A 55,170-nucleotide genomic window follows, 5' to 3' on the forward strand; every position below is an offset into this window, starting at 1 on the left:
CGGCCGATACGACGATGCCCGGCCCCGGAGTCCGCTCCGGGCCGGGCATCGTCGTATCGGCCGGCTCGGGCCGCGTGTCGGACCGTTCAGACCGTGAGCACGATCTTCCCCCGCACCGACCTCTCCTCACTCCTCCGGTGCGCGACGTCGCCGCGACCGTGGGCTTACTGGCCGGCGACGACGCCGAGGCGCTGACCGGCCAGGTCCTGCCGGTGGACGGGGGCAGCCTGCTGCGGTGACCCGGGCACGGCAAAGCCCCTCGCAGCCGAGGGAACGGTCGGGCTGCGGGGGGCCTTGTCAGATTTCGTACGACGCCCTCGGCGCCGCCAGTTCCACCGGGCCGTCGAAGACCTCGCGTGCGTCGGCCAGGTTGGCCTGGGGGTCGGTCCACGGGGGGATGTGGGTCAGGACCAGGCGCCGGGCTCCCGCCCTGGTCGCCGTCTCGCCCGCCTCGCGGCCGTTGAGGTGGAGGTCGGGGATGTTCTCCTTGCCGTGGGTGAACGCGGCCTCGCACAGGAACAGGTCGGTGTCCCGGGCGAGTTCGTCCAGGGATTCGCTGACGCCCGTGTCACCGGAGTAGGTGAGGGACCGGCCGCCGTGCTCGACGCGGATGGCGTAGGCCTCGACGGGGTGGCGGACCCGCTCGGTGTGCACGGTGAAGGGGCCGACGTCGAACGTGGAGGGCTTCACCGTGTGGAAGTCGAAGACCTCGCTCATCGAGGAGGCGGTGGGGGTGTCGGCGTAGGCCGTGGTGAGGCGGTGCTCGGTGCCCTCGGGGCCGTAGACCGGGATGGGGTCGCAACGGCCGCCGTCGTGGCGGTAGTAGCGTGCGACGAAGTACGCGCACATGTCGATGCAGTGGTCGGCGTGCAGATGGCTGAGGAAGATCGCGTCGAGGTCGTAGAGACCGCAGTGGCGCTGCAGCTCGCCAAGGGCGCCGTTGCCCATGTCGAGGAGCAGCCGGAAGCCGTCGGCCTCTACGAGGTAGCTCGAACAGGCCGATTCCGCGGACGGGAACGACCCTGAGCAGCCGACGACGGTGAGCTTCATAAAGCAGAAACCTCCGCTGGCGGTAACTTCTGGAGTTGGGGGACGGGGGTCGTGCGGTCCGTCGAGCGTAAGGCGCAAAAGGGCCGGTCGCTCCTCCGCCAAGGTCCGTTGTGGGGGAACTCACCTGTGGTGTCACCGGTTCGGCTGGAACCGGGGCGTGTGGGGTGTACGAGAGGGCGCGCGGCCGGGATTGCGCGCCGGTAACGTCCTCCCCATGGACAGGTTCTGGTGGCTCGCGCTCGCGGCGGTGATGTTGCTGGCGCTGGTCGCCACGCTTGTCGACGGGTGGGGGCGGGGACGCCGGCCGTCCCGGGCGGTGCGCGGGGACCGGCCGCAACCCGCCGAGATCTGGTGGGCGAACGTCCCCTACGAGGATCAGCCGGAGGCGGCCAAGGACCGGCCGTGTCTGGTGCTCTCCGTGCGCGGGCGGACGGCGACGGTCGCGAAGATCACCAGCAAGTACCACGACGAGCGCGGCGGGGTGATCGCGCTGCCCCCGGGGTCGGTCGGGGACGCGCAGGGCCGGGCGAGCTATCTGGAGACCGCCGAACTGCGGTCCGTGCCGGTGGCCGATTTCCGACGGCGGGTCGGGGTCGCGGACCCGGTCCTGTGGGATCAGGTCCGGCATCTCGCCCGGTAGGCGCGTACTGCGCAACGACCGCTGATTCCATGGCAATTGGGGTCGCGCGTGAGGGGTCGGACACCGGCCCGCGGGACTACTGACCCGTATGACGGACTGACTCGTAGTCGCGGGTCGTTTCGTGATCGCGTTCACGGCCTTGCTGCTCGACGACAAGGGGCGCGGCGCCGCCGCCGATGCCTGTCTGGCAGCGCTCGTGGCCGAGGACCGGAACAGTGCCGTCGTCGAACCGCATGTCGTGGAACGGCTCGGTCCGCCGACCCTCGGCGTGCTGAACGGCCGGGACCACTGGGCGGTGCAGCAGGGGGGCGGTGGCCAGTCCGGTGGCCGCGGGGGCGCTGCGCCGGCCGTCAGTGGACCGCGGGCGTCGGCGCTGCATGTGCGCAGCCCCGCCTACTCGCCGGGTCGGAGCAAGGGCGAGTGCCTGTGGGAGATGGGGGTGCCGAACGCCCGGCGGCATCTGGAGGCGGCGGAGTCGCGGCTCACCCGTGAGGGCTTCACCCGGCCCCGGTTCGAGACCGCTCCCGGCCTGCCGCTGCTCTGGGGCCGGTGGTCGGCGATCGCCGCCGCTGCCGCGGTGCCGGCGGTGACCGTGCCGCTCCTCGACCAGGCCTGGGTCCGGGCCGGGCCGGCATTCGTCATCGGGGCGACGGCGCTGCGGAAGGTGTTCCCGACGGCCCGGCCATGCCGCGGCACCTGCCCGCTGTCACCGGCGAGGGGGAGGCGGTGCTCCGGCTGGCGCGGGAACGCCACGCGGAGCCGGATCCGGCGACGCGCCCGGCGTCGGAGCCGTACGAGCCGGGTGAGGTGCGGATGGCGGTCGCGCTCCACGGCTCCGCGGTGCTCTACCGCGTCGACGAAAGGATCATGACCGACTGGTTCCGGCCGGCCCCGGAGTTCGTCGACGGCCCCGGGGAGTGACCGCCCGGGGCGCCCGGATCAGGCCCAGAGCTGGCCCTGAAGCGTCTCGATCGCCTCTTCCGTCGTCGCCGCCGTGTACACGCCGGTCGACAGGTACTTCCAGCCGCCGTCCGCCACCACGAACGCGATGTCCGCCGCCTCCCCCGCCGTTACGGCCTTCCTGCCCATGCCGATCGCCGCGTGCAGGGCCGCGCCGGTGGAGACGCCGGCGAAGATGCCCTCCTGCTGGAGGAGTTCGCGGGTGCGGGTGACCGCGTCGGCGGAGCCGACCGAGAAGCGGGTGGTGAGGACGGAGGCGTCGTAGAGCTCGGGGACGAAGCCCTCGTCGAGGTTGCGGAGGCCGTAGACGAGGTCGTCGTAGCGCGGCTCGGCGGCGACGATCTTGACGTCCGGCTTGTGCTCGCGGAGGTAGCGGCCGACTCCCATGAGGGTGCCCGTGGTGCCGAGGCCCGCCACGAAGTGGGTGATGGACGGGAGGTCGGTGAGGATCTCCGGGCCCGTCGTGGCGTAGTGGGCGCCCGCGTTGTCCGGGTTGCCGTACTGGTAGAGCATGACCCAGTCGGGGTGTTCGGCGGAGAGTTCCTTGGCCACGCGTACGGCCGTGTTGGAGCCGCCGGCCGCGGGGCTGGGGATGATCTCGGCGCCCCACATGCCGAGCAGGTCGCGGCGTTCCTGCGAGGTGTTCTCGGGCATCACGCAGACCATGCGGTAGCCCTTGAGCTTCGCGGCCATCGCGAGGGAGATGCCGGTGTTGCCGGAGGTCGGCTCCAGGATCGTGCAGCCGGGGGTGAGGCGGCCTTCCTTCTCCGCCTGTTCGATCATGTACAGGGCCGGGCGGTCCTTGACCGAGCCGGTCGGATTGCGGTCCTCCAGCTTGGCCCAGATGCGGACGTCGGCGGACGGCGAGAGCCGCGGCAGGCGCACCAGAGGGGTGTTGCCCACCGCGGCCAGCGGGGAGTCGTAACGCATCGACGATCAGGCCATACCGCCGGCCACGGCCGGCAGGATCGTGACGTTGTCGCCGTCGGTCAGCTTGGTGTTGATGCCGTCGAGGAAGCGGACGTCCTCGTCGTTCAGGTAGACGTTGACGAAGCGGCGCAGCTCGCCGCCGTCGACGATGCGGGCCTGGATGCCCGCGTGCCGGGTCTCGAGGTCGGCGAAGAGCGCGGCGAGGTTCTCACCGGCACCCTCGACGGCCTTCTCGCCGCCGGTGTAGGTGCGGAGGATGGTGGGGATGCGGACCTCGATGGCCATGGCAAGGGGCTCCTGTCGGAAGCGGGAAGGGTCGTCTGGTGTCGGTGGGCACACGTCTGCTTGCCGCGGCACACGGCCTGTACGGCGACAGCGCGCTGTCAACAGATGGCGCTGTTCAGCCTGCACAGGTCGACGTGCAGCCGCGCCACGAGCAGCATGCCCGGCGCCTTGTCGCTCACGTCGAGAAGAACCATGGGCTCATCGTATCGATTCCCGGTCCCGCCCCCGATAGGCGATCTCACAATTCGGACGAAATTCATTCGGGGGGTGAGACGGCGCAGCTCAGGCGGACTGCCGTACGACAAGCCGGGTGGGCACGATCGCCGACGGCAGGTCCTGCCCGGGACCCTGTTCGGTGCGGTCGAACAGCAGCCGGGCCAGCAGGCGGCCCATCTCGGCGACGTCCTGGTGGACGGTGGTCAGCGGCGGGTCGGTCGACTCGGAGATGGAGACGAGGTCGTCGAAGCCGACCACGGCCACGTCCTGCGGGACCCGGCGCCCGCGTTCGCGCAGGGTCTGGAGGGCGCCGGAGGCCATGAGGTCGGAGGCGACGAAAACGGCGTCGAGGCCGGGGTGGCGGTCGAGCAGCGCAGCCATGGCGTCGGCGCCGCCCTGCCGGGTGTAGTCGGCGCGTTCGACCAGGTGGGGTGCGGTGTCCGGGAGGACGTCCCGGTAGCCGGCGAGCCGTTCCGCGGCAGAGTTCTCCTGGTCGTAGGGGCCGGTGACGGTGGCGACGCGCTCCCGGCCGAGGGCGAGGAGGTGGCGGACGGCCAGTTGGGCGCCGCCGCGGTTGTCGCCGTCGACGTAGGCCTGGCCGCGCACCGGGTCGCCGTCGCACAGGAGGGGACGGCCGCCGAAGACGGGGCGCAGCGAGAAGAGGATCGCGCCGTCGACATGGCCGCCGCCGAGGTAGTCGGCCACGCGCGCGTAGTCGTCGGGTTCGTCGACGAACAGCAGGACGGCCTGGGTGCCGTGCCGGGCGAGTTCGCCGCGGATGCCGCGCAGCAGACAGTCGAAGAACGGGTCGAGGAACAGCCGGTCCTCGGGCTGGGCCGCCACCACCGCGACGGCGCCGGTGCGGCGGGTGACCAGTTGCCGGGCCGCCTGGTTGGGCACATAGCCCAGCGCGGAGATCGCCTCCCGGACCCGGACCGCGACCTCCGGACTCACCTTGGACTCGCCGTTGACCACCCGCGACACCGTGGACTTCGAGACGCCCGACCAGCGGGCGACATCCTCCAGCGTGGGGCGCCGTACGTTCGACCGCTGCGTCAACACCATCTCCGTCACGGCGAGTTGGGCTGTTGCGTACGCGGTCAGTATGCCTCTACGACCTTGACGTCCTCCTCCGTGATCTCGCCCTCGACGATGCGGTAGGAGCGGAACTGGAAGGGGCCCGCCTCGTCGGTGTCGGCGGTGGAGACCAGGACGTAGTGGGCGCCGGGCTCGTTGGCGTAGGAGAGGTCGGTGCGGGAGGGGTAGGCCTCGGTCGCGGTGTGGGAGTGGTAGATGATCACCGGCTCCTCGTCGCGGTCGTCCATCTCGCGGTAGAGCTTCAGCAGGTCCTGCGAGTCGAACTCGTAGAACGTGGGCGAGCGGGCCGCGTTCAGCATCGGGATGAAGCGCTCGGGGCGGTCCGTGCCCGCCGGGCCCGCGACGACTCCGCACGCCTCGTCGGGGTGGTCCTCGCGCGCGTGGGCCACGATCTGGTCGAAGAGGGCCTGGGTGATGGTCAGGGTCGACATGGTCGTCAGGATAAGCAGAAAATCAAGAGGGGCCGCGCGACGGGGGTCCCCCCAGGTTTTCGGCACTGGGGGGACCGTCAGGCAGGGTGGTGGTGGGCGACGGGCGGGACGCCACGTACCGAGTGGTGGTACGTGGCGGCCCATATGCCGGGATCGGGCGGGTCAGCCGACCTTCTCGAACTCCGGCTCGCGGCGCTCGGTGACCTGCGGGTCGCGGACCTTGAGGGCGATCCAGCCGGCGGCCAGCGCGAGGGTCCAGCCCGCCATGACGTAGAGGCAGACGCGGGAGTCGGGGTCGTAGGCGATGAGGCCGGTGACGAAGAGGAGGAAGGCGATCGCCACGTAGGAGAACTTCGCACCGCCCGGGGCCGGGAAGGACGAGGCCGGGAGGCGGCCCGCGTCGACCGCGCGGCGGTAGAGGACGTGGCTGATCAGAATCATCAGCCAGGTCCAGATGCCGGCGGCGGTGGCCACCGAGGTGACGTAGCCGAACGCCTTCTCCGGGACGACGTAGTTGAGGACCACGCCGATGCCCATGAAGGCGACGGAGACCGTGATGCCGAGGGCCGGGGTCTTGGAGGCGGAGAGCCGGCTGAAGGCCTTCGGGGCCTCGCCGTTGTCGGCCAGGGTGCGGAGCATGCGGCCCGTCGAGTACATGCCCGAGTTGCAGGAGGAGAGGGCCGCCGTGAGGACGACGAAGTTGACGATGCCCGCGCCCGCCGGGATGCCGATCTTCGCGAAGGCCTCGACGAACGGGCTGACGCCCGGGGCGAATTCGGTCCACTTCACGACGCAGAGGATGACGGTGAGGGCGCCGACGTAGAAGAGGGCGATGCGCCACGGGAGGGTGTTGATCGCCTTGGGGAGGGTCTTCTCCGGGTTCTCGGACTCGCCCGCGGTGACGCCGACCAGCTCGACGGCGAGGTAGGCGAACATCACGCCCTGGAGGGTCATCAGGGAGGAGCCGATGCCCTTGGGGAAGAGGCCGTCGAACTGCCAGAGGTTGGCGACGGAGGCGGTGTCGCCCGCGCTGCTGAAGCCGAAGGTGAGCACGCCCAGGCCGATCACGATCATGCCGATGAGCGCGGTGACCTTGACCATCGAGAACCAGAACTCGATCTCGCCGAAGAGCTTCACCGAGATGAGGTTGGCCACGAAGAGGATCACCAGGAAGGCGAGCGCGGTCACCCACTGGGAGACGGACGGGAACCAGTAGTTGACGTAGATGGCGGCGGCCGTGAGTTCGGCCATGCCGGTGACCACCCACATCAGCCAGTACGTCCAGGCCGTGAAGTAGCCGAAGAACGGGCCGAGGAACTCGCGGGAGTACTCCGCGAAGGAGCCCGACACCGGGCGGTACAGGAGCAGTTCGCCCAGTGCCCGCATGATGAAGAAGATGATCACGCCGGCCAGGGCGTACATGAAGATGAGGCTGGGACCGGCCTTGGCGATGTTCGCCCCGGCTCCCAGGAACAGGCCGACGCCGACGGCGCCGCCGATCGCGATCATCTGGACCTGACGGCTGCCGAGCCCGCGCTCGTACCCCTCCTCGGGGGCCTTGTCCGTCTCGACCTGAGCGGAGGTCATGTGTGGTGCGCCTTTCTCCGAATCCCCCCATGGACTGGAGCTGCCCGGCCGAGGTCCGTCGGCCGCATGGCGAACCCGGCGGGACATGGGTGGCGTCCGCCGGGCGGTCGTGAAGATCTATCACGGTCGCAATCGCGATCGACGGGGACATTTGTGGCGCACACCACAGGAAGAAGCGGACAAAAATGAGCGACGGCCAGCATTCCTGGCCGCCGCGGTGACGCGATCGTTATCCGCATTTGAGCGTCCGCTGAGCGAACGAGAGATGACCGGACCGCAAAAGGAACGGCCGATTGCGGCGATCCTGGCGGCACCGGGGCGGGTGGGCCGGGGCGGGGGATGCGGGGCGGGGGATGCGGGCGGGACGGGAGCTGTGGGCGGCACGGGGACCGTGGGCGGCACAAGGACCGTGGGCGGCACAAGGACCGTGGGCGACGCGGGCGGGGCGGGCGACAAGGTCCGTACGACCGATACGGAGGCGTGGACGGATCTGCGCGAACGGGTGGTACGGCCCATGGGGCCGACGTGATCCCACCCGGTACGGCCCATGCGGGCGATGCGGGCGGTCCGGTTCGTGGGGACGACACCGCCCCAGCCCGTACGGACGGCCCCGGCGGTCCGCCCCACACTGCCGACACACCCCCAGCCCGCACGACCCGTACGACCGGTACGGGCGATCCGACCCACACAACCGGCACGTCCCCGCCCACACAAGCAGCACGCTCCCGCCCACGCGACCGACTCAGGACAGCCCGGCCGCGTCGTCGTCGGTCAGCGCATCAAGGTCGTGACCAGGGTCTCCTGGAGGCCGCCCAGCCAGAGGTATGCCATCACCATCGGTTTGCGCGGGTCCTCGTCCGGGAGGCGGTAGAGGTCGTCGGTGTCGTCCTCGTCGGTGATGTCCAGGCGTGAACCGATCGCCAGGCGGAGGTCGTTGAGGGAGCCGAGCCACTGGCGTGACTCCTCGGCGGTCAGTTTGAGGACCGCGCCGCCGTCGCCGCCAGGGGTGAGCGAGTCGAGGGTGCGGATCACCGCGAGGGCGTTCTCGCGCTTGCCGGCCCTGAGGTCGTTCTCGGTGAAGCGGCGGAACTCGGCGGAGTGCGCCATCCGTTCCTCCGCGTCCTGCGGGGAGTCCGGGGCCTGCTCCGGGTCGGTGTAGGCGTCCGGGAACAGACGCCTGAGCACCGGGTCGGAGGGCGGCTCGCTCGGGCCCTCGGCGAAGAGTTCCGCGAGGGGGTCGTCGGGGGCGTCCTCGCCCGGCCCCGGGCCGATCAGCTCCAGGAGCTGGACGGCCAGTGACCGGATGATGGAGATCTCGACGTCGTCGAGGGCGACGGCGGCACCGCCGCCGCGCAGCGGTTCGAAGTGTCCTGGCATCGGGATGGGTCGCTACTTCCGGTCCTGCTGGAGGGTGGCCCACAGACCGTAGCCGTGCATGGCCTGCACGTCGCGTTCCATCTCCTCGCGGCTTCCGCTGGAGACGACCGCGCGGCCCTTGTGGTGGACGTCCATCATGAGTTTGGTGGCCTTGTCCTTGGAGTAGCCGAAGTACGTCTGGAAGACGTACGTCACATAGCTCATGAGGTTGACCGGGTCGTTGTGCACGATCGTGACCCAGGGGACGTCAGGCTCGGGTACGGCGAAGACCTCCTCCGCCGACTCGGTGCGTTCGATCTCCAGGGGTGCGGGTGACGTCACACGGCCCATGCTGCCACCACAAGGGGGTGCCCGCACAAATGGACCCCACAAATCGTCAGAGTGACGAGATGGGAGTACGATCCATCGTCATGAACACAGCGGACCTTGGGCTGCCGGTGGACGTTCCCTCGACGGCGCTCTTCACCGACCACTACGAGCTGACGATGCTGCAGGCCGCCCTCAAAGCGGGTACGGCCGACCGGCGTTCGGTCTTCGAGTGCTTCACCCGGAGGCTGCCCGAGGGCCGCCGCTACGGCGTCGTCGCGGGCACCGGACGTGTCCTGGACGCGGTGGAGAACTTCCGCTTCGACGCGGACGTCCTCGGCTTCCTGCGCGAGCGGAACGTCGTCAACGAGGAGACCCTGGCATGGCTCGCCGCCTACCGCTTCAGCGGTGACGTCTGGGGCTACCCGGAGGGCGAGGTGTACTTCCCGGGCTCGCCGATCATCCGGGTCGAGGGGTCGTTCGCCGAGTGCGTGCTGCTGGAGACCGTGATCCTCTCCATCCTCAACCACGACTCCGCGATCGCCGCCGCCGCCTCCCGCATGGCCTCCGCCGCCGGGGACCGCCCGCTGATCGAGATGGGCGCCCGCCGCACCCACGAACTCGCCGCAGTCGCCGCCTCGCGCGCCGCCTACGTCGGCGGCTTCGCCACCACCTCCGACCTCGCGGCCGGCTTCCGCTACGGCATCCCCACCGTCGGCACCTCCGCGCACGCCTTCACCCTGCTCCACGACAACGAACGCGACGCGTTCCAGGCCCAGGTGGACTCGCTCGGCCGCAACACGACCCTGCTCGTCGACACCTACGACGTCACCGAGGCGGTCCGTACGGCGGTCGAGGTCGCCGGGCCCGAACTGGGCGCCGTCCGCATCGACTCCGGCGACCTGCTGCTCGTCGCGCACCGGGTGCGCCAGCAGCTGGACGAACTGGGCGCCGTAAACACGAAGATCATCGTGACCTCCGACCTCGACGAGTACGCCATCGCCTCACTGGCTGCGGCGCCCGTGGACGCGTACGGCGTCGGCACCCAGCTGGTGACCGGCTCCGGGCACCCGACCTGCTCGATGGTCTACAAGCTGGTCGCCCGCGCCGAGTCCGCCGACCCGAAGGCTCCGCTGGTGCCGGTCGCGAAGAAGTCCAGCGGCGGCAAGACATCCATCGGCGGGCGCAAGTGGGCCGCACGGCGGCTGGACGCCGACGGGATCGCGGAGGCCGAGGTGATCGGCACCGGGCCGGTCCCCGCCGAACTGGCCGACCGGCAGCTGCTCGTCGAACTGGTCAAGGGCGGCGAGGTCGTGGCCCGCGAACCGCTGGACGTCGTACGGGACCGGCATGCCGTCGCACGGGGCAACCTGCCGTTGTCGGCCACCCAGCTGTCGCGCGGGGAGGCCGTCATTCCTACGGAGTACGTCCAACTGCGCTCGGGTAGTTAAGACCCGTCACTTACGACCCGCGAGTTAAGACCAGTACGAAAATCAGGAGTGCGCCCTCCCGCGGTGGCGCCGAAGTCTCTAGGCTCGAATCTCACTCTCCGTCGAAGGACACCACCATGCGCCGCGCCTTGATCGTCGTTGACGTGCAGAACGACTTCTGCGAGGGGGGCAGTCTCGCGGTGGCCGGTGGTGCCGACGTGGCCGCCGCCGTGACCGAGCTGATCGGGCAGGCGCCCGCCGGCTACCGGCATGTCGTGGCCACCCGCGACCACCACATCGCGCCCGGCGGCCACTTCGCCGACAACCCCGACTACGCCCACTCCTGGCCCGCGCACTGCGTCGCGGGCACGGAGGGGGTCGGGTTCCACCCGAACTTCGCGCCCGCGGTCGCCTCCGGCGCGATCGACGCCGTCTTCGACAAGGGGGCGTACGCGGCGGCGTACAGCGGGTTCGAGGGGCACGACGAGAACGGGGTGTCGCTCGGCGACTGGCTGCGGGCGCGGGAGATCGACGAGGTGGACGTCGTCGGGATCGCGACGGACCACTGTGTGAAGGCGACCGCGCTGGACTCCGTGCGGGAGGGGTTCCGTACGCAGGTGTTGCTGGATCTCACGGCCGGGGTGGCGAAGGAGACCACCGACCGCGCACTGGAGGAACTGCGCGCGGCCGGCGTGGAGTTGACGGGCAAGCCGGTCGTCTAGCGGCCCTTGTCCGCGGTTCTTCGTCTGCGGGCCGGTGGGGGCTGGTCGCGCAGTGCAGCGGGTTTCATACGGCCGTCTTCTCGGGGTCGCCCACCGGCTCCGTTGCCGGGTGCTGTCTGCTGAGGCCCTCGCCCTCGATGTCGACGTTGGGCAGCAGCCGGTCCAGCCAGCCCGGCAGCCAGGAGATGCGCTCGCCGAGGATGGCGAGGACGGCCGGTACGAAGGCCATGCGGACGATGAACGCGTCGAAGAGGACGGCGATCGCGAGGCCGAAGCCGATCGTCTTGATCATGGATTCGTCGGCCGTGATGAAGCCCGCGAACACCGAGATCAGGGGCGGGAGAGGACGGCGCGGGGCCAGAAACCGAGCAGGGCGGGCACGAGGGTCAGCGCGATGAGGACGGCGACGACGACCGCGCCCGCGGCGCACAGGCCCATCTTGGTCAGCAGCGGGATGCCCACGACCGAGAGGCCGGCCAGCGCGATCACGACGGTGAGACCGGCGAAGACGACGGCCGAGCCCGCCGTGCCGGTGGCGAGGCCTGCCGCCTCCTCGGTGGTGTGGCCGTTGGCGCGTTCCTCGCGGTGGCGGAAGACGACGAACACCGCGTAGTCGATACCGCAGGCCGGGCCGAGCATCGTGGCCAGGGTGCCGGTCGTGCTGGACAGGCCGAACGTGTTGGCCAGGGTCGTGACCGCGGTCATGGAGATGCCGACGCCGAGGATCGCGGTCAGCAGCGGGAGCCCGGCGGCGGCGAGCGATCCGAAGGTGATCAGCAGGACCACGGCCGCGATGCCGACGCCGACGATCTCGCCCACTACGCCCGCCGAGGACTGCGCGGCCAGTGCGGTGCCGCCGATCTCGACGGTGAGGCCGGCGTCGCGAGCCTGCTGGGCGGCGTTCCTGAGGTTGTTCTTGGCGGCGTCGGAGAGGTCGTTGGCCTTCACCGTGTAGGTGACGGTCGAGTACGCGGTGGTCGCGTCCTTGCTCACCGCGCCCGCCTGGAAGGGGTTCACGGCGCTCGCGACCTGGGGTCCGCCGGAGACCTCGTCGACGAGCCGGACGACGGCCGCCCGGTCGGTGCCGGTAGTGATCCTCCGTCCGTCCGGGGCTACGAAGACGACCCGGGCCACGGCGCCGTCCGCCTGCGCGCCCGGGAAGCGCTGCTGGATCAGGTCGAAGGCCCGCTGGGACTGACACCGGGGGTGGAGAAGGTGGTGGCGCGGGCGTCGGCCGCCTTGGCGGAGGCGAAGCCGGGGGCCGCGGGGATCACCACCCAGAGGACGGTCACGTACCAGCGCCGGCGGAAGGCCAGGCGCCCCAGGCGGTAGAGGACGGTAGCCACGAGGGCCTCCGCTGCGGTCTTGGGGTGCCCCGAGCCATCTCAGGATGGGGTGCATCGGGGCGGACCGCCTGTCGGGGGCACGCGGGGCCGCGTCGTCCGTTGGCTGCGGGCCGGTGGGGGCTGGTCGCGCCCACGCGGCGGAGCCGCATATCGATGCAGCCCCGCGCCTCTGAAGGGGCGTTGCAGCCGACGCCCCTATGCAGGCGCCGCTGGCCTACGCAACAGCGCCCTGATCGGATGCCACAGCTCGTGCGGCAGCTCCGCCCCCGGGACCACGACAGCGTTGTCAGGAGCCGTTCGCCATATCAGCCCGTCGGGGTGGTGCAGGACCGCGGTGATCTCGTCCGGGGTCGGCGGTTCCGCGTTGCCGCGCAGGTAGACGGCCCGCATTCCGAGGTTGCGGAGCCGGGTCAGGGCCCGGGCGCGGTTGCGGGCGTGGACGAGCACACGGACGCAGCCGTCGCCCTGGGCGGTGGGTCTTGGCAGGTTCAACGCCACCACCACGCTGCCTGTGGGCAGCTTGCAGAAACCTCCTGCGGACAATGCGGTCACACCCCCGTGCGAGTCGGTGTCGATGTCGGTGTCAATAAGACGGGCACAGGACGCACCTAAACACGTATCGGCGGCGACCCGCCAGGGGGTCACCGCCGATACGTCTCTGACCTGCGCTTTTACCGACTACTTCACCGAGGGGCCGACCTGGACGCTGATCGTCGAGCCGCTCAGCGGCTCCTTGACGATCTTGATCCGGGTGTTGGTGTCAGTGATCTTGACACCGGCCGTCGGGTTCGACGTGTCGTAGTAGGTCGACTTGCCGTCGTCGAAGACGGGGACGCCGGGCTGCGACTTGATCTTGGTGGCGACGTCGGCCTTGTGCAGGGTCATCGAGTCCGTCCGGTACAGGCTGAACGGGGAGTCGTAGGCCTGGATGCGGTTGCGCATCAGCGTGCCGTCGGTCCACTTCAGCTGCGTCGGGTGGGAGTCGATCGGCAGGATCAGACCCTCACCGGCGTGCGCGCTGGTGTTGTTGTCCGCCTGCGAGGTGTCCCACTTCCAGATCAACAGGCCGTTCTGGTAGGCGTAGTGCTCCACCCAGTCCGGACGGGTCGTCGAGAAGCCGAAGTTGTACGGGCCGACCTTCAACACCTTGTCGTACGACACGTACTGACGGTTCTCGGCGATGTAGTACTGCGCGTAGTCGTCCGTGAAGGACGCGCCGATGCGCGAGAAGCCCTTCGCGGTCCAAGCGGCGTCCGCGGACTCGGCGTTGTCGGAGAAGAGGGTGGCGCCGTCGGCGGTCACCGTGATCTCGTCGGCCGCGAAGCCCTTCTGGGCCACACCGCTGTCCGTCTGGTAGCGGAAGCGGACGTCGATCTTCTGGCCCGCGTAGGCGTCCAGCGGGTACGTCAGCTTCTGGTACGCGGCCGCCGTGCCGGTGAGGGCGGGGTTGCCGCTGCCGTCACGCGGGATGGCGGAGCCGTCGGCCAGCTTGCCGTCGATGGGGGTCCAGGTGGCGCCGCCGTCCTTCGACACCTCGGTGTAGAGGTAGTCGTAGTCCTGCTCGGCGTCGTACCAGCCGTCCAGCGTGAGCGTGGCCGACGACTTGCCGGTCAGGTCCACTGTGCGGGAGAGGGTGTTGCTCAGGTCGTTGCCGCTGCCGCTCCACCACTGCGTGGCGCCCTGTGCCGGGGTGACCACCTGAGTGGTGACCGCCTTTTCGGGCAACTGCACCACGAGGGCCTGCGGGTTCTTGGTGTTGTACTCCGCGACGCCCAGCGTGTGCTTGGACTTGACGCCCGCCTTGGCAACGTCGTAGTCCAGCCAGCCCAGTTGGAGCTTGTCCCAGGCGTTCATGTCGCCGGGCAGGTCACCGATGGCCTCCTTGCCGGTGCCGAGCCAGGAGCCGGACGACATCAGCGTCCAGAAGCCGGTGGAGTTCTCGCCGCCCGCGGTGTCGTACTCGTCGGGCAGACCGAGGTCGTGGCCGTACTCGTGGGCGTAGACGCCGAGTCCGCCGTTCTCCGGCTGGATCGTGTAGTCGCCGACCCAGACGCCGGTGTCGCCGACCTGGGTGCCGCCGAGCTTGTTGGTGTCCGGGCCGGTGGAGCCGGCGTCGGTGCCGAAGGCGTACCAGCGGTGGGCCCAGATCGCGTCCTCGCCCTGCGCGCCGCCGCCGGCGGACTCGTCCTCACCGGCGTGCACGATCTGGAAGTGGTCGATGTAGCCGTCGGGCTCGTTGAAGTTGCCGTCGCCGTCGTAGTCGTAGCGGTCCCACTGGTCGAACCGGGCCAGCTCCGTCTTGATCTCGGCGGCCGTGTCACCGGCGGCCTCGCGCTGGGCGACCCAGGCGTTGACACCGTCCTGCACCGCGTACCAGGCGCCGGTGGAGGCCTTGTTGGAGCCGTAACGGGCCTCGTTGTAGGGGACCTTGACCCAGTCGGTGACCTCGCCGTCGACCGAGTAGCGGCCCGAGGACTGCTTCTCGTAGTACTTCTTCAGCGACTCGGTGTTCTTGCCGGTGCCGAAGTACAGGTCCTGGAAGTGCGCCTGGTTGTAATCCGCCTGCCAGGCCGTGGAGTTGTCCTTGGTGCGGTCCGGCGCGGCTATCTGGTTGTGCAGCGGGCCGGCGGTGCCGCCGTAGCGGCTGTCGACCTGGTCGCCGAACTCGACCAGGATCGTGAAGATCTTGTCGGTCTTCTCCCGGCTCAGCTCGACGTACTTGCTCTTGCCGCCCTTGCTCTTGAGCTGGACGACCTTCGAGCCGTTGCGGTCCTTGACGGACGCCTTGCCGGCTATGACCTCGTTGAGGGCCTCCTGGCGCTGGGCGTCCTGCGTCTTGCTCAGCGGGCCGTCGAGGTCGTGCTCCTTCTGCGCGACCGGCGCGGGGTCGTGCCGGTCGACGGCGGCGGACTTGGCCGAGGTGTTGGCCTCCGCCACGGCGAACGTCGAGAACGTGGCGGTCGCCGCCGCGAGGGCGACACCTATGGCCGCCGCTCTGAACGTCCAGGGTCTGCTGGTCACTTGATGTCCTCCCCTGCGTACCCGACCGCGCGGAAGGGGGGTCCTGGAAGTCATGGAAGGTCCGCGCGCGGCGTACGCGTGATAGTCAAGTGACGTTATTTGACTAGAGGTTTACGAGAAAAGACAGATCTTGACTTGAGCAGGACAAGTGCACTATGCGAAGCGGGGGTCCGTTTTACGGACACCCGAAGGCCACTCGTGCATCGCTCAACGGGCGCGCGGGTCCGTCCACTTCGTGGACGGTATGACTCCGTGCGCCCCCCATGCTCCGGAGCTGTGTGTTAGGTCATGCTTACTGCTCGTTCCACTCGGGCATGCAGGCGAATAGAGTCGATTGGCGGATCGCCCGGAACCGGCGGAAAGCCAGGCCGACATCCTTGTCGCACCCCTCTTTCACAGCTCCCCTCCATCGCCTAACGAGGACTCGATTGCCATGCCTCGTCCGACCGCCGCACAGCTCGCCTACGGTTCGTTCACCGTGATCTTCTCGACGCTCGCCATGCTGCTGCTGTCACAGACGAGTTCGGGTCTGGGGATCGCGGTCGTCGCCTTCGCGGCGCTCGCCCTCGGGCTGCTCGTCTCCCTGACGGTGCCACAGCCCAAGTCCCGCACCGCAGCCGCGGCCCGCGCGGCGGCCGAGGCCGCGCCCGCGCCCGTCCCGGCCTTCGTTCCGCAGCGCAGGCGGGTGCTGGTGCGGCGGGAGACCGTGTCCGCCGCCGCCGTCTCGTCGGCGGAGCCGGTACGGGAGCGGAGCACTCCCTAGACCAAGCACAAGCTCACGCCCAACCACGCGAATCGGCGGGTCCGTTGACGACGGACCCGCCGATTCGCTGTGTACGCCCGGGTGTTGGTCCCGGTCACCTCAACGCGTGCTGACCACCACGGTCTTGGCGGCCTTGTCGTGCAGGCCCTGCTTGTACGGCTTGTCGAAGAAGCTCCAACCGCCGCAGATCACCGTCCAGATGCAGGCGCAGCAGAACGCGAACGGGATCCACAGCACGGCCGCGCGGATCAGGTTGGTCTGCACGGAGGGCGTCGCCCCGTTGTCGAGGTTGGCCACCCTGAGGCCCAGCCACTTCTTGCCCAGCGTCTGGCCCGACTTGGCGAGCATCACGGTGTCGTAGCCCATGTACAGCACCGCCGCGGTGAGCGACTGCCCGAGCGACTTGGCGTACGACATGCGGTCGGAGTTGATGTCGTACTCGTGCACGCCGAAGGCCCAGGTGAGCAGCCAGACGAGGATGCCGACGAGGATCATGTCGATGATCCGGGCGAGGGTGCGCCGGCCGCTGTCGGCGAGCGGGGGCATGCCGGCGAGCGGGTCGGTGGGGTAGGAGCCGCCGCCGTAGGGCGGCGGTTCACTGCCGAAGGGCGGCGGCTGACTGCCGTAGGACGGCGGGTCGTACGGTGAGCCCGATCCCTGGCCAGGAGGGGGCTGCTTCCTGAACGGGTCGTCTTCCGGCGGCTGCTGGCCGGAGCCCGAAGGCGGTTCGGTACTCATGGCCCGAGTCGACCGCGAACGCCACGGCTCCGCATCCGGCGAGCGGCCGTCCGGGGTACGGAATCAGGTACCCCGGATGCCGTACCCCGCTATCCCGCTACGAACGTATGTGCTGCCTTGTCGTGCCAGCACTGGTGCCAGGGCCGGTCGAAGAGACACCAGGCGACACCGACGATCCCGATGCCGAGCACGCCCGGGACGCTGTAGACGAGCCAGCGGCGCAGCGCCCCGCCGAAGCCGGGCGGCTCGTGGCTCTCGATGCCGCGCACCTCCAGACCGCAGAGCTTCTTGCCCAGGGTGCGGCCCCACTTGGCGGTCGGCAGCGCCTCGTAGAGGACACCGAAGAGGAGGAGTACGGCGAGCACGATGCCCAGGTAGGCGGCCGTGGTGCCGTCCAGCAGCCAGACCGTTTCGGCGCGGCCGGAGAGCTTGGCCGCGTCGATCTTCTCGTTGATGTGGTCGGCCGCCCTGGTGCCGAGCGGTACGGCCGCCACGGCGGTGACCGCGCCGAGCACGACGGTGTCGACGAGCCGCGCCAGCAGCCGCTTGCCGAGCCCCGCGGGCCGGGCCGCCGACTGCCGCCGGGCCGCGGCCTGGAACACGTCCTCCACGGGCGGCTTCCAGGGCGCCACGGGGCCGTCCTCGTCCCCCGCCAGCCGGTGCACCTGCTGCGCCCAGGAGGGCTGCCCGCCACCGGAGCCGGTGGCCATGGGCATGGCTGCGGCCGCCTGCGGCTGCTGCACCGGCCCGGACTGCGAGGGGACGCCGGGGGCGGGCTGTGGGGGGCCGGAGAGGGCCGTGGAGGCGGACGCGGGGGCGGCGGCCGGCGCCCCGGTGCCGGCACCCGCCCGGCCCGCCTGGGCCTGGGCTGCGGCGGCACGCGCGGCTGCGGCTTTCCCGGCGCCGAAGCCGGGGCCGGAGGGGTCGCCGGCCGGGGAGTTCCCGCCTGGCCCCTGGCCACCGGCGGCGGGCGGATTTCCGCCGGGTCGCCGGCCGTCGGTGGCGGACGGCGCACCGGCACCGCCGAGGCCGCCTGCGGCGGCAGAGCCCCGGGCGCCGTGGTCCCCGCCGGCGGAGCCGGTGCCGGCGGGCCCGTAGCCCCCCGCGGCCGAGCCGGACGAACTCTGCGATCTGTAGCCTCCGGCAGCCGAATCAGAACCGCCCGAGCCCTGTGCGCCGAAGCCGCCGGCCCCCGAGCCGGAGCCGCGCGGACCTTGCGCGTCGAAACCACCGGCGCCCGGGCCGGCCTCCGGTGAACCCTGCGGGCCGTACCCCGCGGCGGCGGAGCCGGTCCCGGCAGAACCCCGGGCACCGTCATCCCCGGCCGCGCCGAAGGCCCCCGCGCCCGCACCGCCCGCGTTCCCCGTGCCCCCGCTCCGCGCCCCCGGCGCCCCGCCCTGTTGGGGAGTGCGCGGGGTCTGGCGGCGGAAAGTCGTCGTGCCCTCGTCGGGGGTGTCGGCGGGGACCCTCGGGTCCGGGGCACCCCAGGAGACGTGACGGTCCTGGGCGCCGCCGAAACCGCTCTGGTGGGCGCGGTCCGCGCCCCAGGCCGAGGCCGGCTCGGGGTGGGCCGGCGCCGGGTCCTCGTCGAAGAAGTGCGGTCCGGTCTCCTCGACGGACGGGCCCGCGCCGGGCGCCGCGGGCGACAGCCCGTCCGACGGCGCCGGGCGGCTGGTGCCGGGCACCCAGGCCGAGCCGTTCCAGTACCGGACGTATCCAGGAATGGACGGGTCCGGGTAGTACCCCTCGCGGGGCCTGTCGTCACCGGGTGCCGGCGTTGGGGCGCTCATGTCCGTCGTCCCGTATCTGCTCGGAGGTCAAATGGGGGTGTCCACATCTATCAGACCCGTGCGACCGCCACTGCCCGTCCCGCCGGACCCACCCCTTTCCGGGCAAGCTCGTGCACGGAGTCCACACGCCCCGAAGCCCCGCGAAGCCGCGCGGAAAAAAAGTTTCCCGAACCCGCGTAATGCTTCGGGCCGCACGCCCTCTCACTCGTACGGGCCCACCGCGGGGCCCGTGCGCGAGAGAGGACACACGTCATGCACACAGTGGTAGAGCGGGAGTTGGAGCTGAAGCTGATCCTGTCGCCGGAGCGGAGCATTCCCGTTCCGGCCCGGCTCAGCTACCGCACGGACGACCCGTACGCCGTCCACATCTCCTTCCACATCAACTCCGAGCACCCGGTGCACTGGACCTTCGCCCGCGAACTGCTCGTCGAGGGGGTGTTCCGGCCCTGCGGGCACGGGGACGTACGGGTGTGGCCGACGAAGGTGGAAGGGCGCAGTGTCGTCCTGATGGCACTGAGTTCACCCGATGGAGACGCCCTCCTGGAGGCCCCCGCGGCCCAGGTGTCGGCGTGGCTGGAGCGCACCCTGCGGGTGGTGCCCCCGGGCTCTGAGGCCGAGCAGCTCGGCATCGACGACGGCCTGGCCGAGCTGCTCGCACCGACCCCGGCCGACGACCTGTGGCTGCGCGACCCGTGGCCGTCGGACGAGTCGCGGGACGGGGAGTGAGCCGCGGGGAGGATCAGAAGAGCTTGCCCGGGTTGAGGATGCCCAGCGGGTCGAAGGTCGCCTTGACCGCCCGCTGCATCTCCACGCCCACCGGCCCGATCTCGCGGGCCAGCCACTCCTTCTTCAGTACGCCGACACCGTGTTCGCCGGTGATGGTGCCGCCGAGCTCCAGGCCGAGGGCCATGATCTCGTCGAAGGACTCGCGGGCCCGCCGGGACTCGTCGGGGTCCTGCGCGTCGAAGCAGACGGTGGGGTGGGTGTTGCCGTCGCCCGCGTGCGCGCAGACGCCGATCGTCAACTGGTACTTCTCACCGATCCGTTCGACCCCTTCGAGCATCTCGCCGAGCCGCGACCGGGGCACGCACACGTCGTCGATCATCGTCGTGCCCTTGACTGCTTCGAGCGCGGTGAGCGACAACCGCCGCGCCTGGAGCAGGAGTTCGGACTCGGCCGCGTCCTCGGCGGGCACCACCTGGGTGGCCCCGGCGGCCTCGCAGAGGGCTCCTACGGCGGCCAGGTCGGCGGCGGGGTCCAGGGTGTCGAAGGCGGCCAGCAGCAGCGCCTCGGTGCTCTCCGGCAGTCCCATGTGCGCGAGGTCGTTGACGGCCTTGACGGTCGTACGGTCCATCAGTTCGAGGAGGGACGGCACGTGCCCGCCCTCCATGATCCGGCACACGGCGTCGCACGCGGCCGCCGCGGACCCGAACTCGGCGGCCAGCACAAGCTGCCCGGGCGGCTGCGGCTTCAGTGCCAGGACCGCCTTCACGACGATGCCGAGCGAGCCCTCCGAGCCGACGAAGAGGCGGGTCAGGTCGTACCCGGCGACCCCCTTGGCCGTACGGCGGCCGGTGCTCATCAGCCGTCCGTCGGCGAGGACGACGTCCAGGCCTAGGACGTACTCGGCCGTCACCCCGTACTTCACGCAGCACAGGCCGCCCGAGGCGGTGCCGATGTTGCCGCCGATGGTGCACATCTCCCAGCTGGAGGGGTCGGGCGGGTAGCAGAGGCCGTGTTCGTTGACGGCGCGGGAGAGGGTCGCGTTGACGACGCCCGGCTCGACGACCGCGATGCGGTCGACCGCGCTGATCTCCAGGATGCGGTCCATCTTGGTGAGGGAGAGCACGATGCAGCCCTCGGACGCGTTGGCCGCGCCCGACAGGCCGGTGCGGGCGCCCTGCGGGACGACCGGGACGCGCAGTTCGGTGGCGACGCGCATCACGTGCTGGACCTGTTCGACCGTGCGCGGCAGCACGACGACGGCGGGGGTGCCGGACGGGCAGAAGCTCGCCATGTCGTTGGCGTACGAGACCGTGACGTCCGGGTCGGTGAGGACGGCCTCGGCGGGCAGACCGGCCAGCAGGCGGTCGAGGAGGGGTCCGGTGTCCTGGTCGCGAGGCGCTTCGATACGGCTCATGATCACAGCGTCGCACTCGCGGCCATCGGTGTGAACCCCGTCCACGCCCGGCTTCGGCTGCCGGGGCGCGGTCGTCGTCCTGACGCAGAGTGAGCGCCATGGAGAACGAACAGCGGAGCCCGGGTACGTCCCTGGTGGCGGAGCCTCGCAGGCGCCGCTCCCCCGTTCTGCGGCGGGTGCTGATCGCCTCGGTCGCCGGGTGTGCCATGGTCGGCGGGCTGCTGTGGCTGCTGCCCGAGGAACCGCGTCCGGCGCCGCCGCCCGCGCCGGGACCCAAGACACAGGCGCTGACCGCGGTCACCGCGGGGGTGCCGGCCGCGCTGCCCGACCTGGCCGCGCTGATCGGCGACCGCGAGGCCCGGGTGCGGGCCCGTCCGACGGACGCGCGGTCCTGGGCGGTGCTCGGGGTGGCCTACGTGGAGCAGGGACGGCGGACCGGCGACGCCCTGTACTACCCGAAGGCCGACGACGCCCTCCACACCGCGCTGAAGGTCCGCGCGAAGGGGAACGACGCGAGCGCCGTGGCGATGGACGGCCTGACCGCCGTGGCGAACGAGCGGCGGGACTTCCGGGCCGCGCGGACCTGGGGCGAGGCCGCGCTGAAACGGGCGCCGAAGCGCTGGACGACGTATCCGCTGCTGATCGACGCGTACACCGGTCTCGGCGACTACAAGGCGACCCGGCGGACCCTCGAAAAGCTCCAGGAGCTGCACTCCGGGCCGGCCGTGATGGCGCGGGCCGCCGAGGTCTACCGCGACCGCGGCTGGCGCGAGGACGCCGCCGCCCAGCTCGCCGACGCGGCGGCCCGGGCGACCGCGCCCGCCGAGCAGGCGGCCTGGTGGCAGCGGGCCGGGGAGCTGGCCTGGGAGCGCGGGGACCGCGAGGTGGCTCTGCGGCACTTCGAGGCGGCCGTACGGATCGATCCCGACCAGCGGGAGGCGCTCGCCGGGGAGGGCCGGGCACTGGCGGCACTCGGCCGCACCTCGGAGGCGCTGAACGCGTACCAGGTCGCCCTCGCCAAACAGCCGACCCCCCAATACGCCCTGGAACTCGGCGAGTTGTACGAGGCACTGGGGCTCACGCAGGCGGCTCGGGTGCAGTACGACACCCTGCGGACCCTGGTGACCCGGGACGCGGCGGGCGGCGTCGACGACGAGCTGGTGCTCGGTGTGTTCGAGGCGGACCACGGGGACGCGCGGGAGGCCGTACGGCGGCTGCGCGGCGAGTGGGTCCGGCAGCCGGGGATCGCGGTGGCGGACGCGCTCGGGTGGGCGCTGCACCGGGCCGGGCAGGACGCGGAGGCGCTGAAGTTCGCGTCGGCGGCGACGGACAAGGTGCACGGGGGCGGGGTGCGGGACGCGCTGTACGCGTTCCACCGGGGCATGATCGAGCGGGAGTTGGACAAGACCGCGTCCGCGCGCCGGCATCTCCAGGAGGCACTTCAGATCAACCCGTACTTCTCACCGCTGCGGGTACCACAGGCGCAGGCCGCGCTGGCGGCCCTGGGCGAACCACCGGCCGAGCCCCTGCCCTCGGACAAGGAGGGTCAGGACAAGGGGCCTCAGGAGAAGGCGGGTTGAGGTCCCGGGGCCGCACACACGGTTACGGCTACGGCTTGTGGCAGAGCGAGAACCGGCGTGCCCCGGCCTCTCCGGACGCGAGGCCCAGGCACAGTCGCGTGTCGGGTTTCGTGCGGACGGCCAGGCCCTCCGGTTCGCGGTAGGTGAGGGAGTAGCCGGCCTCCGTGCGGGACTGCTGGAGCAGTTCGCCGGTGCGGATGTCGAGGCAGGAGACGTAGGTGTTGCCGTGTTTCGCGGGCGGGTTGGTGGTGGAGTCGTAGGCGGTTCCCGCGAGTTGGTAGAGGTGGTCGCCGTCGAGGGCATAGCCCTGGAACGGGATCGCCGGGTCGGGGTGGGCGCCGGTCTGGGGTATGTCGGCGAGCGGTGTGGCGTAGTCGCGGGCGACGAAGGCGTCCAAGTCCCATATCCGGTACCGGGGTTTGTTGGCGAGGCGGTAGCGGATGGCGATGCGGTTGGAGGCCGTGCAGACCGTGGGCTGGTTGTTGGTGGAGTTCGCGATCGGCTTGCGGATCGCGACGTCGGCGGCGGTGCGGACCGCTCCGTTCGCGAAGTGGAAGCGGGTGACGGCCTGGCCGTAGGCACCCCCGGAACCGGCCTTCGCGGCGGCCTCGGTCCAGATCCAGACGTCGCCGTCGGCGGTGTTCTGCACGCCCATGCTGACACCGTGCCCGAAGCCCTGGAGGTGCATGTGGCCGAGCAACTTGCCCGTGTAGTCGAGCTGGTTGAGGCAGAGGTTGCCCGCGTCGGCGCCGCCCTGTCTCAACTGGAGGACGTACAGCCGCTGGTGGACCTCGTCGAGGGCGAACGACTGGAGGACCGTGGGTTCGTGCAGGGTGCCCTTCTCCCACAGCCAGCGCACGGCCGGTACGGTCAGGTCGATGGGCGCGTCGGCCACGGTCCTCCCAAGTCCCTTGCGGGACCCGTGAGTTACAGGTTGCCCCGCTTTTCCTGCTCCCGCTCGATCGCCTCGAACAGAGCCTTGAAGTTGCCCTTCCCGAAGCCCATCGAGCCGTGCCGCTCGATGAGTTCGAAGAACACCGTAGGACGGTCCTGGACCGGCTTGGTGAAGATCTGGAGAAGGTACCCGTCCTCGTCCCGGTCGGCGAGGATCTTCAGCTCGCGCAGGGTCTCGACGGGGACGCGGGTGTCGCCGACCCATTCGCCGAGGGTGTCGTAGTACGAGTCAGGGGTGTCGAGGAACTTGACCCCGGCCGCGCGCATGGTCCGTACCGTCCGCACGATGTCGTTGGTGTTGAGCGCGATGTGCTGGACACCCGCGCCGCCGTAGAACTCCAGGTACTCGTCGATCTGGGACTTCTTCTTGGCGACGGCCGGCTCGTTGATCGGGAACTTGACCTTCAGGGTGCCGTCGGCCACGACCTTCGACATCAGGGCGCTGTACTCGGTCGCGATGTCGTCGCCCACGAACTCCTTCATGTTCGTGAAGCCCATGACCTTGTTGTAGAAGCCGACCCACTCGTTCATGTGGCCGAGCTCGACATTGCCGACGCAGTGGTCGATGGCCTGGAACGTGCGGTGGGCGGGCGCCTCGACGAGCGGGTCGGCCGGGTCGAAGCCGGGGAGATACGGGCCGTCGTAGTCGACGCGCTCGACCAGGGTGTGGCGGGTCTCGCCGTAGGTGGCGATCGCGGCGAGGACGACCGTGCCGTACTGGTCCTTCAGTTCGTACGGCTCGACGAGCGAGCGGGCGCCGTGCTCGACGGCGTAGGCGTGGGCGGCGCGCGCGTCCGGGACCTCGATGGCGAGGTCGACGACGCCGTCGCCGTGCTCGGCCACATGCCGGGTGAGGAACTCGCCCCAGGGAGTGGCGGGTTTGATCACGGAGGTGAACACGAAGCGGGCGGAGCCGTTGGTGAGAACGTACGAGGCGGTCTCGCGGCTGCCGTTCTCCGGTCCGGAGTAGGCGGCCAGCGTCATGCCGAAGGCCGTGGAGTAGTAGTGCGCCGCCTGCTTGGCGTTGCCCACGGCGAAGACGACCGCGTCCATTCCCTTGACCGGGAAGGGGTCGGCCTGCCGCGCGGTGTCGGGAGTGTGGTGAGTGGACGGCGTCATGGTCGAAGGCTCTCCCCCCTCCGCAAGGTGCGCAATAGTTTGCGTATCCGCTGGACATTCTGTTCAGTGGTAGGGCCGTCTCGGCGGCCTTTCTGTACAGGATGACCATCCTCGGAGGCGGACACCATGGGGATCGACCAGCTCGACGGCCGGATCATCGTGCTGCTGGCCGAGGAGCCGCGCATCGGCGTGCTGGAGATGTCCCGGCGGCTCGGGATCGCCCGGGGAACGGCACAGGCGCGACTGGACCGGCTTCAGTCGAATGGAGTCATCCGCGGCTTCGGCCCGCAGGTCGACCCGGCGGCGCTCGGCTATCCGGTCACGGCGTTCGCGACGCTGGAGATCCGCCAGGGACAAGGCCCGGACGTCCGGGCGCACTTGGCGACCGTCCCGGAGGTCCTCGAACTGCACACCACCACCGGCAGCGGGGACATGCTGTGCCGGCTGGTGGCCCGCTCGAACGCCGATCTCCAGCGGGTCATCGACCGGGTTGTCGGTTTTGATGGCATTGTCCGGGCCGCCACCGCGATCGTGATGGAGAACCCCGTTCCACTGCGGATCATCCCGCTGGTGAAACAGGCGGCAGGGCCTGCTCGGCGGATCGGGCCGGAGGAAACTCACGGTGCCTGACAAGCACCGGCGAGCGGGCCCCTGGAGCCGGAAGGGACGACCTGGCCGACGTAGGGGTGTGTGCATGTGAGCTTCTGGGAGTACTTGGGCAACCGGCACCAGCAGCTGCTCACCGACGCCTACCAGCACGCCAGCGCGGTCTTCCAGTGCATGGTCGTGGCCACCCTGATCGGGGTGCTGATCGGGGTCGTCACCTATCGGAGCGAGTGGGCGGGCAACCTCGCCACCACGACCACCTCGACCATTCTGACCATTCCGTCGCTCGCCATGATCGGTCTGCTCATTCCGATCGTGGGGCTCGGCGTCCCGCCCACGGTGATCGCGCTGACCCTGTACGGCCTGCTGCCGATCGTCCGCAACGCGATCGTGGGGCTGCGCGGGGTCGACCCGTCCCTGGTGGACGCGGCGAAGGGCATCGGGATGTCCCGGCTGATGCGGCTCGCGCGGGTCGAACTCCCGCTGGCCTGGCCGCCGATCCTCACCGGTATCCGGGTCTCCACCCAGATGCTGATGGGCATCGCGGCCATCGCGGCGTACGCCTCCGGGCCCGGCCTCGGCAACGAGATCTTCCGCGGCATCGGCTCCCTGGGCAGCAAGAACGCCCTCAACCAGGTGCTCGCGGGCACGCTCGGGATCATCGTCCTGGCGCTGCTGTTCGACGCCGCGTACGTCCTGCTGGGACGGCTGACCATTCCCAGGGGGATCCGTGCCTGAGCAGGCTACGACCACGTCCGGTGCCTCCATCGAGCTGGAGAACCTGACCAAGAGGTATCCCGGTAGCCCGCAGCCGGCCGTCGACAGCGTCAACATGGAGATCAAGGCGGGCGAGCTGGTCGTCTTCGTCGGGCCCTCCGGCTGCGGCAAGTCGACCACGCTCAAGATGATCAACCGGCTGATCGAACCGACCGGCGGCCGGATCCGGATCAACGGCGAGGACGTCACCGACATCGACCCGGTGAAGCTGCGCCGCAAGGTCGGCTACGCGATCCAGTCGAGCGGTCTCTTCCCGCACATGACCGTCGCCCAGAACATCGCACTCGTCCCGAGGATGATCGGCTGGTCGAAGTCCCGGATCAGGGACCGGGTGGAGGAGATGCTCGACCTCGTCGGGCTCGACGCCGGCGAGTTCCAGGGCCGCTATCCGCGCCAGCTCTCCGGCGGGCAGCAGCAACGCGTGGGCGTGGCACGGGCGTTGGCGGCGGATCCGCCGGTGCTGCTGATGGACGAGCCGTTCGGGGCGGTCGACCCGATCACCCGCGACCACCTCCAGGACGAGTTGATCAGACTCCAGCACGAACTGCACAAGACGATCGTCTTCGTCACCCACGACTTCGACGAGGCGATCAAACTGGGCGACCGGATCGCCGTGCTGCGCGAACGCTCGCACATCGCGCAGTTCGACACCCCGGAGGCGATCCTCACCAACCCGGCGGACGACTTCGTGTCCGGGTTCGTCGGCGCCGGGGCCGCGCTCAAGCGGCTGAACCTCACCCGCGTACGGGACGTGGGGATCACCGACTACCCGACGGTGACCGTCGACGACCCGCTCCAGAACATCTTCAACAAGCTCCGCGACAGCGGCACCAACGAGATCCTGCTGCTCGACAAGCGCGGCCGGCCCTACAAGTGGCTGCGGCGCGGCGACATGATGCGCGCCAAGGGTTCGCTGGCCCGCGCGGGCACGCTGGTCAGCGACACGGTGACACGTGACGCGACGCTCCGGGACGCACTGGAGGCCGTCCTCACGGACAACGCGGGGCGGGTCGCGGTGACCGGGCGGCGCGGCGAGTACATCGGGGTCGTCGACATGGAGACGCTGATGAACTCAGTGCACGAGCTCCTGGAGGCCGACCGGCTGGAGGCGATGGAGGCCCAGCACGAGCTGGAGGAGGCCCGGGCCCTCCAGACGCACGCCGAGCAGGAAGGCGCCGGAGGGGAGAAGAAGGCGTGACCACCACTCCCGAACTGGAAGAGGAGGAGACGGAGGCCCCGGCGCCGCCGACTCCCCCCAAGCGCCGCATCACCTGGCAGAAGCTGACGATCCTGCCCGCGTTCCTGGTGGCGGTCCTGCTGGCGACCTGGCTGTGGTTCGACCAGGCGCACCTGGACGCCATTTCGGAGAACGCGCTCTCCAACGGGCAGGTCAGCAAGGCCCTTTGGCAGCACGTCCAACTGACCGTGATCTCCACGTTCTTCGTGCTGATCATCGCGATCCCGCTGGGCATCCTGCTGACCCGCAGGGCGTTCCGGAAGGCCACCCCGGTCGCGATGACCTTCGCCAACATGGGCCAGGCCACCCCCGCGATCGGCCTGCTGGCCCTGCTGGTGATCTGGCTGGGCACCGGCGAGAAGGCGGCCCTGATCGGCATGATCATCTACGCCGTACTGCCGGTCCTGTCCAACACCATCGCCGGCCTGAAGGCCAACGACCCCACGCTCCTGGAGGCGGCCACCGGCATCGGCATGTCCCAACTCGGCGTCCTGGCGAAGGTGGAGCTGCCTCTCGCGGTCCCGCTGATCCTGGCCGGCGTCCGAACGGCCCTCGTCCTCAACGTCGGTACGGCGACCCTGGCGACCTTCGGCGGGGGCGGCGGCCTCGGCGTACTGATCACCACCGGCATCACCACCCAGCGGATGCCCGTCCTGGTCCTCGGCTCGATCCTCACGGTCAGTCTCGCCCTGCTCGTGGACTGGCTGGCCTCCCTGGCCGAACTGCTGCTGCGGCCACGGGGGTTGGAGGTGGGCACGTGAAGCGGACCTCTCTGGTGACGGTCGGAGCGCTGATCGTCGTGTCCGGCTGCGGGCTCACCAGCGGCTCCCCGATGGTCGACGACGTCGGTCCCGGCACCGTCGGCAGGGGCGAGCCCCTCAAGGGCGCCCATCTCACCGTCACCTCGAAGGAGTTCACCGAGCAGCTCATCCTCGGCGCGATGATGGGCATCGCCTTCCAGGCGGCCGGCGCGGACGTCCTCGACCGCACCGGCATCCAGGGGTCGATCGGCGCCCGCGAGGCCGTCAAGTCCGGTGACGCGGACGGGATGTACGAGTACACCGGCACCGCGTGGATCACCTACCTCGGCAACAGCGAGCCGATCACCGACCCGATGAAACAGTGGCAGGCGGTACGGGACGCGGACCTGAAGAACGGCCTGACCTGGCTGCCTCCCTCCGCCATCAACAACACCTACGCACTGGCCATGAACCAGGCCAACTTCAAGAAGTACGGCACGAGGACGCTCTCGGACGTGGTCGCGCTGGCCAAGAGAAACCCGGGCGCGGTGACCGTGTGCGTGGAGAGCGAGTTCGCCAACCGCGCGGACGGACTGCCCGGCATGGAGAAGGCGTACGGCATGGACATCGCGGCGAAGAACATCACGCAGATGGACACCGGGATCATCTACACCCAGGTGAAGAAGGGGAGTTGTACCTACGGCGAGGTCTTCACCACCGACGGCCGCATCAAGTCGATGAACCTCGCGGTGATGGCCGACGACAAGAAGTTCTTCCCCAACTACAACGCAGCGCCCGAGATCAACACCAAGGCCCTGAAGAAGTGGCCGGCGATCGCCGAAGTGCTCGCCCCGGTCACGGAGAAGCTGAACAACACGGTGGCGCGGACGCTGAACGCCAAGGTGGATGTCGACGGGGAGGACCCGCATCAGGTGGCGCTGGACTGGATGAAGGCGGAGGGGTTGGTCAAGTAGGGCCCGTGGGCGGCGAGTTGCAAAGAAGTGGATGCAAAAAAGGCGTTGCAAAGGACTCTTTGCAACGCTATCTTTGGACGCATGCCGGAGCCAGAGTCCAAAGAACGCCGGATCCACCATCTCGACGCCCGCTCACTTCGCGGGCTGGCCCACCCCCTGCGCATGCAACTGCTCGACTCGCTGCGCTTCAACGGTCCCGCCACCGCGTCCCAACTCGCCGAAAGACTGGGCGAGTCGAGCGGAGCGACCAGTTACCACCTGCGCCAGCTCGCGGCGCACGGCTTCGTCGAGGACGCCCCGGAGCACGGCAAGGGGCGGGAGCGGTGGTGGCGGGCGGCGTACGACGGGACGATGTTCGACGACGCCCTGTTCAAGGACGCCAACCCCGCCGTCCGAGGCGCCCTCGAAATGATCATGTACGAGGTGGCCACGAAGCACGCCCAGGAGCTGACCACCTGGCTCGGCAACCGGCACACCTGGTCAGAGGACTGGGTGGAGGGCAACGACATGAGCGACATGACGCTCCGGCTCACGCCCCGACTCGCCAACGAACTCATCGAGAAGATGCACGCCCTCGTCGAGAGCTACCGCGACCTGCCCGAGATGGCGGACGCCCCGGACGCCGAGCGCGTCCGCGTTCACACGCACACCTTCCCGATCGCCACGGACTGACGGACCGACGGTCCGACCGACCCCAGAGAGGCAACGCCCCATGCATCCCGAGACCCACCTCGCGCTGCACCACTCCCGCACCGCCGACCTCCAGGCCCAGGCCGAGGCCCACCGCCTCGCCGCCGAGGCCAGGGCGCCCCGGCAGGAGCTCCGTACCCGCGTCGGCTGGACCCTCGTAGAACTGGGTCTGCGGCTGGCCGCCGCGCCGAACGGCCCGAAGCCGGCCGTGGCCTAGAACCGGGACAGGCCCTAGCAGCCCGGTACGGATCCCTTACCCGACTCCAGCGCCTCCAGCGCGCTCACCGCGCCCTTCAGCGAGGTCACCGCGACCAGCCGCAGCCCCTTGGGCAGTTCGGACTTGGCGTCCGAGCACTCGGCCTTCGGCACCAGGAACACCGTCGCCCCGTCGCGGCGCGCGGCCTGGGTCTTGAGGGCCACTCCCCCGACCGCGCCGACCGTGCCGTCGGTGCCGATCGTCCCCGTACCGGCGATGGTGCGACCGCCCGTGAGATCGCCACCGTTGCCGTCGCCGTTCAGCTTGTCGATGATCCCCAGGGTGAACAGCAGACCCGCGCTGGGGCCGCCCACGTCCGCGAGCCTGAGCGTGACCTTCACCTTCTTGTCGCTGAGGTTCAGGTAGTCGAGCGCGGCCGTGGTCGCGTCGTCCTGCGACTCCTGCATCTGCTCCGTGTTGTGCTGCTCGATCTCCTTGACGCTGTTGCCGCTCGGGTAGACCGAGTCATGGGGCATGACCGCCCGATCGGTGCGGAACCAGCTGTCGATCACATCGCTCAACGAGACATGTTGATCGGGGCCGGTCGCCTCGATCGTCGTCATGCGCAACTGGCCGCTCGTCGTGCGCACCGGCGCCCCGGAGATCGTGATCACCGGGGTGCCCTTGTTCTCGCCGAGCACGTTCGCGGTCAGACCGGGCTGCGCCAGCGAGAACGGCAGCGGCGCGAAGGCCGCCGTGGCGAGCAGCGCCACGACGGGCAGGGCACAGACGGCTACGGCCCAGGGGCGCGTGAGGCGAGAGAGGAGCACGGGATCAATCTAACGCGACGGTCACTTTCGGCCGTGCGCCGGTCATCCGATCGCCATGAACGCCTCACCGCAGGGCTTCGGCGACCTCGCGTGCCGCGTCGACGACCCTCGGGCCCACCCGCTCGGGCACCGCGTCGGCCAGCATCACCACGCCGACGCTGCCCTCGACCCCGGTGACCCCGAGCAGCGGAGCCGCGGCGCCGCTCGCGCCCGCCTCCAACTCCCCGTGCGTCAAGGTGTATCCGGGCTCGTCCGCGCCCTGGTGCCGGGCGGCGAGAATCGCCCGGCCCGCGGCGCCCCGGTCCAGGGGGTGACGAAATCCGGCCCGGTAGGCCACGTGGTAGTCGGTCCAGGTCGGCTCGACCACGGCGACGGCGAGGGCGTCCGCCCCGTCGACCAGGGTGAGATGAGCGGTCGCCCCTATGTCCTCGGCCAGCGACCGCAGCGCGGGCAGCGCCGCCTCCCGTACGAGGGGGTGCACCTGGCGGCCGAGCCGCAGCACCCCGAGCCCGACCCGGGCCCGGCCGCCCAGATCACGTCGTACGAGAGCGTGCTGTTCGAGGGTGGCCAGCAACCGGTACACGACGGTCCGGTTGACGCCCAGTTTGTTGGACAGTTCGGTGACGGTCAGCCCGTGGTCCGTATCGGCCAGCAGTTTGAGGACGCGCAGTCCCCGGTCGAGCGTCTGGGAGGTCTCCGCGGTCACGACGCCCACTCCTTAGGTGGTGAGGTCGGCGGCCCCCTCGCGGCGGATGCGTCACCGAGTCCCGTCAGTGACGCGCTTCAGAGGCCGCCGATCGGCGAGGCGGCCCGGCGTGTCCGGGCCCAGTCGCTTCACGGCTGCGCTCCGCGGCGGCGCTGCCACGGGGCGTGTGCGTAGCGGGACACTAGCGAAGCCGGTTCGCTGAGCGGAAGTCTCCGTCCAGAATCCGGGCACCGACTGGTACGGACCGGTTCGCTTCACTCCGATATGTCCTGACCTGTGGATCGCCCATGCACAACTTCCGTACAGATGTCCGGGGTCGGCGGGGTGGGTCAGCGCATGCGCGTTGCCCACTCCTGCACCTTGGCGATGCGCTGGCGCAGCTGCCCCGCCGTGGCCTCGGCGCTCGGCGGGCCGCCGCAGGTGCGGCGCAGCTCGGTGTGGATGACGCCGTGCGGTTTGCCGGTCTGGTGGACGTACGCGGAGACCATGGTGTTGAGCTGCTTCCGCAGCTCCATCATCTCCTTGTGCGAGACGACCGGCCGCCGCTCGGCGGGCAGTTCGAGCAGGTCGGCCTGGTCGTCTGGCTTCTTGCGACTGTGCGCGATCTGCCGGGCCTGCCGCTTCTGCAGCAGCATCTGCACCTGGTCGGGTTCGAGGAGCCCGGGGATACCGAGGTAGTCCTGCTCCTCCTCGCTCCCCGGGTGCGCCTGCATACCGAACTCGGCACCGTCGTAGAGCACCCGGTCGAAGACGGCCTCGGACTCCAGCGCCTCGAAGGCGAACTGCTCCTGCTCACCGGTGTCCTCGTCCTGCTCCTTGTTCGCCTCGTCCATCTCCTTCTCGGACTCGGCGTACGGGTCCTCCTCGCCCTCCTTCTTGGGCTTGTCGAGGGCGTGGTCGCGCTCGACCTCCATCTCGTTGGCGAAGGTGAGGAGGTCGGGGACGGTCGGCAGGAAGACGGAGGCGGTCTCGCCGCGCCGCCGGGACCGCACGAAACGCCCGACGGCCTGGGCGAAGAAGAGGGGGGTGGAGATGGTGGTGGCGTACACCCCGACGGCGAGCCGTGGCACGTCGACGCCCTCGGACACCATCCGCACCGCGACCATCCACCGGTCGTTGCTCGCCGCGAAGTCGTCGATGCGCTTGGAGGCACCGGTGTCGTCCGACAGTACGACGGTCGCCTTGGAGCCGGTGATCTCGCGGATCAGCTTGGCGTAGGCGCGCGCGGAGTCCTGGTCGGAAGCGATGACGAGCGCGCCTGCGTCCGGGATGCCCTTCCTGACCTCGGTCAGCCGCTGGTCGGCGGCGCGCAGCACGCTCGGCATCCACTCGCCGCGCGGATCCAGCGCCGTACGCCAGGCCTGACTGATCGCGTCCTTGGTCATGGGCTCGCCGAGCCGCGCGGCGATCTCGTCGCCGGCCTTGGTCCGCCAGCGCATGTTGCCGCTGTAGGAGAGGAAGATGACCGGCCGGACGACATGGTCGGCGAGCGCGTTGCCGTAGCCGTAGGTGTAGTCGGCGGAGGACCGCCGGATCCCGTCGTTCCCTTCCTCGTACGTCACGAAGGGAATGGGATTGGTGTCGGACCGGAACGGCGTACCGGTCAGCGCGAGCCGCCGGGTGGCGGGCTCGAAGGCTTCGAGGCAGGCCTCGCCCCAGGACTTGGAGTCACCGGCGTGGTGGATCTCGTCGAGGATGACGAGGGTCTTGCGCTGCTCCACCCGATTCCGGTGCAGCATGGGCCGCACCCCGACGCCGGCGTACGTGACGGCGACCCCGTCGTAGTCCTTGCCGAGCGGCCCGGCGCTGTACTCCGGGTCGAGCTTGATCCCTATCCGCGCGGCGGCCTCCGCCCACTGCTTCTTCAGGTGCTCGGTCGGCGCGACCACGGTCACCTGCTGCACGACATGGTGGTGCAGCAGCCAGGAGGCGAGGGTGAGCGCGAAGGTCGTCTTGCCGGCGCCCGGGGTCGCGACCGCGAGAAAGTCCCGCGGCTGCTCCTGGACATACCTCTCCATCGCCCCCTGCTGCCAGGCGCGCAGCTTGCTGGCGGTGCCCCAGGGGGCGCGGCCGGGGAAGGCCGGGGAGAGGTGGTGGGTGTTGGCGGAGGAGGCGGCGGTGGTAGTCACGGTCTCCGTTTGGTTGGTAGGGCGGCTCGGCTACGTATGACAACCGGGCCACCCTACCGGCGGGGTGGCGGTGTCAACGTGCGGACGACGCCGGGGCGGGTGGGGATGGGACTGAGGTCACAGCCGACGGGAGTGAGGACAGGTGACCGGAGTGAGGACACACGTGGTGGGGGTGAGGACACACGTGGTGGGGGTGAGGTCCCAACGCCGTCAGTCGCTCCGCGATCGCCCCGATGTCCCCCTCCGTTCCCGAAGCCACGTCGATGACCAGGTCGTAGGCGATGTCCTGGTCCCCCCGGCGAGATCGACGCCGTTCAGAGCGAGGAAGGTCGCGGTGGCGAGCCAAGCGGTGCGCTTGTTGCCGTCGACGAGGGGGTGGCTCGTGGCGAGGGCGTGGCTCGTGGCGAGGGCGTGGAGGAGGGCGGCGCCTGTTCGTACAGGACCGTACAGGCCCGTACAGGCCGCCGTACCGAACATCCGAGCCCGCGGCCGATGCACCGCCGAGGCGAGCAACCCGGGCTCGCGCACCTCGGGCGCCCGCCCGCCGAAGGCGACCCGGGCGACGGCGGTCACTTCACCGACCGTGAGCTGCCGACGACTGGAGACGTACGTCATTCCCCGAGCCTCCTCAACAGGTCCGCGTGATCCGCGGCGAGCCGCTCGGCCACCGCCCGCACGAGCGCACCCTCGTCGTCCAGATATCTGCCTACGGCTTCCCGCACGAGGTCCTCCGGCAGCCGGCCGGTGGCGTCGGCGAGGTCGTCGAGGGCGTGCCGGAGGTCGGGGGCAAGGTCGAGGCGGAGGGGGTGGGCGAGGGGGAGCTGGTGCATGGGGGGAAGGGGAGGGGCAGCGATCACCGGCGGACGACGGAATGTCGCTGGAGTTCCACGCTGCGCATCGCCGCAGTTCCGCTCTGCCCATCCCCGGAATTCCCCTCGCATCTGCTCTGCGCATCGCCGGAGTTCCGCGCTACGGCTGGCTGCTCACCGCTCCTTGACGCCCGCTCGCCCGGACCCGCGTGGTCACCCACGCCCCCACCAACGCCACCCCCGCCATCGGCAGGAACACGGCGGCGAAGGCGGCCGGATGCGAGGTGCTCGTACCCGCCGAGCCGACCACATGCGTGACCGTGCCGCCGCCCAAGGCGCCGAAGGCCGCGCCCCCGATCGACAACAGCACGACATTGGACAGCCCGTCGGAGATCTGCAGCGCGGCCGAGTTGGAGCCCGCCTCCTCCGGCGCGGAGAGCTGGAGCAGCAGCACGCTGGTGGAGGACATCACCAGCCCCATCCCGAAACAACCGAACCCCCACGCCACGGCAACGATCCACACGGGAACCGTATGGATGAGGACGCTCGGAGCCGCAGCGATGGCACCGGCCACCAGCACCATCCCGAACGTCATCAGCCGCACCCGGTACGGCTCGACCCGCGCCCGCGCCTGCACCCACGACCCGAGCGCCCACGTCCCGCCGCCCGCCGCGAGCGAGAACCCGGCCAAGGTCGGCGACAGCCCCCGCTGGGTCACCAGCATCAACGGCACGAAGGACTCGGCCGAGATGAACGTCCCGGCCCCCAGCCCGCGCAACAGCACGACCGAGGGCAGCCCCCGCGCCGCCCGGTACGTACCGCGCGGCAACAGTCCGAGCACGGCCGGCACGAGCAGCGCGACGCCCGCAGCGGCCGGGACGAGCGAGAACCACCGCAGATCCTGAGCGGCGTACTGAAAGAGCCCGGCACCGAGCGAGATCCCGAGAGCGAGCCGAATACGACGCCGGTCGAAGGAGCCGGGCGGCTGCGGACCCCGCTCGGACACGGGCCCGGCAGCCCGTCGCCGTATCTGCGGCAGAGCAAGCGCGAGCGGAAAGACGACAAGCACCGGAATCCCGACGAACACCCAACGCCAGCCGAGGTGTTCGGTCACCGCGCCGGCGGCGAGCGGCCCGACGACGGACGGCACCACCCAACTCGCGGCGAACGCGGCCACGATGCCGGGCCGCAACCGCTCCGGATAGGCCCGCCCGATCACCACGTACAGAGCGACGATGACCAGCCCACCGCCCAGCCCCTGCACGGCGCGCCCCAGGATGAACACCCACATGACCTGGGCGGTCCCCGCGACCAGCAGTCCGGCCGCAAACGCCCCGATCCCGGTGGTCAACGCCCCGAGCGGCCCGCGCCGGTCCGACCACTGCCCGGCGAACACCATTCCGAACAAGCTGGTGGTGAAGTACCCGGAGAAGGCGAACGCGTACAGCGCCACCCCGTCCAGCTCCCGAGCCGCAACGGGCATGGCCGTCCCCACGGCGGTCGCCTCGAAGGCGATCAACAGCACGACGGACACGATCCCGACACTGAGCGCCCGATACGACCGCCCGAGCACCCCGCCCCGACACTCGTCGACCAGGTCAGGAGCAGCATCCGTGACATCGGCGTCACGCGGTTCGAGGACGGTCATGCGGGCCAGCGTAAGGCTCATCCTCCCGCTTGACCCCTGTCGAAGGACGGTCGGCGTCTGGGACCTTGGTCGTACGACCGGGGTCGACCGGGGGTTGCCGCTCCCCCCGTTCATGAACGGCGTATGGCAGTCCCGTTGCACGCCCGCCGACCCTCTTGTCCCGGCCCATCACCCGGCCCTACGGTCAACTCACCAAACACGGCCGTGTGCCCGAGTGGTTCAGGGACTCGCCTGCAAAGCGAGTTACGCGGGTTCGATTCCCGCCACGGCCTCAAGTGCCTGACCAGGCAAAGCGAATGGGCGGTACTCCACCTGGGGTGCCGCCCTTCTTGCGCGGCGTGGCGGCTAACCCGCGGAGCAGAGGCCGTCGGTCGGGCAGAACATCACCCACGTGGAGTTGTAGCCGGTTCGTACGGTCACGGGATTCGGTGTGGGGCCGTCGTTGATGTAGGACCCCGGGTCAGGTGTGGCGGTGAAACTCACCGTCGTTCCGACCTGGAAGCTCGCGGTGCAGGTGCCGGTCGGGTTCGGCTGCGGATCACTCGTCGCGTACGGGTCCCACGCCGACTGGTGACAGTTGATCCCGGCGGGCTGGCTGGTGATGGTTCCGCCGCCCCAGCCGTCGCTGACCCACGCGGACAGTTGAGTGGTGGACCGAGCCTGAGCCGGGGCGACGGACGCGATCGCGGCGGCCGTGACGAGTGCGGTGACGACTCCCGTCGCGCGCCAGGCGCCGTATCTGTTCTTCCTCATGGGAGGCTCCTCGGATCGAACCATGTCGACCCCCCACGGCCAGCCTATTCGCCCCCTCGGAAGTATGCGACGGGAGCGGTTGCGCGGGCTCGGTTCCTGCCACGGCCTGCAATGTCTGTATGCCTGCCTGTCGCCACGGTGGCTCAGGCAACCTTCCCAGGCGCCAAGTCGTCTTGCCCCGCATGGAGATGACGAGCCTGAGCACGCGGGTGACATGGGTCGACGCGCGGGACGCGCTGCCCTCAAGCGGCACCCCCGTGGCGGCCGCGATCACCGGGCGATATCCGGCGGACAGCGGCGCCGAGGCCGATGCCGCACTGGGTGAGGAATTCTGGCTGGTGCGGCCGATGTACTTCACCTCTCTGCACTTCGGTGCGGACGGGGCGGAGCACCGCGACTGCTTCGTCGACTCCGACGGAGTCGTCCGGCTGCCCTACGGGCTGGACAGTGCCGAGAGCGTGACCCATTGGGCCGAACTGCCCACTCTGCCGGGCGAGATGACATCGCACGCGGTTCTCGGGGAGGGTGTGCAGGCGGCTCTCCAGCGCGCTTGGAACGCTCAGCCCGGTAGCTGACTCACATCACGGCCTCGCCCGCCACAGATCCCGCAGCAGTGCGATCTCCGCCATGTGGTGGATGAACTCCAGGTTGGCTCCCGCCACGACGGCGATGTACGGGTCGTCGGGGTCGGAGCCGTACGGGTATTGCGAGAAGCCGACAGTGTCGAGTTCCTCTTCCGTCACGGTGGCTACGGCTGCCCGCCAGCGGTCGATCACCGGCCAGAACTGTTCCAGGGTCAGGGCCGCCGAGGGGCTGAAGTCGACCATCTGCTTGGGGTCCAGGCGTCGCTCGCCGAACGTCCACTCCCAGGCGCCCGCGAACTGGAAGTGCAGGTGGCCCAGGCGCCACGCGATCGTCGTGATCGGTGTCGAGTCCGGTTCCGGCTCGCCGGTGTGGGCGAGGACCTGCTCGACCCGTTCGACGCTCACGCTCCAGTCCTCGGCGATCTTGTCGACGGTCATGCCGTCGGCGGCCTGGCGGGCGACCTCGGCGTACTCGCTCGCCGGGATGTCCGGCGCGCCCAGGTCGAGGACCCACTCGCCCGGTCCGAACGCCCTCGGTGTCACCGCCTCGTTCCTGCGGCGGAGGGACCAGCAGTCGGGTGCCGGCTCCCAGAGGTACTCCTCGTCGCCGAGTCCCGTCAGCCGGACCTCGGCCATCTCCCGGGCCTTGTCGAACTGCTCCAGCAGCACGCCCAGTCGGTCGGTCCGTGTGTGGTCGGTGTCCATGTCCCGTTCCCCCTCGCCGCGTTGCGGTCAGGCGGAAGGTAGCCACTCACCTCGCATCGGCGCGAACGAATTCCGCAGCAGCCCGCATCCGCGTCCGCGTCGCTTCAGAGCACCCCGCCCGCCTCGTCCTGGAACGCCTCCGTCCAGTAGTGCGGGTGGCGTCGGCCGGCCGCTCCGGCCTGTCGGCCCGTCGGGTCCACCGTCGACAGGGTCTGGAGCATCGTCGTGGCCAACTGGTCGTATGCCTCTGCCGTCAGTTCGCCCGAGAGGTCCGCGTCGATCGCCCTCTCGCGGTGCAGCAGCCAGAGGGTGAAGGCGAGAGTGGAGACGTCCGTGTTCAGGGGAGCCAGCGTCGCTTCCGGCTCGCTCCAGGTCAGGATCTCGCCCGTGGCGCCGTCCACCACCAGGCTGTTGTCCTCGACGAGATAGCCGAGACGGATCAACTCGTCGGCACGGACGGGGAGTTCGTCGGCGGGCTCGTCCTCGTAGAACTCGGCCAGGGTCGGGAGCGGGACGTCCGTGTCCAACTGGAAGAGGAGCGCGTCCTCGGGCAGGCCCGTCTCGCGCAGGAAGCGGCGGGTCGGCTCGTGGGTGAGCGTGGCGGGGAAGTCGACCTCCTCGAAGCGGGCCACCGTGCCCTGGCCGAACTCCTGGTCCAGCAGGCGGGCCGGGATGTCGAGGGTCAGCCCCGATGTCGTGCCGGGGCCCGCGACCAGGGCCAGCGGGCGGATGAGGGCCGCCGCCTTCCAGAACGGGGGCACCTCGCCGTCCGTCTGCGACTCGAAGATCGAGAGCAGGTGGCGTGACGCCTCCACCGCCGTCTGGGCGCCGTGACGGCCCTCGTAGGAGGCGAACTGGCCGCGCAGGGAGGTCAGTTCGTCGGTGGTCGTGGTGAAGCGGGCCAGCGTTTCGACCGACGGGGCCAGCGGGCCGGCCTCCATCAGGTCCGGGCGGTCGTGGAGGAAGTACGTCGTGGCGATCTCGCCCGTCTCACCGTCCAGCAGGATCGACTCCGCCTCGCCGCCGTCGGGTCCCCAGAGCGCGCCTATCACCAACTGGTCCCGCAGCTCCTCCGCCAGCGGGTCGGGATCGCCCAGCGAGTCCGCGACCGTCCGCAGGCCCTCCCTGCGCAGCTCCTCGAACGTCAACAGGGCGCTGTCACCCGGCAGTCCGGGGCCCGTGAGCCAGCGGCGCGTGGACGCGTGCGTGATGTACGGATCGAGGTCGTCCTCGGTCAAGGTGATCGCGGTCGCCGTAGAACCGGCGTCGGTCCTGCTCATTGTTCCCCCGTGCATTGTTCCCCCGTGCGTGAATCTTCCCCGTGCGGCACCGGTGTTCCGCTGTCGTCCCCACTGCCCAGAACACTACGCGGCACCACTGACAATGGCTCTGACCAGCGAAAACACCTCACAGGGCGTGGAACATCCTTAAACGTCCCCACCCATTTCAGACGCTCAGACCACCCGTGAACGTTCCCGTCCCTCGACGATCACGTGCAGCGGCGGGTTCGGATCAGGTCGACGTACGCCGTCAACTCCACGTCCAGCACCACGTCCTGGACGACCGCCGTGGACCCGGCTCCTCGCGGCCCGACATGATCGTCCGCCGGAACACACTGCCCCCGGACGTGCGCCGCCCCCGGCAACCGCTAGGCCGGTGATGAGGACGACGCTCTCATGCACATGCTCTCCGACGCCGCCTACTGCCCGTTCGTCACGACCGCCGCCTGCGGGCGGATCGGCAGGCGGTTCACGGGGCGGCCGGTCGCGGCGCGTACGGCGGAGGCGATCGCCGCCGGGGACGTGACCACCGGTACCGCGCTGACCGCCTTCGCGCCGAAGGGGGCGACCACGTCACGTTCCTCGACGAGCTTCACGATTTTGATGTCGGGGGCGTCCAGGGCTGTGGGCAGGGCGTAGCCGGTGAGGTCGGGGTGGCGGATCAACCCGCGCGCGGTACGCAGGTTTTCCGTCAACGCGATGCCTACGCCCTGAGTCACACCGCCCTCGATACGGGCGACCAGCTGGGTCGGGTTCAGGATGCGGCCGACGTCCTGGGCGAGGGCGAGTTCGACGACCCGAACGGAGCCGAGTTCGATGTCGACGTCGACCACCGCGCGGATCGCGCAGAACGCGAGGCCTACGAAGGCGTCGCCCTGACCGGCGTCGTCCAGGGGTTCGGTCGGGTGGGGGCGGCACTGGGCCGTGGCCCACAGTTCCTTGCCGTCCAGGGCCTCCGTGACGGTCGTCGAGAGGACGCCGTCGTACGACGTGATCTTGCCGTCGGTGATCTGGAGGAGTTCGGTGGACATGCCGAACTTGTGCGCCAGGGGCTGCAGGAGCTGGGTGCGGACCATTTTCGCGGCGCGCTCGACGGCGCCGCCCGAGACCCAGGTGTGCCGGCCGCGGCAGCCGGGGCCGGCGGGAGGCTGATCGGTGTCCACGGGGGCGACGTGGACCTCGTCGATGCCCAGGGTCTCCTGGACGATCTGGCGGGCGAGGGTGGTGAAGCCCTGGCCGGTCTCGACGGCCGCGCACAGGACGGTCGCGATGCCGTCGTGGACCTTCACCGTGGCCGTGGAGACCTCGTCGGCGCCCTCCGCGCCGAGCATGTGGACCATGCCGAGGCCGTAGCCGACGCCCCGGCGCACCGCACCAGGTTCGCCCGCGCCCTCGGGGCCGCCGGGCAGCAGCCACTCGTCCTCGGGGGTGTCCTTCGGGAGCTGCGGCAGCGGGAAGTCCCGTACGGCCTGGAGGAGTTCGGCGACCGGTGCCGGGCAGGTCACCGTCTGGCCGGTGGGGAGGACGTCCCCGGTCGCCATGGCGTTGCGCAGGCGCAGTTCGGCCGGGTCCATGGCGAGCTTCTTGGCGAGCTTGTCCATCTGCGCCTCGTAGGCGGCACAGACCTGCATGGCGCCCTCGCCGCGCACATGCCCGGAGGGCGGGTTGTTGGTGCGGACGGCCCAGCCCTCGATGAAGGCGTTCGGGACGACGTAGGGGCCGCAGGCGAAGGAGACGGCGGCGGCCAGGGCTTCCGAGGAGGTGTCGGCGTACGCGCCCGCGTCCAGGAGTACCTGGGCCTCGACCTTCACCAGGCGGCCGTCCTCGTCGGCGTGGTGGCGGTAGCGCAGGAGCGTGGGGTGGCGGTGGGTGTGGCCGAGGAAGGACTCCTCGCGCGTGGCGGTGAGTTTGACCGGGCAGCCGGTCTTCAACGCGAGCAGCCCGAGCGGGAGCTGGAAGCCCTGGTCCTCGCGGTCGGCGGTGGCCCCGGGGACGCCGGTGACGACGACCTTCACGCGGTCGGGCTCCAGGCCGTAGCAGGCGGCGGCCGTGTCGCGGTCGGTGTGCGGGTCCGTGGAGGCGATGTACAGCTCGACGCCGCCGTCCGGGCGGGGCACGGCGAGGCCGGCCTCGGCGCCGATGGGGGCGGGGTCCTGGCGGCCGATGCGGTACAGGCCCTCGACGACGATGTCGCCGGCCGCGTCCGGGTCGCCGTGGCGCAACGGGATGTGCCGGATCAGGTTGCCGTCGGGGTGCAGCGGTTCGGCCTCGAAAGCCTGCTCGGGGTCGGTCACCGGGTCGAGTACCTCGTACTCGACCATGATGGCGGCGGCGGCCATCCGCGCGGTGTCCGGGTGATCGGCGGCGACGGCGGCGATGGGCTCCCCGTGGTGGCGCACCACTTCGGAGGCGAACACCGGGCGGTCGGCGGTGCCCCGGCCGTAGCGGTCCCTGCCGGGCACGTCCTCGTGGGTGATGACGGCCCGTACGCCGGGCATGTCGCGCGCGTGGGACGTGTCGACGGACACGATCCGCGCGTGCGGGTGCGGTGAGCGCAGGACGGCCGCCCACAGGAGGCCCTCGGCCCACAGGTCGGCCGCGTACGGGAAGGTGCCCTCGGTCTTGGCGCGGGCGTCGGCGGCCGGGAGCGAGGCGCCCAGACCGTGGCCCGGATGCTCCGGGGCGGGCGCGGCCTCCGTGGTCGCGGTGGCGGCTTCGTTGCTCACGCCTGACCTCCGTCCTGGCCGTACACCTGGTCCTGCGTGCGCGGGGACTCGAACGCCGACTGGTGGACCCCACCGCCCCCGGGACCCGCCTGATGGGGAATACGCGCCTCGTCGCCGTCCGACTCAGGTTCGGCGGCAGCGGCGTGCGCCTCGCGTTCGGCGACGACTTCCTGCACGGCGTCCAGGACGCCCCGGTAGCCGGAGCAGCGGCACAGGTTGCCGCACAGGGCCTGGCGCGCCTCCAGTTCGGTGGGCGCGGGGTTGCCCTCCAGGAGATCGTGCACGGTCATCGCCATGCCGGGCACGCAGAAGCCGCACTGCACGGCACCGCACTTGGCGAGCGCCCGCTGCACGTCGGAGGGCTGCCCCTCGACGGCGAGACCCTCGACCGTACGGACCTCGGAGCCGGCGGCGGTGACGGCGGGCACCAGGCAGGAGGCGACGAGCCGTCCGTCGACCTGGACGTTGCAGGCCCCGCACTCGCCCTGGGAGCAGCCGTCCTTGGCGCCCGCGAGGCCGAGGCGTTCGCGCAGCACGTAGAGCAGTGACTCGCCGATCCAGGCGTCGGTGACGGGCCGGTCGGCGCCGTTGACGCGCAACACGTAGGAGGCGAGCGGGTGTTCGTCGCCGGGGAGCTTCGGGCCGGACTCGGCTGTCTCGTCCGGCGCGTCGGCGTCCGCGGCCGTCACGGGCGCCTCAGCGGCCTCCGGGGCGGTTTCGGCACCGTCGGACGCGTCGGCCGCCGCGGACGGCTCAGCGGGCCTCTCAGCGGCCCCCTCGGCCCCTTCGGCATCGCCGTCCGCCGTGCCGTTCTCGTCGGCCGACTGCGGGTCGGCCGCGGCACGTTCGGTTGAGGCGTCGTCGTGGCGGTCGCCGCGCGCGTCCCCGTAGGGGTCGGTGGCGGCCTCGGTGCGGGCGTGCGCGTACGGGTCGTTGCCCTGGGGTTCCCCGTACGGCCGGCGGGTCGCGTCGGCGGACGGTCGGGGGGCCGCCCGCTCCGACACCTCGTCGGCCGGGTGTGCCACACCGCGGCCGTCGGTGTCCGTCGCCGGGTGTGCCGTGCCCCGGCCGTCGGTGCCGCTCGCGGGGTATGCCGTGCCCCGCCCGTCGGTGCCCGTCGCCGGGTAGGCCGCACCGCGGCCGTCGGTGTGCTCGGCCGGGTGCGCGTCGGGCTGTCCGGGCCGCTCCGTGACGCCCGTGCCGGACGCCTGCTGTGCCCAGTTCTGGCCCGCGCCGTCCGTCGCCCAGGGCGCGGGCGCGCCGCCGGGCAGGGTGGCGGGCGGGGTGCCACCCCACTGCTCGACCAGGGCGGAGGTGGTGAACTCGCCCGATTCGTCCGGGAGATCACCCCCGGCGACGGGGATCGACCACTCCCCGGTCACGTCGTGACCGGGCGCGGCGCCCGCGTCCGGGACGTTGGTGTCCTGGAAGGTCCACTGGCCGGTGGCCCCGGGGTGGTAGGCGAACTGGTCGCCCCCGGCCGTCCCCTGCTGCGGTACGGCGTTCGGGTCGGGCCACTGGACGCCCTCTGCGGGCACGGCCCAGGAGCCGGTGCCCGAAGGGTCGGCGTCCGGGGCGGGGCCGGCCGCTATGGGCGGCGGCACATAGCCGTGGCCCGGGGCGGCGAGCAGGGCGTCGATGCCCCCTTCGGGGAGTTTCACGAAGGCCGTGGCGCCGTCGTCGTAGTCGCCCTGGGGCAGCGGGTCCCAGCGTCCGCCGCCCTGGGGGGTGCCCTCTCCGTGCTGGTCGTCGGTCACGACAGCGCCCTCCCGAGTGCTCGTCGGGCAAGTGCGGCGACGGTGCGCCGCAGGTGCAGTACCGCGGGCGGAAGCTGTTCCACGGAGCCGTCCTCGGCCGGGGCCGGGTCGGGGATGCAGGCCGCGGCGACGTACTCCCCGAAGGCGGTCAGCGCCTCGGGGACGATCGCGCGGCCGTTGTCCCAGTCGATCAGCTGGGCGACCCACTGCTCGGCGTCCAGGGGTCTGAGCGGCATCGGCGCTATGGCGCCGACGGCGCACCTGACACCGCGCCTGGCGGGGTCGAGGACGACCGCGACGGACGCGACCGAGCGCCCGGGTCCGGTCCGGCCGGTCGCCTTCAGGAAGACCTGCGGGGCATGCAGCAGGGGCACGCGCACGAAGCCGATGAGTTCGCCGCCGCGCAGCATCTCGACGCCGGCCAGGAGGTGCGACACCGGGATCTCCCGGCGGGCTCCGCCCGGGCCCGCGATGATCAGCGTCGCCTCCAGGGCGGCCAGTACGGGCAGCGCGTCCCCGGTGGGCGCGGCCGAGGCGATGTTGCCGCCCAGGGTGCCCGCGTTGCGGATCTGCGGCGGGCCCGCGGCGCGCGCGGAGGCCGCGAGCGCCGGGATGAGGGCGGCGAAGTCGGGGCGGCCCATGCGGGCGTGCGTGAGGCCCGCGCCGAGGAGCGCGTGGCCGTCCTGGTACTGCCAGCCGCGGATCTCGCTGATCCGCCCGAGACCGACCAGTGCGCTGGGCCTCAGCTGGCCAGAGTTGACGGCCGCCATGAGGTCGGTGCCGCCGGCCACGGGAACGGCCGTGGGCAGGGCCGTGAGCGCCGCCACGGCCTCGTCCAGCGTTGTGGGCAGCGTGACGGACTGCCCCGCCTGCGGTGCGTGCGTGGTCAAACCGGCTGCCCCTTCCCGCTGCCCCACCTGGTCCCACCTGTTGCTGCCGTACGGTACGTGCTGACAGGGCGGACGTGGCAACTCTGGCACATCTTCGCAAGACCCGAACGCGGGGGTCCGCTAGGAGGCATTCGCCCACCTCATCAGCGAGATGGTCCGTTTTGTTACGGCATCACCGGTACGCTGGAATTGCTACTCATCGGTGACTCCTGGGGGCTTTTTCCCTTCCGCGTTCTAGGCGTTCGGAGGCGGGCCGTCCTTGGGGCGTCCGAGCACTCCGGGGCGGCGCTGCCACGGCAGGGGTCCGGTGGGCGGGCGGTAGGCGACACCCAGGGCGTCGAGTCGCGGATAGTGGGCGGTCATCCGGCGCTCGAAGTCGGCGAAGTCCCGTTCCGGGGGCGCCGGAAGGGCGCTCCAGGCGACCTCGGCGAACGCGGCCAGCCTGGGGAACGTCTGGTAGTCCACGCGCGCGTGATCCTCCATCACCTCGGTCCACACGTTGGCCTGAGCGCCCAGCACATGACGTGCCTCGGTCTCGGTGAGCTGCGAGGGAACGGGCTCGAATCGGTAGACGTCCTCCAGGGTGCGCACATGGGCGATCGGCACCGGCTCGTCCTCGCCGGCGTCCTGCCGCCAGTCCAAGTACACGTGCTGTTCAGGGCACATGACGACGTCGTGGCCCGCGCGGGCGGCGGTGATCCCGCCCTCGTAGCCGCGCCAGGACGACACGACGGCCCCGTCCGCGAGACCGCCCTCCAGGATCTCGTCCCAGCCGACGAGCCTTCTCCCGCGCGCGGAGAGCCACTTGTCGAAGTGCCCGATGAACCACGCCTGCAACTCGTCCTCGTCCGCGAGCCCGAGTTCCTTGATGCGCGCCTGCGCGGTGGGCGACTGCCTCCACTGGTCCTTGGGGCATTCGTCGCCGCCGACGTGAATGAACTCCGAGGGGAACAGGTCGAGGAGTTCCTCGAACACCCCCTCGTAGAAGCGCAGGGTGTTGTCAGTGGGGGCGAGTACGTTCGGGTTGATGCCCCAGGTGTCCCAGACGGAGAGGGAGTTGGTGTCGATGACGTCGGTGTTGCCGAGTTCCGGATACGCGGCGATGGCGGCCTGCGAGTGTCCCGGTACGTCGATTTCGGGGACCACGGTGATATGCCGCTCGGCGGCGTAGGCGACGATCTCGCGGATGTCGTCCTGGGTGTAGTAGCCGCCGTGGGGCTTGTCGTCCCACAGGGGTGAGGCACGGTGGCCGAATTTCGTGCGGGCCCGCCAGGAGCCGATCTCGGTCAGCTTCGGGTACCGCTTGATCTGTACGCGCCAGCCCTGGTCGTCCGTCAGATGGAAGTGGAAGACGTTGAGTTTGTGCGCCGCCATCAGATCCAGGTAGCGCAGGACGCCTTCCTTGGGCATGAAGTGCCGGGCGACGTCGAGCATGAGGCCGCGCCAGCGGAAGCGGGGAGAGTCCTGAACGTGGATCAGGGGCAACCGCCATTCCCGGCCGGGCAGCGGGGCGCGCCGGAAGGCGTCCGGGCCGAGCAGTTGACGTAGCGTCTGAGCGCCCCAGAAGAGCCCCGCTGGGCCGCCGCCGACGACGTGAACGGTGTGGGACAGGACCATCAGGCGGTAGCCCTCCGGGCCGAGGTCCTTGGTCACCACGGGGTGGATGTACAGCTGGATGCCGTTTTCGGGCGAGTCCCCCGGGGCCAGCGAAAAGCCGGTGGCCGCTCCGAGCGCCCCGCGCAGCCAGCGCTCACTCGCCCCGGCACCCTCGCCGGCCACCAGGCGTGTGTCGGGTCCGAGTTCGAAGTGCCCCCGGTAGGTGTGGGTGTACCGGGGCAGCGGAATCACATCGGTCACTTCAATCCTTAACCGCTCCGCCCAGCCCCGAGACCAGACGTCGCTGTACGAGTACGAAGAACACCAGCACCGGAATCGTCATCACCGTGGAGGCCGCCATGACCCCGCCCCAGTCAGGATCGTCCGGCTTGTAGAAGACGAGGAGGGCCATCGGCAGGGTCGACTGGGAAGTGTCGCTGATGATGAAGGACTTGGCGAAGAGGAAGTCGTTCCAGGCCGAGATGAAAGAAAACACGCTCGTGGCGACCAGACCCGGGAAGACGAGCGGGAAAAGGATCTGCCACAGGAATCGCGTCCGGCTCGCCCCGTCGATGTACGCGGCCTCCTCCAGCGCGTCCGGTACGGCTTTCACGAACCCCCGCAGCATCCAGATCGCGAACGGCAGCGAGAAGGCGATCTGGGGCAGGATCAGGGACCCCAGGGTGTTCAGCAGACCGAGGCCCCGCATGGTGAAGAACAGCGGGATCGTCAGCGCTTCCACGGGCACCATCTGGGCCACCAGGAACATGATCAGGAGGGTGGTCCGGAAGCGGAACCGGAATCGGGTCACGGCGGTCGCGGCGAGAAAGGCGATCAGTGCCGAGACGATGACCACCGTGCCCGCCACGGCAAGGCTGTTGACGAAGTAGCGGCCGAATTCCTGCTGCCCGAAGACCCGTCGGAAGGAGTCCAGGGAGGGCGCGAGCGTCCACGGCCGGGGCTCGCTCGACTCGATTTCCCCGGCCGGTTTGAAGGCGCTGAGCACCATCCAATAGAGGGGGAACGCGACCACGACCGCGATCAGCAGCGCCGAGGCCTCGGCCGCCAGCCGCCAGGGGCGCCGTACAAAACCGCGTAGCGGACTCACAGTTCCTCCCCCTGCCTGCGCAGCAGTCGCAGATAGACCAGCGTGACGGCGAGCAGCATCAGCAGCATGACGACGCCGATCGCCGAGCCGAGGCTGTACTTCGAGGACGCGAACGCCTGTTGGTAGGCGTACACGTTCAGGACCAGGTTCTGGCCCGCGATGCCGCCGCCGTTGGTCATGACGTAGATCTGGGTGAAGACCTTGAAGTCCCAGATGACGGACTGGATGGTGACGACGGTCAGAATCGGGCGGAGCATCGGCGTGAGGATCGACCGCCAGATGCGCCACTGGGAGGCGCCGTCCAGGGCGGCGGCCTCCAGGACCTCGGAGGGCACGGCGCGAATGCCGGCGTAGACCGTCACCATCACGAACGGGAAGGAGCACCACACCACTTCGAGCAGGACGAGGAAGAACGCGCTGAGGCGCCCGTACGTCCAGGAGTGGTCACCGAGGCCCAGGACGCGGTTCACGGGGCCGAAGTCCGGGTCGAACAGCAGCAGCCAGACAGTCGAACCCGTCACCGCGGGTGTCGCCCACGCCCCCAGCGCGGCCAGCATCAGCACGAGTCGGGGCACGGCGCGCACGCGGGTGAGCAGCACGGCGAGGGCGCAGCCGACCGCGAGCGTCGAGACCACGCACGCCCCCGCGAACAGCACGGTCGACAGCAGCACCTGCCAGAACTGGCTGTCGGAGAACAACTCCGCGTAGTTCCCGAACCCCTTGAAGGTGGTCGGCTCCCCACCACTGACCTGGGCCTGGGTGTACTGGAAGAACGAGATCAGGCCGAGCTGGTAGATGGGGTAGACGAGCAGACCGCCGAGGACGACCAGGGCGGGGGCGAGATGGAGCCAGGGGGTCCACGTCGTTCGCGTACGCATCCGCTCAACCCGCGGAGCTGAACGCGGAGTTCATCTTCTTCGCCGCGTCCTTCGAAGCCGCAGCCACACTCTTCTTCCCGCTGATGACCTCCTGCAGCATCGTCGGCAGCACGAGCGAGGAGTCGATCTCGGACCAACCCGGCGACGCGGGAACGAACTTCGTCCCGGCGGCCAGCGTCTCCACGAACGGCTTCTCGAACGGCACCTTCGCGGCGGCGGCGTCGCGGACGTCCGTGAACGTCGGCAGGAAGCCCATCGCGTCGAACATGGAGGTCTGCGTCGCCTTCGAGGTGAGCTGTTCCATCAGGTCGACCGCGAGCGTGCGGTGCGAAGTGCTCTTCAGGACACCGATGTTGTTGCCGCCGGCGAACGCGGGGGCGACCGAGCCGGAGGCGACGCCCGGCAGCGGTACGACCGCGTACTTGCCCTTGACCTTGCCGGCCTCGACCGCGCTGTGGCTGAAGTCGCCGCCGATCGCCATGCCCGCCTTGCCGGCCGCGAACGCGGTGATCGTGTCGTTGCCGCCCATGACCGCGCACTTGGCGGCGGGACAGTTGTCGCCGGTGAAGAGCGAGGTGTAGGCCTTGATGCCCTTCTGGGCGGCGGCGCTGTCGATCGCGGAGGTGTACGTGCCGCCCTTGGCGGTGGCGAGTTCACCGCCGTTGGCCCAGACGAAGGGCATCGCGCCGTAGGTGTAGGCGCCGCCGACGACGAGGCCGTAGAGGTCGGACTTCGCCTTGTGGATCTTCCGGGCGGTGGACGCCAACTCGGCCATTGTCTCCGGGGGTTGGAGGCCGAGGTCCTTGAAGACGTCGGTGCGGTAGTACAGGGCGCGGACGCCGACGTAGAACGGGGAGCCGTAGAGCTTGCCGTCGACCGTGACGGACTGCTTCGCGGTGGGGTCGGTGTCCTTGGACTCGCTCCAGGCGCCGAACTCCTCGGTGACGTCGAGGAGTCCGCCGTCCTTCACATAGCCGGCCGTGTCGGTGTTGCCGTACTCCATGACGTCGGGCGCGGACTTCGGGTCGTTGAACGCGGCCTTGACGCGCTGGGCCCGGGTGTCGATCGGGATGTACTCGACGTCGACCTTGGTGCCCTTGTGGGCCTTCTCGAAAGCGGCCACCACGGAGTCGACGACCTTCGCCTTCGGGTCGTTTCCGACCTCCTGGAAGAGCCACACCCGCAGGGTGCCGCTCTGGTCGTCCTTGTCCGAGGACGCGTTGTCGGAGGTCTGGGGCGCGCAGCCCGCCACGACAGCGGCGGCGGCCAGGAGTACGGCGAATCTGGGGGCGAGCTTCATGGAGCGTTCCTCCGGGAATCCGGGCGTGCGTTGCAACATATGCAATGGGCGTTTCGCTCTGCACAACACCACGGAGATTAAGGAGTAGATGAACGCGGCCACAAGAGGTCTCAACCACTTCGTGACACGCGAAAGACCGCCGAAAAACCGTCGAAACACGCAAAAGGCCCTCGGGGCGCGCCGAAGCGCGCCCCGAGGGCCTTACGAAGTCCTACGAAGTCAGACCGGCCGAACGGCTACTTGTCGCCGCCCTTGCCCTTGTCGCCGTCCCCGCCGGAGCCCATGGACTCGTAGATCTCCTTGCACATGGGACACACCGGGTACTTCTTCGGGTCGCGGCCCGGAACCCAGACCTTCCCGCACAACGCCACCACAGGAGTGCCGTCCAGGGCGCTCGCCATGATCTTGTCCTTCTGGACGTAATGGGCGAAGCGCTCATGGTCCCCGTCACCGTGCGACACCTGGGGCGTCGGCTCTACGAGGGTCCCCGTACCAGTCCCGCGCTCGGGCTCAAGAGTGCTCATACGGCCAAGGGTACTGAAGCCAACCGGCATCAGTTCAGCGAAGGGTCGTCCGGATAGGTCGCCACCATCGCGAGCTCGCTGCGCTGGCGGCGCAGCACCGCGCGCCAGAGCCGTTCCGGGGACGGCGAGGAGACGTCACCGGGCTCCGACTCGACGACGTACCAGGCGCCGTCCACGAGTTCGTCCTCCAGCTGGCCGGGCCCCCAGCCGGCGTACCCGGCGAAGATTCTCAGTGAGCCGAGCGCCGAGGCCAGCAGTTCCGGCGGGGCCTCCAGGTCGACGAGGCCGATCGCGCCGTGCACCCGCCGCCAGCCGAGCGGGGCGCGCTCGCCGGCCGACGCGCCGCCCGGGATGACGGCGACGCCGAGGGCCGAGTCCAACTGCACCGGGCCGCCCTGGAAGACGACTCCCGGTTCGCCGGCGAGATCCGCCCAGCCCTCCAGGATGTCGCCGACGTCCACAGGGGTGGGCCGGTTGAGGACGACACCGAGGGAGCCCTCCTCGTCGTGGTCGAGAAGGAGCACCACCGCGCGGTCGAAGTTCGGGTCCGCCAGGGCGGGTGTTGCCACGAGCAACCGCCCTGTGAGCGAGGACACCTCGGTCATGCCAGACATGATCCCGCATCTTCCCCGTGATGGGGGAGGCAATGCGGGTACCTGAGTGAACGCAGCTCAGGGCGCACCGAAGCGTCCGACGCGCACATCCCCCGTCCGGTGACCCCATGTGCCCGATTGAGAACGGTTCGTGTTGTGACACAGCTATGACGTGGCTGAGGGGTCCTCGGGCTTTCTGAAGGGGGGTGGGCGGCCATTACGCTTACGACTTCGGCCCCTGCCCAACTCCACGGAACGCGAGATTCATGACCGTCAACGGCTCAGACGACGTACTGCTTGTCCACGGCGGAACCCCGCTGGAGGGCGAGATCCGTGTCCGCGGTGCGAAGAACCTCGTACCCAAGGCCATGGTCGCCGCCCTGCTGGGCAGTGAGCCAAGTCGACTGCGCAACGTACCGGACATCCGAGACGTTCGGGTCGTACGCGGACTGCTGCAACTGCACGGGGTGACGGTCCGTCCGGGTGAGGAGCCGGGCGAGCTGGTGCTCGATCCGTCGCACGTCGAGAGCGCCAACGTCGCCGACATCGATGCCCACGCGGGTTCGTCGCGCATCCCGATCCTGTTCTGCGGCCCGCTGCTGCACCGGCTCGGGCACGCGTTCATCCCGGGGCTCGGCGGCTGCGACATCGGCGGCCGGCCGATCGACTTCCACTTCGAGGTGCTGCGGCAGTTCGGCGCGAAGATCGAGAAGCGGGCGGACGGCCAGTATCTGGAGGCCCCGCAGCGGCTGCGCGGCACGAAGATCAAGCTGCCGTACCCGTCCGTCGGCGCGACCGAGCAGGTGCTGCTGACCGCGGTGTTGGCGGAGGGCGTCACCGAACTCGCCAATGCGGCCGTGGAACCGGAGATCGAGGACCTCATCTGCGTACTGCAGAAGATGGGCGCGATCATCGCCATGGACACCGACCGCACGATCCGCATCACCGGCGTGGACTCGCTCGGCGGCTACACCCACGCGGCCCTCCCGGACCGCCTGGAGGCCGCGTCGTGGGCGTCCGCGGCGCTGGCGACCGAGGGCAACATCTACGTCCGGGGCGCGCAGCAGCGCTCGATGATGACGTTCCTCAACACCTACCGGAAGGTGGGCGGTGCCTTCGCGATCGACGACGAGGGCATCCGCTTCTGGCACCCCGGCGGGCAGTTGAAGTCCATCGCACTCGAAACGGACGTTCACCCGGGCTTCCAGACGGACTGGCAGCAGCCGCTCGTCGTCGCCCTCACACAGGCGACCGGCCTCTCCATCGTCCACGAGACGGTCTACGAGTCCCGCCTCGGCTTCACCTCGGCGCTCAACCAGATGGGCGCGCACATCCAGCTCTACCGCGAGTGCCTCGGCGGTTCGCACTGCCGCTTCGGCCAGCGCAACTTCCTCCACTCGGCGGTCGTCTCGGGCCCGACCCGCCTCCAGGGCGCCGACCTGGTCATCCCCGACCTCCGCGGCGGCTTCTCGTACCTCATCGCGGCGCTGGCGGCCCAGGGCACGTCCCGCGTGCACGGCATCGACCTCATCAACCGCGGCTACGAGAACTTCATGGAGAAGCTGGTCGAGCTGGGTGCGAAGGTCGAACTCCCGGGCAAGGCCCTGGGATAAGCGTCCGCACGACGATGGGGCGGCCACCCTCCCGGGTGGCCGCCCCATTCGCGTTACTGAGCCTCGTACGCAATCCCGTCGCGTACGCGAAGGCCTACTTGCCCTTGGCGGCTTCCTTGAGCTTGCTGCCCGCGGACACCTTGACGCTGTAACCGGCGGGGATGTTGATGGGGTCGCCGGTCTGCGGGTTGCGCGCGGTGCGAGCGGCACGGTGGGTGCGCTCGAAGGTCAGGAAGCCGGGGATGGTGACCTTCTCGTCGCCCTTGGAGACGATCTCGCCGACGGTCTCGGCGAACGCGGCCAGAACGGCGTCGGCGTCCTTGCGGGTCACCTCGGCACGGTCGGCCAGCGCGGCCACCAGCTCACTGCGGTTCATGTTGTTACTCCCGTGTTCTTCTTGCCGTTGAGGCGTGCCACGCGGCGGAGCCGCATACCGGGCACGGTGAAGCCGATGCTGCCAGGGTCCTCGGTGAGTCCCCGGACCCGGGTCCGTCGTCCAGACCCTCGCGCCCGAAGACGCATCCTGCCCCTACCTGCGGCGGGAAAGCCAATCCGGCACCCGTAGGAGTCGCGAGAACACCCTTGGGAGTCACACGAAGAGCGCCACTGCATCAGCGTGGTGACGCTCCGTCGGCTCCCGGCAGCGAGGGCCGGGCCCGGAAAGGCCCGAAGCCTGGCCGCCACGATAAACGGCCGCCCAGGGCCCGGGGTTCCGCGACGCGCCGATGTACGGGCGGCCGTGGCGATCCTCACAGCCGCCGCACACACATCGCCCGACGGGCTACGTCGCGGAGGGCGTGGCGGAGGGCGCAGCCGCTCCCGCGGCCTTCGCGGCCTCGCGGACCGCGCCGGCCACCGCGCCGGCGACCTTGTCGTTGAAGACGCTGGGGATGATGTAGTTCGCGTTCAGCTCGTCCTCTGACACGACGTTCGCGAGTGCGGTCGCCGCGGCGAGCATCATCTCGGTGTTGACGGTGCGGGACTGCGCGTCGAGCAGACCGCGGAAGACACCCGGGAAGACCAGCACGTTGTTGATCTGGTTCGGGAAGTCCGAGCGGCCGGTGGCCACAACAGCGGCCGTCTGACGGGCGATCGTCGGGTCGACCTCGGGGTCCGGGTTCGCGAGCGCGAACACGATGGCGCCGTCGGCCATCGCGGCCACGTCGTCGCCGTCCAGGACGTTCGGGGCGGAGACGCCCACGAAGACGTCGGCGCCGCGCACGGCCTCCTTCAGGGTGCCGGTGAGGCCTTCGGGGTTGGTGTTGTCGGCGATCCAGCGCAGCGGCGAGTCGGCCTTGGCGTCCACCAGGTCCTCGCGGTCGGCGTGCACGACACCGTGGATGTCGGCGACGACCGCGTTCTTGACACCGGCGGCGAGCAGCAGCTTGAGGATGGCCGTACCGGCCGCGCCCGCGCCGGACATGACGACCCGGATGTCACCGATGCCCTTGCCGGCCACCCGCAGCGCGTTGGTCAGCGCGGCGAGGACCACGATCGCGGTGCCGTGCTGGTCGTCGTGGAAGACGGGGATGTCGAGGGCCTCGCGCAGCCGGGCCTCGATCTCGAAGCAGCGCGGCGCGGAGATGTCCTCCAGGTTGATGCCGGCGAAGCCCGGGGCGATCGCCTTGACGATCTCGACGATCGCGTCCGTGTCCTGGGTGTCCAGGCACAGCGGCCAGGCGTCGATGCCGGCGAACCGCTTGAACAGGGCCGCCTTGCCCTCCATGACCGGCAGCGCGGCCTTGGGGCCGATGTTGCCGAGGCCGAGCACGGCCGAGCCGTCCGTGACGACCGCGACGGAGTTGCGCTTGATGGTGAGGCGGCGCGCGTCCTCGGGGTTCTCCGCGATCGCCATGCACACGCGGGCGACGCCCGGGGTGTAGATCATGGAGAGGTCGTCACGGTTGCGGATCGGGTGCTTGGACTGCATCTCGATCTTGCCGCCGAGGTGCATGAGGAACGTACGGTCGGAGACCTTGCCGAGGGTGACGCCCTCGATGCCGCGCAGCTGCTGGACGATCTCGTCGGCGTGGGCGGTGGAGGACGCCGCGATGGTGACGTCGATGCGGAGCTTCTCGTGGCCGGAGGCGGTCACGTCGAGGCCGGTCACCGAGCCTCCGTGGGACTCCACGGCCGTGGTGATCTGCGAGACCGCCGTTCCGCTGGCGGGCACCTCCAGACGGACCGTGATCGAGTAGGAGACGCTGGGCGCCGTAGCCATGGCCGACTTCCTCTGCTTTCACCGTTGAGCTGAGTACGCGCTCCGATGGTCGCACCTACTGCCCGGTAGGCGTTAGCCGCCCCCGATTGCGAACGTTTTGTTCGCAAGAAAAAGAGGCCCCCGTCACGGAGGCCTCTTTCACGATCAATGACACCGACCCGCCATGCTCGCCTCGCGGCAAGTGGTCGCTCGTAGCGACGAAGGTTGGGCCCGGGGGCTTGGATCGGGCCGGTGTCACAACCAGGCTAACAAACAGATCCCGTAAGACCATTCCCATCCCGAGAGTTCATAGGAAGCACCCTCGATCAGTCCCTGAGAAGATCCGGCACCCCGTTCGCGTCCGGCTCGTCCCGTTCGGCGGAGACGACCGTGAGCTGCTGGGTCGCGCGGGTGAGGGCGACGTAGAGGACCCGCAGGCCGGCCGGTGACTCGTCGGCGATCTCCGCGGGCGATACGACGACGGTCGCGTCGTATTCGAGCCCCTTGGCCTCCAGGCTGCCGAGGGCCACCACGCGATCCCCGAGCCCGGCGAGCCAGCGGCGGGCCTCCTCGCGGCGGTTCATCGCGACGACCACGCCGACCGTGCCGTCCACCTGGTCGAGCAGCCGGGCGGCCTCCGCGCGGACCGACTCCGACAGCGAGTTCCGTACGACGGCGAAGCGTGGTCGTACGCCCGTCGAGCGGACCGCGGACGGGGACTCGGAGCCCGGCATCGCGAGGGCCAGGACCTTGGCCGCCAGCTCGGCGATCTCGGCCGGGTTGCGGTAGTTGACGGTCAGGGTGAAGCGGCGGCGGGGGCGGGAGCCGAGGGCCTCGT

Annotated in this window: 55 protein-coding genes, 1 tRNA gene and 3 pseudogenes (1 of these 59 only partly in view); 19 read left to right on the forward strand and 40 right to left on the reverse strand. The window is 70.2% G+C overall.

Translation table 11 applies throughout. The features are described 5' to 3' along the window. Positions 1 to 239 (forward strand): annotated as a pseudogene (locus AB0I51_RS38740) (hypothetical protein); the annotation flags it as partial. Between the two features lie 58 nt (positions 240 to 297). Here the strand turns inward: AB0I51_RS38740 and AB0I51_RS38745 are convergent. Continuing rightward, positions 298 to 1,050, reverse strand: coding sequence for an MBL fold metallo-hydrolase (locus AB0I51_RS38745; protein ID WP_362983079.1), 753 nt, complete (start codon positions 1,048 to 1,050; stop codon positions 298 to 300). A gap of 214 nt (positions 1,051 to 1,264) precedes the next feature. Between AB0I51_RS38745 and AB0I51_RS38750 the strand changes: the two genes are divergently transcribed. Further along, positions 1,265 to 1,690, forward strand: coding sequence for a type II toxin-antitoxin system PemK/MazF family toxin (locus AB0I51_RS38750; protein WP_362983080.1), 426 nt, complete (start codon positions 1,265 to 1,267; stop codon positions 1,688 to 1,690). 76 nt (positions 1,691 to 1,766) lie between these two features. Here the strand turns inward: AB0I51_RS38750 and AB0I51_RS38755 are convergent, their stop codons facing one another. Next, positions 1,767 to 2,069, reverse strand: coding sequence for a hypothetical protein (locus tag AB0I51_RS38755; RefSeq protein WP_362983081.1), 303 nt, complete (start codon positions 2,067 to 2,069; stop codon positions 1,767 to 1,769). A gap of 305 nt (positions 2,070 to 2,374) precedes the next feature. Here AB0I51_RS38755 and AB0I51_RS38760 point away from each other — a divergent pair, with 305 nt between their 5' ends. Further along, complete coding sequence (locus tag AB0I51_RS38760) at positions 2,375 to 2,611, forward strand: hypothetical protein (protein ID WP_362983082.1); 237 nt, start codon at positions 2,375 to 2,377, stop codon at positions 2,609 to 2,611. A gap of 18 nt (positions 2,612 to 2,629) precedes the next feature. Here AB0I51_RS38760 and AB0I51_RS38765 read toward each other — a convergent pair whose 3' ends face one another. From AB0I51_RS38765 to AB0I51_RS38790, 6 genes are all read right to left on the reverse strand, one after another. After that, positions 2,630 to 3,580 carry a cysteine synthase gene (locus AB0I51_RS38765; protein WP_362983083.1) on the reverse strand — a complete coding sequence of 317 codons (951 nt, stop codon included), beginning with the start codon at positions 3,578 to 3,580 and terminating at the stop codon, positions 2,630 to 2,632. A gap of 6 nt (positions 3,581 to 3,586) precedes the next feature. Then, complete coding sequence (locus AB0I51_RS38770; RefSeq protein ID WP_355913282.1) at positions 3,587 to 3,865, reverse strand: MoaD/ThiS family protein; 279 nt, start codon at positions 3,863 to 3,865, stop codon at positions 3,587 to 3,589. 98 nt (positions 3,866 to 3,963) lie between these two features. Beyond that, positions 3,964 to 4,059: a putative leader peptide gene (locus tag AB0I51_RS38775; RefSeq protein ID WP_317774922.1), complete on the reverse strand. Its 96-nt coding sequence runs from the start codon at positions 4,057 to 4,059 to the stop codon at positions 3,964 to 3,966. Between the two features lie 88 nt (positions 4,060 to 4,147). Next, positions 4,148 to 5,146, reverse strand: coding sequence for a LacI family DNA-binding transcriptional regulator (locus AB0I51_RS38780; RefSeq protein WP_362983084.1), 999 nt, complete (start codon positions 5,144 to 5,146; stop codon positions 4,148 to 4,150). 35 nt (positions 5,147 to 5,181) lie between these two features. Beyond that, positions 5,182 to 5,610: a M67 family metallopeptidase gene (locus AB0I51_RS38785; RefSeq protein ID WP_362983085.1), complete on the reverse strand. Its 429-nt coding sequence runs from the start codon at positions 5,608 to 5,610 to the stop codon at positions 5,182 to 5,184. Positions 5,611 to 5,772: 162 nt separating this feature from the next. Then, a complete protein-coding gene (locus tag AB0I51_RS38790) occupies positions 5,773 to 7,197 on the reverse strand; it encodes an amino acid permease (RefSeq protein WP_362983086.1) in 1,425 nt (474 codons plus the stop codon). Between the two features lie 265 nt (positions 7,198 to 7,462). Between AB0I51_RS38790 and AB0I51_RS38795 the strand changes: the two genes are divergently transcribed. Then, positions 7,463 to 7,726 (forward strand): hypothetical protein, encoded by a 264-nt coding sequence (locus AB0I51_RS38795; RefSeq protein ID WP_362983087.1) that lies wholly within the window; start codon positions 7,463 to 7,465, stop codon positions 7,724 to 7,726. A 242-nt stretch (positions 7,727 to 7,968) separates the two neighbouring features. Here the strand turns inward: AB0I51_RS38795 and AB0I51_RS38800 are convergent, their stop codons facing one another. Together AB0I51_RS38800 and clpS are read right to left on the reverse strand one after the other, a co-directional pair. Further along, positions 7,969 to 8,574, reverse strand: coding sequence for a DUF2017 domain-containing protein (locus tag AB0I51_RS38800; protein WP_362983088.1), 606 nt, complete (start codon positions 8,572 to 8,574; stop codon positions 7,969 to 7,971). A 12-nt stretch (positions 8,575 to 8,586) separates the two neighbouring features. Beyond that, entirely contained in the window at positions 8,587 to 8,904 is a 318-nt protein-coding gene (gene clpS, locus AB0I51_RS38805) for an ATP-dependent Clp protease adapter ClpS (protein WP_362983089.1), read from the reverse strand. A gap of 80 nt (positions 8,905 to 8,984) precedes the next feature. Here clpS and AB0I51_RS38810 point away from each other — a divergent pair, with 80 nt between their 5' ends. Beyond that, entirely contained in the window at positions 8,985 to 10,331 is a 1,347-nt protein-coding gene (locus AB0I51_RS38810; RefSeq protein WP_362983090.1) for a nicotinate phosphoribosyltransferase, read from the forward strand. Positions 10,332 to 10,447: 116 nt separating this feature from the next. Then, positions 10,448 to 11,032, forward strand: a complete 585-nt coding sequence (locus AB0I51_RS38815) for an isochorismatase family protein (protein WP_362983091.1) — start codon at positions 10,448 to 10,450, stop codon at positions 11,030 to 11,032. A 64-nt stretch (positions 11,033 to 11,096) separates the two neighbouring features. On the opposite strand, the gene AB0I51_RS38820 is transcribed toward AB0I51_RS38815, so the two are convergent. From AB0I51_RS38820 to AB0I51_RS38835, 4 genes and pseudogenes are all read right to left on the reverse strand, one after another. Next, entirely contained in the window at positions 11,097 to 11,357 is a 261-nt protein-coding gene (locus AB0I51_RS38820; protein ID WP_362983092.1) for an MMPL family transporter, read from the reverse strand. An 11-nt stretch (positions 11,358 to 11,368) separates the two neighbouring features. Further along, positions 11,369 to 12,378 (reverse strand): annotated as a pseudogene (locus AB0I51_RS38825) (MMPL family transporter); the annotation flags it as partial. Positions 12,379 to 12,573: 195 nt separating this feature from the next. After that, positions 12,574 to 12,921 carry a hypothetical protein gene (locus AB0I51_RS38830; RefSeq protein WP_362983093.1) on the reverse strand — a complete coding sequence of 116 codons (348 nt, stop codon included), beginning with the start codon at positions 12,919 to 12,921 and terminating at the stop codon, positions 12,574 to 12,576. Positions 12,922 to 13,056: 135 nt separating this feature from the next. Further along, positions 13,057 to 15,399, reverse strand: a complete 2,343-nt coding sequence (locus AB0I51_RS38835) for an immune inhibitor A domain-containing protein (RefSeq protein WP_362983094.1) — start codon at positions 15,397 to 15,399, stop codon at positions 13,057 to 13,059. Between the two features lie 433 nt (positions 15,400 to 15,832). Here AB0I51_RS38835 and AB0I51_RS38840 point away from each other — a divergent pair, with 433 nt between their 5' ends. Further along, entirely contained in the window at positions 15,833 to 16,162 is a 330-nt protein-coding gene (locus AB0I51_RS38840; RefSeq protein WP_362983095.1) for a hypothetical protein, read from the forward strand. Positions 16,163 to 16,261: 99 nt separating this feature from the next. On the opposite strand, the gene AB0I51_RS38845 is transcribed toward AB0I51_RS38840, so the two are convergent. Both AB0I51_RS38845 and AB0I51_RS38850 read right to left on the reverse strand, forming a co-directional pair. After that, entirely contained in the window at positions 16,262 to 16,900 is a 639-nt protein-coding gene (locus AB0I51_RS38845) for an RDD family protein (protein ID WP_362983096.1), read from the reverse strand. An 89-nt stretch (positions 16,901 to 16,989) separates the two neighbouring features. Then, positions 16,990 to 18,690: an RDD family protein gene (locus tag AB0I51_RS38850; RefSeq protein WP_362983097.1), complete on the reverse strand. Its 1,701-nt coding sequence runs from the start codon at positions 18,688 to 18,690 to the stop codon at positions 16,990 to 16,992. A 252-nt stretch (positions 18,691 to 18,942) separates the two neighbouring features. Between AB0I51_RS38850 and AB0I51_RS38855 the strand changes: the two genes are divergently transcribed. Beyond that, positions 18,943 to 19,416 carry an SsgA family sporulation/cell division regulator gene (locus AB0I51_RS38855; protein ID WP_019065934.1) on the forward strand — a complete coding sequence of 158 codons (474 nt, stop codon included), beginning with the start codon at positions 18,943 to 18,945 and terminating at the stop codon, positions 19,414 to 19,416. 13 nt (positions 19,417 to 19,429) lie between these two features. Here the strand turns inward: AB0I51_RS38855 and AB0I51_RS38860 are convergent, their stop codons facing one another. Further along, a complete protein-coding gene (locus AB0I51_RS38860; RefSeq protein WP_362983154.1) occupies positions 19,430 to 20,836 on the reverse strand; it encodes an FAD-linked oxidase C-terminal domain-containing protein in 1,407 nt (468 codons plus the stop codon). 92 nt (positions 20,837 to 20,928) lie between these two features. Between AB0I51_RS38860 and AB0I51_RS38865 the strand changes: the two genes are divergently transcribed. Then, the gene (locus AB0I51_RS38865; protein ID WP_362983098.1) at positions 20,929 to 22,410 is read left to right on the forward strand and encodes a tetratricopeptide repeat protein; all 1,482 of its coding nucleotides are present in this window, start codon (positions 20,929 to 20,931) and stop codon (positions 22,408 to 22,410) included. A 28-nt stretch (positions 22,411 to 22,438) separates the two neighbouring features. Here the strand turns inward: AB0I51_RS38865 and AB0I51_RS38870 are convergent, their stop codons facing one another. Together AB0I51_RS38870 and hppD are read right to left on the reverse strand one after the other, a co-directional pair. Beyond that, positions 22,439 to 23,305 (reverse strand): Teichoic acid biosynthesis protein C (Precursor), encoded by an 867-nt coding sequence (locus AB0I51_RS38870; protein WP_362983099.1) that lies wholly within the window; start codon positions 23,303 to 23,305, stop codon positions 22,439 to 22,441. 32 nt (positions 23,306 to 23,337) lie between these two features. After that, entirely contained in the window at positions 23,338 to 24,483 is a 1,146-nt protein-coding gene (hppD, locus tag AB0I51_RS38875; protein ID WP_362983100.1) for a 4-hydroxyphenylpyruvate dioxygenase, read from the reverse strand. A 126-nt stretch (positions 24,484 to 24,609) separates the two neighbouring features. On the opposite strand from hppD, the gene AB0I51_RS38880 reads away from it, so the two are divergent. The 7 genes from AB0I51_RS38880 to AB0I51_RS38910 all read left to right on the forward strand — a co-directional run bounded on the left by AB0I51_RS38880 (position 24,610) and on the right by AB0I51_RS38910 (position 29,724). Then, complete coding sequence (locus AB0I51_RS38880) at positions 24,610 to 25,113, forward strand: Lrp/AsnC family transcriptional regulator (RefSeq protein ID WP_362983101.1); 504 nt, start codon at positions 24,610 to 24,612, stop codon at positions 25,111 to 25,113. A gap of 66 nt (positions 25,114 to 25,179) precedes the next feature. After that, positions 25,180 to 25,827 carry an ABC transporter permease gene (locus AB0I51_RS38885; RefSeq protein ID WP_362983102.1) on the forward strand — a complete coding sequence of 216 codons (648 nt, stop codon included), beginning with the start codon at positions 25,180 to 25,182 and terminating at the stop codon, positions 25,825 to 25,827. Further along, a complete protein-coding gene (locus tag AB0I51_RS38890; protein ID WP_362983103.1) occupies positions 25,820 to 27,064 on the forward strand; it encodes a betaine/proline/choline family ABC transporter ATP-binding protein in 1,245 nt (414 codons plus the stop codon). The genes AB0I51_RS38885 and AB0I51_RS38890 overlap by 8 nt, the downstream gene beginning before the upstream one ends. Further along, positions 27,061 to 27,864, forward strand: coding sequence for an ABC transporter permease (locus AB0I51_RS38895; protein WP_362983104.1), 804 nt, complete (start codon positions 27,061 to 27,063; stop codon positions 27,862 to 27,864). The genes AB0I51_RS38890 and AB0I51_RS38895 overlap by 4 nt, the downstream gene beginning before the upstream one ends. Next, positions 27,861 to 28,817, forward strand: a complete 957-nt coding sequence (locus AB0I51_RS38900; RefSeq protein ID WP_362983105.1) for a glycine betaine ABC transporter substrate-binding protein — start codon at positions 27,861 to 27,863, stop codon at positions 28,815 to 28,817. The genes AB0I51_RS38895 and AB0I51_RS38900 overlap by 4 nt, the downstream gene beginning before the upstream one ends. 81 nt (positions 28,818 to 28,898) lie before the next feature. Then, complete coding sequence (locus AB0I51_RS38905) at positions 28,899 to 29,489, forward strand: helix-turn-helix domain-containing protein (RefSeq protein WP_362983106.1); 591 nt, start codon at positions 28,899 to 28,901, stop codon at positions 29,487 to 29,489. Between the two features lie 40 nt (positions 29,490 to 29,529). Then, entirely contained in the window at positions 29,530 to 29,724 is a 195-nt protein-coding gene (locus AB0I51_RS38910) for a hypothetical protein (protein WP_362983107.1), read from the forward strand. Between the two features lie 14 nt (positions 29,725 to 29,738). Here AB0I51_RS38910 and AB0I51_RS38915 read toward each other — a convergent pair whose 3' ends face one another. From AB0I51_RS38915 to AB0I51_RS38940, 6 genes and pseudogenes are all read right to left on the reverse strand, one after another. Then, positions 29,739 to 30,533: a S16 family serine protease gene (locus AB0I51_RS38915; protein WP_362983108.1), complete on the reverse strand. Its 795-nt coding sequence runs from the start codon at positions 30,531 to 30,533 to the stop codon at positions 29,739 to 29,741. A gap of 64 nt (positions 30,534 to 30,597) precedes the next feature. Next, on the reverse strand, positions 30,598 to 31,239 hold the full coding sequence (locus AB0I51_RS38920) for a helix-turn-helix domain-containing protein (RefSeq protein WP_019065947.1): 642 nt from the start codon (positions 31,237 to 31,239) through the stop codon (positions 30,598 to 30,600). Positions 31,240 to 31,568: 329 nt separating this feature from the next. Further along, entirely contained in the window at positions 31,569 to 33,368 is a 1,800-nt protein-coding gene (locus tag AB0I51_RS38925) for a DEAD/DEAH box helicase (protein WP_362983109.1), read from the reverse strand. 202 nt (positions 33,369 to 33,570) lie between these two features. After that, a pseudogene (locus tag AB0I51_RS38930) lies at positions 33,571 to 33,983 on the reverse strand (Fic family protein); the annotation flags it as partial. After that, on the reverse strand, positions 33,980 to 34,198 hold the full coding sequence (locus tag AB0I51_RS38935) for a hypothetical protein (RefSeq protein ID WP_362983110.1): 219 nt from the start codon (positions 34,196 to 34,198) through the stop codon (positions 33,980 to 33,982). The gene AB0I51_RS38935 and the pseudogene AB0I51_RS38930, both read right to left, overlap by 4 nt. A gap of 139 nt (positions 34,199 to 34,337) precedes the next feature. Further along, on the reverse strand, positions 34,338 to 35,825 hold the full coding sequence (locus tag AB0I51_RS38940) for an MFS transporter (protein WP_362983111.1): 1,488 nt from the start codon (positions 35,823 to 35,825) through the stop codon (positions 34,338 to 34,340). A 200-nt stretch (positions 35,826 to 36,025) separates the two neighbouring features. Here AB0I51_RS38940 and AB0I51_RS38945 point away from each other — a divergent pair. Continuing rightward, positions 36,026 to 36,097 (forward strand) — tRNA-Cys (locus AB0I51_RS38945). Positions 36,098 to 36,170: 73 nt separating this feature from the next. Here AB0I51_RS38945 and AB0I51_RS38950 read toward each other — a convergent pair. Continuing rightward, the gene (locus tag AB0I51_RS38950; RefSeq protein ID WP_362983112.1) at positions 36,171 to 36,578 is read right to left on the reverse strand and encodes a hypothetical protein; all 408 of its coding nucleotides are present in this window, start codon (positions 36,576 to 36,578) and stop codon (positions 36,171 to 36,173) included. Between the two features lie 188 nt (positions 36,579 to 36,766). Here AB0I51_RS38950 and AB0I51_RS38955 point away from each other — a divergent pair, with 188 nt between their 5' ends. Then, complete coding sequence (locus tag AB0I51_RS38955) at positions 36,767 to 37,153, forward strand: AQJ64_40280 family protein (RefSeq protein WP_362983113.1); 387 nt, start codon at positions 36,767 to 36,769, stop codon at positions 37,151 to 37,153. Between the two features lie 6 nt (positions 37,154 to 37,159). Here the strand turns inward: AB0I51_RS38955 and AB0I51_RS38960 are convergent, their stop codons facing one another. From AB0I51_RS38960 to AB0I51_RS39010, 11 genes are all read right to left on the reverse strand, one after another. Next, a complete protein-coding gene (locus AB0I51_RS38960; RefSeq protein WP_362983114.1) occupies positions 37,160 to 37,867 on the reverse strand; it encodes a DinB family protein in 708 nt (235 codons plus the stop codon). Between the two features lie 104 nt (positions 37,868 to 37,971). Next, on the reverse strand, positions 37,972 to 39,147 hold the full coding sequence (locus AB0I51_RS38965; RefSeq protein WP_362983115.1) for an SUKH-4 family immunity protein: 1,176 nt from the start codon (positions 39,145 to 39,147) through the stop codon (positions 37,972 to 37,974). 419 nt (positions 39,148 to 39,566) lie between these two features. Next, positions 39,567 to 41,873: a molybdopterin cofactor-binding domain-containing protein gene (locus AB0I51_RS38970; RefSeq protein WP_362983116.1), complete on the reverse strand. Its 2,307-nt coding sequence runs from the start codon at positions 41,871 to 41,873 to the stop codon at positions 39,567 to 39,569. After that, a complete protein-coding gene (locus AB0I51_RS38975; protein ID WP_362983117.1) occupies positions 41,870 to 43,630 on the reverse strand; it encodes a 2Fe-2S iron-sulfur cluster-binding protein in 1,761 nt (586 codons plus the stop codon). The genes AB0I51_RS38970 and AB0I51_RS38975 overlap by 4 nt, the downstream gene beginning before the upstream one ends. Further along, positions 43,627 to 44,520 carry an FAD binding domain-containing protein gene (locus tag AB0I51_RS38980; RefSeq protein ID WP_362983118.1) on the reverse strand — a complete coding sequence of 298 codons (894 nt, stop codon included), beginning with the start codon at positions 44,518 to 44,520 and terminating at the stop codon, positions 43,627 to 43,629. Before AB0I51_RS38980 ends, AB0I51_RS38975 begins: the two co-directional genes overlap by 4 nt. Before the next feature lie 234 nt (positions 44,521 to 44,754). Continuing rightward, positions 44,755 to 46,368, reverse strand: a complete 1,614-nt coding sequence (locus AB0I51_RS38985) for a beta-N-acetylhexosaminidase (protein WP_362983155.1) — start codon at positions 46,366 to 46,368, stop codon at positions 44,755 to 44,757. Positions 46,369 to 46,378: 10 nt separating this feature from the next. After that, a complete protein-coding gene (locus AB0I51_RS38990; RefSeq protein ID WP_362983119.1) occupies positions 46,379 to 47,224 on the reverse strand; it encodes a carbohydrate ABC transporter permease in 846 nt (281 codons plus the stop codon). Beyond that, entirely contained in the window at positions 47,221 to 48,102 is an 882-nt protein-coding gene (locus AB0I51_RS38995) for a sugar ABC transporter permease (RefSeq protein ID WP_362983120.1), read from the reverse strand. The genes AB0I51_RS38990 and AB0I51_RS38995 overlap by 4 nt, the downstream gene beginning before the upstream one ends. A gap of 4 nt (positions 48,103 to 48,106) precedes the next feature. After that, a complete protein-coding gene (locus tag AB0I51_RS39000; RefSeq protein ID WP_362983121.1) occupies positions 48,107 to 49,402 on the reverse strand; it encodes an extracellular solute-binding protein in 1,296 nt (431 codons plus the stop codon). A 236-nt stretch (positions 49,403 to 49,638) separates the two neighbouring features. Continuing rightward, complete coding sequence (locus tag AB0I51_RS39005) at positions 49,639 to 49,926, reverse strand: DUF3039 domain-containing protein (protein ID WP_026178118.1); 288 nt, start codon at positions 49,924 to 49,926, stop codon at positions 49,639 to 49,641. A gap of 29 nt (positions 49,927 to 49,955) precedes the next feature. Continuing rightward, positions 49,956 to 50,531, reverse strand: a complete 576-nt coding sequence (locus AB0I51_RS39010; RefSeq protein WP_362983122.1) for a YqgE/AlgH family protein — start codon at positions 50,529 to 50,531, stop codon at positions 49,956 to 49,958. 254 nt (positions 50,532 to 50,785) lie between these two features. Between AB0I51_RS39010 and murA the strand changes: the two genes are divergently transcribed. Continuing rightward, positions 50,786 to 52,132, forward strand: a complete 1,347-nt coding sequence (gene murA / locus AB0I51_RS39015) for a UDP-N-acetylglucosamine 1-carboxyvinyltransferase (RefSeq protein ID WP_019065962.1) — start codon at positions 50,786 to 50,788, stop codon at positions 52,130 to 52,132. Between the two features lie 94 nt (positions 52,133 to 52,226). Here murA and AB0I51_RS39020 read toward each other — a convergent pair whose 3' ends face one another. The 3 genes from AB0I51_RS39020 to AB0I51_RS39030 all read right to left on the reverse strand — a co-directional run. Further along, entirely contained in the window at positions 52,227 to 52,508 is a 282-nt protein-coding gene (locus tag AB0I51_RS39020) for an HU family DNA-binding protein (protein WP_019056394.1), read from the reverse strand. A 405-nt stretch (positions 52,509 to 52,913) separates the two neighbouring features. Further along, entirely contained in the window at positions 52,914 to 54,353 is a 1,440-nt protein-coding gene (locus AB0I51_RS39025; RefSeq protein WP_362983123.1) for an NAD-dependent malic enzyme, read from the reverse strand. Positions 54,354 to 54,658: 305 nt separating this feature from the next. Next, positions 54,659 to 55,170: the final stretch of a UvrD-helicase domain-containing protein gene (locus tag AB0I51_RS39030; RefSeq protein WP_362983124.1), read on the reverse strand. Its footprint extends 1,801 nt past the window's final position; only the last 512 of its 2,313 coding nucleotides appear in the window; its start codon lies off the right edge, out of view; it ends in the stop codon at positions 54,659 to 54,661.

The sequence above is a fragment of the Streptomyces sp. NPDC050549 genome (assembly GCF_040655035.1).
GTDB lineage: Bacteria > Actinomycetota > Actinomycetes > Streptomycetales > Streptomycetaceae > Streptomyces.

Coding starts and splice junctions, on each gene's coding strand:
- AB0I51_RS38850 (WP_362983097.1), bottom strand. CDS start 18,690: ATGAGCGCCCCAACGCCGGCACCCGGTGACGACAGGCCCCGCGAGGGG.
- AB0I51_RS38795 (WP_362983087.1), top strand. CDS start 7,463: ATGACCGGACCGCAAAAGGAACGGCCGATTGCGGCGATCCTGGCGGCA.
- AB0I51_RS39000 (WP_362983121.1), bottom strand. CDS start 49,402: ATGAAGCTCGCCCCCAGATTCGCCGTACTCCTGGCCGCCGCCGCTGTC.
- AB0I51_RS38910 (WP_362983107.1), top strand. CDS start 29,530: ATGCATCCCGAGACCCACCTCGCGCTGCACCACTCCCGCACCGCCGAC.
- AB0I51_RS38785 (WP_362983085.1), bottom strand. CDS start 5,610: ATGTCGACCCTGACCATCACCCAGGCCCTCTTCGACCAGATCGTGGCC.
- AB0I51_RS38745 (WP_362983079.1), bottom strand. CDS start 1,050: ATGAAGCTCACCGTCGTCGGCTGCTCAGGGTCGTTCCCGTCCGCGGAA.
- AB0I51_RS39010 (WP_362983122.1), bottom strand. CDS start 50,531: ATGACCGAGGTGTCCTCGCTCACAGGGCGGTTGCTCGTGGCAACACCC.
- AB0I51_RS38880 (WP_362983101.1), top strand. CDS start 24,610: ATGGGGATCGACCAGCTCGACGGCCGGATCATCGTGCTGCTGGCCGAG.
- AB0I51_RS38935 (WP_362983110.1), bottom strand. CDS start 34,198: ATGCACCAGCTCCCCCTCGCCCACCCCCTCCGCCTCGACCTTGCCCCC.
- AB0I51_RS38790 (WP_362983086.1), bottom strand. CDS start 7,197: ATGACCTCCGCTCAGGTCGAGACGGACAAGGCCCCCGAGGAGGGGTAC.
- AB0I51_RS38780 (WP_362983084.1), bottom strand. CDS start 5,146: ATGGTGTTGACGCAGCGGTCGAACGTACGGCGCCCCACGCTGGAGGAT.
- AB0I51_RS38760 (WP_362983082.1), top strand. CDS start 2,375: ATGCCGCGGCACCTGCCCGCTGTCACCGGCGAGGGGGAGGCGGTGCTC.
- AB0I51_RS38940 (WP_362983111.1), bottom strand. CDS start 35,825: ATGACCGTCCTCGAACCGCGTGACGCCGATGTCACGGATGCTGCTCCT.
- AB0I51_RS38865 (WP_362983098.1), top strand. CDS start 20,929: ATGGAGAACGAACAGCGGAGCCCGGGTACGTCCCTGGTGGCGGAGCCT.
- AB0I51_RS39020 (WP_019056394.1), bottom strand. CDS start 52,508: ATGAACCGCAGTGAGCTGGTGGCCGCGCTGGCCGACCGTGCCGAGGTG.
- AB0I51_RS38770 (WP_355913282.1), bottom strand. CDS start 3,865: ATGGCCATCGAGGTCCGCATCCCCACCATCCTCCGCACCTACACCGGC.
- AB0I51_RS38775 (WP_317774922.1), bottom strand. CDS start 4,059: ATGGTTCTTCTCGACGTGAGCGACAAGGCGCCGGGCATGCTGCTCGTG.
- murA (WP_019065962.1), top strand. CDS start 50,786: ATGACCGTCAACGGCTCAGACGACGTACTGCTTGTCCACGGCGGAACC.
- AB0I51_RS38955 (WP_362983113.1), top strand. CDS start 36,767: ATGACGAGCCTGAGCACGCGGGTGACATGGGTCGACGCGCGGGACGCG.
- AB0I51_RS38960 (WP_362983114.1), bottom strand. CDS start 37,867: ATGGACACCGACCACACACGGACCGACCGACTGGGCGTGCTGCTGGAG.
- AB0I51_RS39005 (WP_026178118.1), bottom strand. CDS start 49,926: ATGAGCACTCTTGAGCCCGAGCGCGGGACTGGTACGGGGACCCTCGTA.
- AB0I51_RS39025 (WP_362983123.1), bottom strand. CDS start 54,353: ATGGCTACGGCGCCCAGCGTCTCCTACTCGATCACGGTCCGTCTGGAG.
- AB0I51_RS38950 (WP_362983112.1), bottom strand. CDS start 36,578: ATGAGGAAGAACAGATACGGCGCCTGGCGCGCGACGGGAGTCGTCACC.
- AB0I51_RS38840 (WP_362983095.1), top strand. CDS start 15,833: ATGCCTCGTCCGACCGCCGCACAGCTCGCCTACGGTTCGTTCACCGTG.
- AB0I51_RS38750 (WP_362983080.1), top strand. CDS start 1,265: ATGGACAGGTTCTGGTGGCTCGCGCTCGCGGCGGTGATGTTGCTGGCG.
- AB0I51_RS38965 (WP_362983115.1), bottom strand. CDS start 39,147: ATGAGCAGGACCGACGCCGGTTCTACGGCGACCGCGATCACCTTGACC.
- AB0I51_RS38800 (WP_362983088.1), bottom strand. CDS start 8,574: ATGCCAGGACACTTCGAACCGCTGCGCGGCGGCGGTGCCGCCGTCGCC.
- hppD (WP_362983100.1), bottom strand. CDS start 24,483: ATGACGCCGTCCACTCACCACACTCCCGACACCGCGCGGCAGGCCGAC.
- AB0I51_RS38810 (WP_362983090.1), top strand. CDS start 8,985: ATGAACACAGCGGACCTTGGGCTGCCGGTGGACGTTCCCTCGACGGCG.
- AB0I51_RS38855 (WP_019065934.1), top strand. CDS start 18,943: ATGCACACAGTGGTAGAGCGGGAGTTGGAGCTGAAGCTGATCCTGTCG.
- AB0I51_RS38995 (WP_362983120.1), bottom strand. CDS start 48,102: ATGCGTACGCGAACGACGTGGACCCCCTGGCTCCATCTCGCCCCCGCC.
- clpS (WP_362983089.1), bottom strand. CDS start 8,904: ATGGGCCGTGTGACGTCACCCGCACCCCTGGAGATCGAACGCACCGAG.
- AB0I51_RS38815 (WP_362983091.1), top strand. CDS start 10,448: ATGCGCCGCGCCTTGATCGTCGTTGACGTGCAGAACGACTTCTGCGAG.
- AB0I51_RS38765 (WP_362983083.1), bottom strand. CDS start 3,580: ATGCGTTACGACTCCCCGCTGGCCGCGGTGGGCAACACCCCTCTGGTG.
- AB0I51_RS38845 (WP_362983096.1), bottom strand. CDS start 16,900: ATGAGTACCGAACCGCCTTCGGGCTCCGGCCAGCAGCCGCCGGAAGAC.
- AB0I51_RS38905 (WP_362983106.1), top strand. CDS start 28,899: ATGCCGGAGCCAGAGTCCAAAGAACGCCGGATCCACCATCTCGACGCC.
- AB0I51_RS38755 (WP_362983081.1), bottom strand. CDS start 2,069: ATGCAGCGCCGACGCCCGCGGTCCACTGACGGCCGGCGCAGCGCCCCC.